Genomic DNA, 57235 nt, shown 5'->3' on the forward strand with positions numbered 1-57235 from the left:
ACATGGAGGGGTTTCAGGTCCTGGAGACCGTGCGCAAGAACAGGCAGTGCCATTTCGTGCTGATCACCGCCCACCCGACTGCCGAAGTCCGTGAGCGGGCCGCCGACCTTGGTGTGAGTCATGTCCTGTTCAAGCCGTTCCCGATGGCGGAACTGGCCCGCGCGATCTTCGACCTGATGGGCATCGAGCGCCGGCGCAGGGCCACTGACGATCCAGCCGAAGGGTTTATCGAACGACGCCAGAACAGGAACGAATCGTTCCCCTTGCAGTTGTACGATGGCAGCTGGGTGTTGGCCGATCGCCGCCGTAGTGGCGGCAAGCCCCCAGGACCTGACGACGACCAACTGCTCACCGGGGAATAGCGGCGCCCGCTACCCTGGCCAAGCCAGCCTGCGACGCGCCCCTGAGCGGAGTCGCAGGCCATGTCAGACGCACTCGATACACTTGCCGGCAAGCACAGCGCCTACCCCCGCGACCTCCTGGCCCAGGCCCGCCTGCAAGCTGGCGACGAACGCCTGCTCAACTGCCTGGAGCGGTTGGCCAACGAAACCCCCGACTGCTTCATCCGCCGCCTGGGCCTTACCCTGCATTACCCGGTACTGCAAACCCAGGCCCTGCTGGCCAGCACCCCACGCTTCGACAAGGTCAGCCTGGCCCAGTGCCTGAAGCGCGAGTTCGTACTGATCGAGCAGGGCGGCGAGCTGATCGGCGTGTTCGCCGACCCCTTCGACCACGCCCGGCTGGCCTGGATCGACGACAACCTGCAGGGCGCGCCGCTGTACCTGGCCCACGCCGCCGACCTGGCCACCTTTCTGGCCCGCCACGAAGAAAGCTTCCACGCTGTCGACGCCCTCGACCATGACGGCGAAGCCAGTGGTGAAAACGACCCGCTGCAACGCTTGTCGCTGACCAGCATCAGTGAAGACCAGAGCAAGGTGGTCAAGCTGGTCAACTCGACCCTGTACGACGCCCTCAAGCAGCATGCCAGCGACATCCACCTGGGCATGACCGGCCAGGGCCTGACCATCAAGTACCGTATCGACGGCGTGCTCAATGGCGCCGGCAAGGCCAGTGGCAGTGCCTTCGCCGACCAGGTGATCTCGCGCATCAAGGTCATGGCCGAACTGGACATCGGCGAAAAACGCGTGCCCCAGGACGGCCGCTTCAAGGTCGCCATCGGCGAGCGGCAGATCGACTTCCGTGTGTCGATCATGCCGAGCATCTTCGGCGAGGACGCGGTGCTGCGGGTGCTCGACAAGCAGGACCTGTCCGACCGCGTCAGCGGTGTGCAACTGCAGGCCCTGGGCTTTGCCGACGAAACCCTGCGCGCCCTGCGCCGGCTGGCCTGCGAGCCCTACGGCATGATCCTGGTCACCGGCCCTACCGGCAGCGGCAAGACCACCACCCTGTACGCCATGATCAGCGAGATCAACCACGGCGTGGACAAGATCATCACCATCGAAGACCCGGTCGAATACCAGCTGCCCGGCGTGCTGCAGATTCCGGTCAACGAGAAGAAGGGCCTGACCTTCGCCCGCGGCCTGCGCTCGATCCTGCGCCACGACCCGGACAAGATCCTGGTCGGTGAGATCCGCGATCCGGACACCGCACAGATCGCCGTGCAGTCGGCGCTCACCGGCCACCTGGTGTTCACCACCATCCACGCCAACAACGTCTTCGATGTGATCGGCCGCTTCAGCCAGATGCAGGTCGACCCCTACAGCTTCGTCTCTGCCCTCAACGCCGTGTTGGCCCAGCGCCTGATCCGCCTGGCCTGCCCGCACTGCTGCACGCCCTGCGAGGCCGATGACGAAATCCTCACCGCTTCGGGCCTGACCCGCGCAGCAGTAACCGGTTGGAAGTTCGTCCGCGCCCAGGGTTGCGGCCAGTGCCGTGGCAGCGGCTACCGCGGCCGCAGCGCGATTGCCGAGCTGCTGCACCTGGATGACGACCTGCGGCAGATGATCGTCGAACGCCGCCCCCTGGCGCAGATCAAGCAGCTGGCCTGCCAGCGCGGCCTGCGCCTGCTGCGTGCCTCGGCCCTGGACCTGGTCCGCGATGGCCGCACCACACTCGAGGAGATCAACCGTGTCACATTCATCTGATCGTGGCGCTTACAAATACAGCGCCGTACTGGGTGCAGAAGGTGTCGGCCTGGGTTGCTGGCACGCCAACCAACATCAGTGGCTGGGCAGCCGCGCGTTTACCTGCGATGCCGCGCAACCGGCCTGGGAAGCCGCCTTGCAAGCCCTGAGTGCGCTGCTGGCCGAGCACGCCGTCAAGGGTGCCCAGCTGCGCGTGCTGCTGTCGGCCCGCTACAGCCGCTTCTGCCTGGTGCCGTGGAGCGATGCCATCGGCCACCCACGCGAGCTGGATGCCTACGCCCGGGCCTGCTTCGAGAACCTCTACGGTCAGTCGCTGGACGACTGGCGCATCGTCCTCTCGCCCGAGCCTGCCGGTGCCGCGCGCATCGCCACCGCGCTGCCCGAGGCACTGCTGCAAGGCCTGCAGGCCTTGGGCCGGGAAAGCCGCCTGAGCCTGCGCTCGGTGCAGCCGTACCTGATGGCCGCCTACAACCGCTGCTCGGCGCAACTGGAGCAGGGTGACTTCCTGTTCGTGCTTGCAGAACCGCGCCGCAGTGTACTGCTGCTGGCTGCCGGTGGTGCCTGGCAACAGGTGCTGGCCCAAGGCTGCGCCGACAGCGACCAGGCCCTGCAGGCGTTGATCGAGCGCACCTGCGAGCTGTACGGCGAGCACCTGCCGCGGGTCTACCTGCATGCCCCGGGGCGGGGCGATGTGCCGCAACTGACGGCGGTGCAGCTGTGCCAACCGGCCGCCGACAGCGACCCGCTGTGCGCCATGTGGCGGGCGGTGGCCTGACATGCGCCGCCTCGACCTGGAATTCCAGCCCCGTCGCAGTGGCCCGTTGGCCTGGTCGCTGCTGGCCCTGAGTGCAGCCACCGTCGCCGTGCTGGTGCTGGTGCAGCAGCAGCTGCAGGTCGAGCAGGTAGACCTGGAGGCCCGCGTGCACAGCCTGGAACTGCAACTGGGCCGCCGCCCGGCCCCGGCCGCCCCACAGAACAGCGCCGCCAGCCGCGAGCAGGCCGAACGCCTGGCGCAGATGCGCAGCGTCTCGCAGCAGCTGCAACGGCCCTGGCAACAGCTGTTCGCCATGCTCGAAGCGCAGCCACAGGAAGACGTCGCACTGCTGACCCTGACCCCGGATGCGCGCAAGGGCCAGGTCCGCATCACCGCCGAGGCCCGCAACCTGGAAGCGATGTTGCAGTACCACCAGCGCCTGGAGCAAAGCGACGAGCTCAGCGATGTCTCGCTGCTCAACCACGAAGTGGTGGCCGGGCAAGCCGAGCACCCGGTGCGCTTCAACCTCACCGCCACCTGGGAGACCGGCCATGCGCGTCCCTGATGCTGTAAACAGCCTTGTCCTTCAGGAGCACCTGCGCCGCATCGGCCCGGTCGGCCTGGGCGCCGCCGCAGTCGCCGTGCTCGCCGTTGGTATCGCGCTGGCTGGCGTAGTCCCGCAGTGGCAGGCGGTGCGCGAATTGCGCGCCAGCGAAGCCGATGCCAGCGTGCAGGTCGAACGGGTCAAGCGCGGCGAGCTGAAGATCGCCGTCAAACCCGAGCAGCAGGCGCTGGACAGCCTGCGCCAGCAACTGCCCGGGCAGCCAGAAGCCAGCGAGCTGATCGAACGCCTGTACCACCTGGCCAGCGCCGAGCACATCAGCCTGGCGCGCGGCGAGTACGCCCTGGGTGTCGATCCCAAGACCCAGCTGTCGCGCTACCAGATCATCCTGCCCGTACGTGGCAGCTACCCGCAGATCCGCGGCTTTCTGCGCGGCCTGATCGGCCAGCTGCCGACCCTGGTACTTGAAGACCTGGAGCTGCAGCGTAAAACCATCGGCGACACCGAACTCAACGGCCGGGTACGCCTGACCCTCTACCTGTCGAGGTCGTGATGAACACACAACGTGCAGTGATGTGGGTCGGCTTTTTGGGGGTATCGGCAGCGTTGGCTTGGGCGCCAGGGCACTGGTTCAGCCAGGAAGACAGCGTCGCACCCTTCGCGGGTAAACCCGCTCCCACAGGTTCCGCAGGCGACGCCGCCCCTGTGGGAGCGGGTTCATCGGGGCGCCGAACCGCCGCGAAGGCGCCGGAACAGGCTTCCAGGGATCTGTTCCCAGCTCAGCAATGGACCAAGCCACAAGCCTTGGCCACCGTCACCGAACAACCCGTAGCCGCCGCGCCCGTGGTAGCTGCGGCCCCCACCGCCCCGGCGCTGCCGTTCCAGTTCGTCGGCCGCATGGGCGACCGCGACGACCTGCAGATCTTCCTGCAGAGCGGAGAAAAGCTGTACGTCGTGCGCAAGGGCGACGTGATCGACAGTACCTACCGCCTCGACAACGTATCGGCCAATGAGCTGGACCTGGTTTATCTGCCTTTGCATCAGTCACAGACCTTGTCTGTAGGGAGCGCACCATGAAGTCGTCGAAGATGTGCAAGCCTGCTCCGTTCATGCTGCTGGCGCTATGCGTGGCCATCGCCGGCTGCGGCTCCAGCGGGGTGCGCAAGGACAGCGCCGAACTGATGAAGGAAGGCCAGTACGAGGCCGGTATCGCCCGCCTGGAAGAAGCCCTGAGCGAAAACCCGCGCGACACCGAGCTGAACATCGCCCTGGCCCACGGTCGCCAGGCCGCGGTGGAAGCGCTGATCAGCCAGGCCGATGCCGACCGCATCCGCCACGACTTCACCAGTGCCCGCATGGGCTACAGCCGGGTGCTGACCATCGAGCCGAACAACCGTCGCGCCCAGGAAGGCATCCGTCACCTGGAGCTCATCCGCACCCTCGACGAGCGCGTGGCGCTGGGCCAGGCCGCATTACGCCAGGGCGACCTGTTCGGCGCCGAGCGCTACATGCGCGAAGTGCTGCGCCTGGACCCACAAAACCAGAAAGGCATCGCGCTGCGCACCGACATCGAGAACGTCCAGGCCCGCACCGCGCAGCCGTTCCCGCAACTGCGCAGCAAGCTGGAGCGCCCGGTGACCCTGGAGTTCCGCGACGCGGGCCTGAAGACCATTTTCGAGGTGCTGTCGCAGGTCGCCGGTATCAACTTCATCTTCGACAAGGACCTGCGCCCAGACATGAAAGCCACCATCTTCGTGCGTGACGTACGCATCGAGGATGCCATCGCCCTGCTGCTGGAGCAGAACCAGCTGCGCCAGAAGATTGTCAACGACAACACCTTGCTGGTCTACCCCGATTCGCCGCAGAAGACCAAGGACTACCAGGAACTGGTCATGCGCACCTTCTATCTGACCAGCATCGACGCCAACACCGCACTGAACATGGTCAAGACCATGCTCAAGACCCGTGACGTGTTCGTCGACGAACGCCTCAACACCTTGACCATGCGCGATACCCCCGATGCCGTGCGCATGGCCGAAAAACTGCTGCAGTCGCAGGACCAGTCCAACCCCGAAGTGGTGCTGGAAGTGGAGGTGATGGAAGTCGCCACCTCGCGCATCCTCGACCTCGGCCTGCAATGGCCGAACACCTTCGGCGTGCTGACCAACGACGGCAACCCGGTCAGCGTGCTTGACCAGCTGCGCGGCATCAACTCCAGCCGCATCAGTATTTCGCCGGCACCGCAGGCCAAGATCAATGCCCAGGACAAGGACATCAACACCCTGGCCAGCCCGGTGATCCGCGTCAGCAACCGTGAGCAGGCGCGCATCCACATCGGCCAGCGGGTGCCGATCATCAGTGCCACCTCGGTGCCGTCCACCCAAGGCCCGGTGATCACCGAAAGCGTCACCTACCTGGACGTCGGTCTCAAACTTGAAGTGCAGCCTACCGTGCACCTGAACAACGAAGTGGCGATCAAGATTGCCCTGGAAGTGAGTAACGCCACACCGCTGGAGGCCACCCGCCAAGGCACCATCCCGGTTCAGGTCGATACCCGCAACGCGCAGACCAGCCTGCGCCTGCACGATGGCGAAACCCAGGTGCTGGCCGGCCTGGTACGCAACGACCACAACGCCAGCGGCAACAAGATCCCCGGCCTTGGCGACATCCCTGGCCTGGGGCGCTTGTTCGGCAGCAACAAGGACGACATGAGCAAGTCCGAGCTGGTGCTGGCGATCACCCCGCGCATCGTTCGCAACCTGCCATACCAGAGCCCCTCGGACATGGAGTTCGGCACCGGCACCGAGTCGAGCATGCAGGTGCGCCAGGCGGCGCCGCTGCCAGTGCGTGATGTGCCAGGCGACATACCGAGCGACAGCCAGGACAGCGCGCCGGTGGGGCAAAGCCAGGTGGCCACTGCCCCCGCCCCGGTTACTGTGAGCCCACGGCCATGAAACGCCGCCAGCAGGGTTTCAGCCTGATCGAAGTGGTGCTGACCCTGGCCCTGCTCGGGATGCTCGCCACCATGGCCGCGCCACTGACCGAAACGGTGGTGCGCCGTGGCAAGGAGCAGCAGCTGCGCGAGGCGCTGTACCAGATCCGCGACGCCATCGACGCCTACAAGCGTGCCTTCGATGCCGGGTTCATCGAAAAGCGCCTGGATGCCAGCGGCTACCCGCCGAACCTGCAGGTGCTGGTCGATGGCGTGCGCGATGTGCGCAGTGCCAAGGGCGCCAAGTTCTACTTCCTGCGGCGCATCCCGCATGACCCGCTGGTGGCGGCCAAGAACGAGGACGAAGGCGGTTGGGGCTTGCGTGCGTACGCCAGCAGCCCGGACAACCCGCGTGAAGGCGAAGACGTCTTCGACGTGTATTCCAAGGCCCGCGGCAAGGGCCTCAACAACATCCCCTACGGGCAATGGTGACGGCCATGAAACGCAGCCGAGGCTTCACCCTGATCGAACTGCTGGTGGTGATGGCGATCATCGCCACGCTGATGACCATCGCCATGCCGCGTTACTTCAACAGCCTGGACAGCTCCCGCGAGGCCACCTTGCGCCAGAGCCTGGCGGTGCTGCGTGAAGCCCTGGACCATTACTACGGCGATACCGGCCACTACCCGGAATCACTGGAGCAACTGGTGGAACAGCGCTACCTGCGCAATACCCCGGTCGACCCGATCACCGAGCGCAGCGATGCCTGGCAGCTGGTGCCACCGCCCGAAGGCGTGGCCGGCGGCGTCGCCGATATCAAGAGCGGTGCCACAGGGAGGGCGCGTGATGGCAGCCTGTTCGCGGAATGGTAAGGCCAGCGCCGGCTTCACCTACCTGGGCGTGCTGCTGCTGATCGCAATCAGCAGCGTGGCCCTGGCAGCGACCGGCACCGTGTGGTCGAGCGTCGCCCAGCGCGAGCATGAGCGTGAGCTGCTGTGGGTCGGTGGCCAGTATGCCCAGGCCCTGCGCAGCTACTATCGCGCCTCGCCAGGCCTGGCCCAGTACCCCAAGGAGCTTGCCGACCTGCTCGAAGACAACCGCTTCCCGCAGGCCAAGCGGCACATCCGCCGCTTGTACCCGGACCCGATCACCAACAGCGACGACTGGGGCCTGCTGCGCGCCATCGATGGCCGTATCACTGGCGTGCACAGCCGCTCCGATGCCACCCCGTTCAAGCGCAGCGGCTTCGAGACGCAGTTCTCCGGTTTCGAAGGCCTGGAGCATTACAGCGACTGGCAGTTCGTCGCCGAGCAGGCCTTCAACGAAAGTGCCGGTGGCGCCCGTACCCATGCCGGCCCCGGAGACACGCCATGAAACGCCTGCACGCCCTGTACCTGTGCCTGCTGCTGGCAGCCGGGTTGCCGGGCGCGGCCATGGCCGACGCCGAGGACGAGATGAAGGGCTTCATCGTCGACAACACCATCTCGCACATCGGCCACGACTTTTACTACTACTTCGCCGACCGCCTGCGCGCCACCAGCCGCCTGGACTTCAACCTGGTGGTGCGCGAACGCCCGGATGCCCGCTGGGGCAGCCTGGTGACCGTGGAGTTCGACCGCGACGTGCTGTACCGCCGCTTTCTGCCCCCGAACGTCACCCAATTAAAAGAAGAGGCGGTGATGGCCGCCGACCTGGTCAAGCAGGAGGTCATTCAGCGCAAGCTGCAACGTCTGCTGCAGGACACCACTGATCTGGAGAGGGATGAGCTATGAACACTTGCATACCCCGTTGCCTGGCAGCTGGCCTGCTGCTCGGTGCCTGCACCGTCCAGGCCACCGAGCTGGTGTACACCCCGGTCAACCCGGCGTTCGGTGGCAACCCGTTGAACGGCACCTGGCTGTTGAACAACGCCCAGGCGCAGAACGACTACGACGACCCGGACCTCAAGAGCCGCACCTCCGCCATTGGCGGGACCTCGGCCCTGGAGCGCTTCAGCAACCAGCTGGAGTCACGGATGTTGTCGCAGCTGATGGACAACATCAGCAACGGCAAGACCGGCAGCATGGCCACCGATGCGTTCCTGATCGATGTCATCGATGACTCCGGTGCCTTGAGCATCAAGGTCACCGATCGCGCTACCGGAGAAACTTCGCTCATTGAGGTCAGTGGCCTGAACCCCTGAGAGGGACTGGTCGTTTAGCTGGGGAGAGAGCACCATGAAACGTCTGCTGAGCACTCTACTGATCGTCGCCACCCTTGCGGGCCTGCAAGGCTGCGGCCTGCGCGAGCCAATGCCGGCCGAACAGGACACGGAAACCCCGACCCTGACGCCACGCGCTTCGACCTACTACGACCTGATCAACATGCCGCGCCCCAAAGGCCGCTTGATGGCCGTGGTGTATGGCTTCCGCGACCAGACCGGGCAGTACAAGCCGACCCCGGCCAGCTCGTTCTCCACCAGTGTCACCCAAGGGGCCGCGAGCATGCTGATGGATGCCCTGAATGCCAGCGGCTGGTTCGTGGTGCTGGAGCGCGAGGGCCTGCAGAACCTGCTGACCGAACGCAAGATCATCCGCGCTTCGCAGAAAAAGCCCGATGTGCCCGAGAACATCATGAGCGAACTGCCACCGCTGCAGGCCGCCAACCTGATGCTTGAGGGCGGCATCATCGCCTACGACACCAACGTGCGCAGCGGCGGCGAGGGGGCCCGTTATCTCGGTGTCGACATTTCCCGCGAGTACCGGGTCGACCAGGTCACGGTCAACCTGCGTGCGGTGGACGTGCGCACCGGGCAGGTGCTGGCCAACGTGATGACCAGCAAGACCATCTACTCGATCGGCCGCAATGCCGGGGTGTTCAAGTTCATCGAGTTCAAGAAGCTGCTTGAAGCGGAAGTGGGCTACACCACCAACGAACCGGCGCAACTGTGCGTGCTGTCGGCGATCGAGGCGGCGGTGGGGCACCTGCTGGCCCAGGGCATCGAACGGCGCCTGTGGCAGGTGGCGGGGGATGCGGGGGAAGGCAAGGCAGAGGTGGACAAGTTCCTTAGCCAGAATCAACAGCAGTGAAGGGCATTGGTAGTTGGCTTGAGGTTTTTGGCGCCTTTGAGATCGAGCGCCGCCCGCGCGGCGCATCGCGGATAAATCCGCTCCTACATTTGTTGCAACGTACCGAACCTGTTGCGCCATGGTTGTCTGCCTTAGTGCATGGCTTGAGCTGTACCAACAAGGCGGACAGCGGTGACCTCACAGGAATGTTTGGCCCGAAACAGATGTAGGAGCGGATTTATCCGCGATGCGCCGCGCGGGCGGCGCTCGATTTCAGCCCCGCCCAAAGCTTGAGCCATACACCCCCAGCCATCCCCGATCCATGAACCAGATGACGCCCAGCCATTTCCCCAGCGTCAGCAGGTGAGGACGTGGCGACCGGCGAGAGAAGTGTTACTGCACATGCCCTTCGCTTGAAACGCTTCCCCGACACCGGTAGTCTTTGCTCGCTGCTGTAAGTCCAGCAGCCGGGTTTGGTCACCCGCAATCATCAAGGCGCACAAGCGCCCGCTCTGCGATACAGTTGGCGCTTTTTTGTGCCAAGTTGTTTCGTTTTATGGCGGCTGTGCGTGGGGCGCCTCCGTGCGCGCCGGTTTCCTTGATTCCCGGTTGACCAACCCGCGCACAGTCGCCACCCATTCGTTTGGTCACGTTGTGTGGCGGCTCCCATGAATCAAGGAGCGACACAATGACAAAAGGCTTACCTGATCCTCCTGTACGCGCCACCACGGCGGCCTCCAGTTTCTCCACCTGTGAATGCAGCCATCCACCGTTGTTTGCCGTGCGCTCGGGGGTGGATTACGAAGATGCATTGGTGCACCTGTCCACGCTGCTGAAAGGGGCGTTTGCGACCAATCTGAAGGCGCTGGAGCTGGCCAAGGGGACTTGTCGTGATTTGTTGTTGAGTAATGACCATGGGCTGGATTCGGCCAAGGCGGTGGTGGAGGCGTTGCTGGATGGGGTGGAACGGCAGCAGCTGGCCGGGCGGGGGAAGGCGCCACAGGCGGGAAGTGTTTGAGGGCTGGCTTGGGCTCTGTTGATATCGAGCGACAGCCGTGATTGACCTTCTGGGCCTCTTGGCGGGATTGCGTGCTTAGAGGCCCATACATCGCCAGCAAACGCAGCGAGCGTTTCGTCGTGGCCTGATTAACTTTTGCGAGCACGATGGGCAGGTAATCAAGGACTTCTGCGTAGGCTTTTAACCGATTGATTGGATGCTTCCAGACCAAAGCTTTCAAACATTTTTTCGAAGTCGATTGTCCTACCGTTTTGAACTCCGCCCGGCACAGGGCTTGCTGGCGGTGTTGATGGGGCAGCTGCGCTACCAAATGAGTGGTTGGAACTTTCACTGCCACTCTCAAAATTTGCATCCAGGCTGCTACTCGAACTCGAACTCGAACTCGAACTCGAACTCGAACTCGAACTCGAACTCGAACTCGAACTCGAACTCGAACTCGAACGGCTTCGGCTTTGCCAGATCTCGCCCGATGCTGAATCAGTATCCTGATTGCTCCTTGAATGCGCTGGAAGGATGGATGACGTATCACCTTCTACTTGTCCCTGTTTAGGCGTTCTATTTTCTAACGAAGCGCTTCGCTGACGTTTACTGAGAAGGGCTGGACTCTCCGAGCGAGGCCTTTTGCGGGTTGCTTGCTACATGCGGGGCGATGATTTTGGCTTAAAGCCGTTATGTTTCATCATATGCCCAGTCGGGTCGGTATAATTCACTGGGTCCCCAGCGCAGTAAACGTAGCTATTCAGTCCCCCTTTGCCAAATGGACTCATGTCGTCAGGGGCGGTGAAGCGCATGATCGTGGGGTTGTATAGTCGATATCCATTTCCCGACCAGTAATGACCAGTGAGAATGTCTGGATGCTCGCCGCAAAATCCAAGGAGAAGTCTTGGCGTATCTGCCAGCAATGAAAAACCATAGGGTGTAAATGCAGGGTTCAAGGTGGCTTGTCGTCGCATTTTCACAGTTCTCGTACCCGGAATTATGCCTGTACAAAAGACTGAGGCCAGTTGCAAAAGCTCGCAACTGGTAAAAGTGCCAGGGCTGTCATGTAGGGTATTTGGCAGGTGACCCGCCGACATTGAACATATGTGCGTTCACCCCGCCTTGCGCAAGGTCAGGTTGATCCGCCGCTCGCCCATTCTCGGATGCACGCCTGGCTTGATGGGCAATACCCCATGAAAGCGCAGCCGATCTTCACCTCCCCACACCAGCACATCACCATGGCTCAACGGAATCCGCTGAGTCCTGTCCGAACGCTGCAACCCGCCAAACAGAAACACCGCCGGCAACCCCAATGAAATCGACACGATCGGCTGGCCGAAGTCCTGCTCGTCGCGGTCCTGGTGCAAGCTCAGGCGGGTGCCGGGCAGGTAATGGTTGACCAGGCAGGCATCTGGCACGAAACCCTCGAAACCGGCAGCCGCCGCTGCGCGGCCCGCCAGCGCGAGCAGCACCTGGGGCAGGGCAGGCCAGGGTTGGCCGCTGACCGGGTCTGTTGGGCTGTAGCGATAACCCTTGGCATCACTGACCCAACCCAGCGAACCGCAGTTGGTCAACGCCACCGCCATGTTAAGGCCACCCGGTGTCTGCATGTGCCTGAATGGCGCAGCGCGCAGCACCGGGCGCAGGGCGTCGAGCAGTGGCCCGATGTCGGCCAGAGCAAAGCCGGGCAGCAGCACGGTGTGGCTGGCCAGGTGTTGCGGCTGGGGGCCGAACAGGTCGAGGTCGGACTGGATCATGGCGCTGCGGCGTGGGTGAGTTCCAGGCATTGTAAGCCCAACGCGGTCCTTGTAGGAGCGGCCTTGTGTCGCGAAGGGGGGCGAAGCGCCCCCAGGATTTCAGCTTCGCCGCAGATATCGCCGGGGCTGCTTTGCAGCCCTTTCGCGACACAAGGCCGCTCCTACAAGGACCGCGTCATCACTCATGTGCAAAGCAGGGAGATAAAAAGGAACCGCGACGCCAGGGAGAGGAGACGCCGCGGTTCAAGGGGGGAGCCGGTCAGCGTTGGGTAGCGGTAGCCGTGTTGCCGTTGCCCATCTGGCTGATGGTGGCGCTTTGGTAGGCACCGCTCTGGTTGACGATGGCGGCGTTGTTGTTGCCGCCCTGGGTCACGTAGGCGACGTTGGCGCTGTCAGCCTGCTTGATCGTGGCGCTGTTGCCACTGCCATACAGCTGGGTGGTGTAGCTCTGGTTGGCGTAGCCGGACTGGTCCAGGTTGATGCTGTTGCCACTGCCGGTGGACGAGCCGTAGGCGTAGTTGTCGGTGCCGCGCTGGTCGGCGATGAGGCTGTTGTCGCTCCCGTTCTGCTCGAAGTACAGCTCGTTGTAGCTGTCGGCCTGTTTGGTCTGCATGGTGTTGCCGGTACCTTTCTGGCTCAGCGTGGCCAGTTGGTACTCGCCGTTCTGGGTCAGGTTGGCACTGTTATTGGTGCCGTTCTGGTTGATGTCGGCGGTCTGGTTCTTGCCGAACTGGCCACCCAGCTTGTCGCCTTTCCAGTTGCTGGCCAGGACCTTGTTGCCAGTGCCCTTGCTGTTGATGGTCAGGCTCTGGTTGTCACCGGTCTGGTAGCTGAAGTTGCTGTTGTTCTTGCCGCTTTGCGAGACGGTGGTGTTCGAGTTGTTGGTTTCGAACTGATCCGACCAGCTGGCGTTGGACTGACCTGTCTGATACAGGTTGGCGACGTTGTCCTTGCCGAAGCTCTGGTCGATGTAGCCTTCGTTGGTCTGGCCGGTCTGGTTGACAGTGGCGCGGGCGCCGGTCTGGGTGTCCTGCCAGACTTCCACCGAGTGGCCGGTGCCGTACTGGTCGATGGTCAGCGTGCCGCCGATGCCGTCGCGCTGGTCACCGTAGGCGAAGTTCTGCTTGCCTTGCTGGTAGATCTGCACGTAGCCGTCGTTTTGCAGTATGTGTTCGGAGGCGGCGTAGTTGTCCTGGCCATCCTGTGTGATGTTGGCGCGGTTGTTACTGCCGCCGAACAGCTGCTCGACGAAGGCTTCGTTGCGCTGGCCGCTCTGGGTGGTGGTGGCCTGGCTGTTGGTCTGGGTGTCCTGCCACACGGTCGAGCGGTTTTCGCTGCCTTGCTGGTTCTGCAGCGACTGGTTGCTCTCGCCCACCGACTGGCTGGCGAAGGCATCGTTATAGGAACCGGATGCCTGCTGGGTAATCTGGCTGCCATTTTCGAACAGCTGCTCGCCGTAGCCTGCGTTGTACGAACCACTGGCGCTCTGGGTGATGGTACTGGTGCTGTTTTCCTGCACCGCCAGGTGGTTGTGGCCCTTGCCGGTCTGGGTCTGGGTGGCCGCAGCGAACGGCGCGACCGTCTGCTGTACCTCGGCGATGTTCTGGTTACCGGTCTGCGACTGGTTCGAGTTGCTGTCGTCAGCCATGACCTGGCCGGCCAAGGCCAGGACGATAGCGGCGCTTAGGGGAGCGAGCTTGAACATGGTGGTGCCTCCAGGTCTATCGGTATTGGGTGATCTGAACACGCTGGCCATTGCCGGCTTGGGTCACTGAGCTGCTCAGGCCTGCGCCTGCCTGCTCGATAGTTGCGCTGTTGTTGTTACCGATCTGCTCGATGCTGGCGCTGTTGCTGGTGCCGCTCTGGCGGATCGCAGCGCTGTTGCCATATCCCTGTTGGCTGATGCTGGCCATCAGGTCACTTCCTTCCTGCAGGATGTACGCCTCCTGCGCGCCCCCGGCCTGGACGATGCGGCCCAGCAGGGCCTGGCCGTTCTGGTCGAGGGCGGCGCGGTTGCCGTTGCCTTGCTGCTCGATCACCGCCGCCTGACCGGCACCGGCCGGCAGCAGGCGGATGATCACCGGTTCACCGAGGTCGCTGCCGGGCGCAAGGTCGGCGTTGTCCATCAGGTCATCGGCCCCGGCCTGGCCCGCCAGGGCCAGGCTCAGCAGCAGTGGATACAGGCGCTTCATGGCGTTCTCCTGGCCTTACTGCACAGTTACGTTGACGGTACGGGTACTGCCTTGGCTGCTGGTCACGGTGGCGGTCGGTGCGGCCGTCGGGATGACCGTGGTGCTGTTGCTCACCGTCAGGCGCCAGCGGCCGGTGACCGGTACCGTGGTGGTGCCGAGGGTCTGCACGCCGGTGGTGGTGGTGACCCGCACGGTGATGGTGTTGCCGGTGGTCACCGACGAGGTGCCGCTGACATCCCAGTTGTAACGGTTGTTCGAGCGGGCCAGGACGGTGGCGGCGGTGACGGCGAAGGTCTCGCCGGCTGCTGGTCGTGGCTGCACGTTGACCGTGACGGTGGCCGGCGCGGATACCGCGCCCAGGGAGTCACGCGCCTGGTAGGTGAAGGTGGTGGTGAAGGCCGTGGTGACGGTGGCCGGTGGGGTGTAGCTGACGGTGGTGCCGTCGCTGGTCACCGTGCCGCGGCCGGCTGCCGGTTGGGTGAGGTTGACCACGGTCAGCGGCACGTTGCCTTCCGGATCGGTGTCGTTGGCCAGCACGTTGATGGTCAGCGGGGCGGCCAGGGTGGTCGCAGTGTCCGCGTTGGCGGTTGGTGCCTGGTTGGGCGCGACGTTGACGGTCACGGTGGCCGGCTGCGATTTCAGCCCCTTGGCGTCCATCGCCCGGTAGGTAAAGGTAGCCACCACGGGTTGCGTGGCGCCGGGCGGTGGGGTGTAGGTCACCGCAGTGCTGCCGTTGAGTACCACACTGCCCTGGCCGGTAGCCGGTTGGGTTAGGTCGGTGATGCTCAGTGGCAGGTTGCCGTCCGGGTCGCTGTCGTTGAGCAGCAGGTTCATCGTCAACGGCACGCCGACGCTGGTGCTGCCGACATCGGCCTGGGCGATTGGCGGCTGGTTGCCAGCCTCGACCGGCGCGGTGCCGACGACTACCACCGGCTCTACATCCACACCGCCATGGCTCGACTTGATGGTGACGGTCGCAGGTGGCTGGCTCACATCATTGATGGTGAGTGTCTGCAGGGTGCCGGACTTGGACAGGCGACCGTAGCCCTGGGCGACCATGTCCGGGATCACCACTTCATCGCTGGAGCGCGCTTCGATGGTCAGCCGCTTGTTGCTCCACTCGTAACGCGCGGTACTGACTTTGACCACGTCGGACAGCTTGCTGGAAATGGCGGTCGGCTGGGTATTGATGTCGCTGCTGCTGGCCGTCACTACCACGACTGGCGGCGGCGCCACCTGGCTCAGTTGCTGGCTGAAGAACAGCCCGCTGTTGTCGGTGAGCATGCTGAACTGGCAAGGCGATGGCGGCGTGCCGACCAGGGCCAGGCCATTGCGCAAGCAGACGCTGGCGCCTGTCGGAGCCTTGGCAAACACCTCCACCCGGGTACCGCTGCCATTGCGCGAGTAAGTCGCCCGCTCAAGCGTCGCCGGCAACTGCGGACGCTGGTCGAGCACCTTGCCGGAAACGGTGAACAGGTTGGTCTCGATGCGCCCGGGTGGGCCGTCGATGCGGATGAAGTTGGTGCCGAACGGGCTGCCCTTGATCGCTTCCGGCCGGTTGGGGTCGCCGATGAAGGTGTCAGTGGTGCCGGTGTCCGGGTTCACGGCGGTATAGGGTGCGCCGAAGCCCTGGATGAACGGGCCGATGGCACCATTGAGCGCCCCGGTGAAGTTGCCTGGCGCGCCGATACCGATGTCACGGGTGATGTTGATCGCCCGGCGCCCCGGTGTGGTGACGTTGACCGTCTCGACACCGTAGGGGTGGGTGATGGTGTAGGTACCAGCACGTGGGACCGAGACGCGGATACGGATGCGGGCAAAGCTCTGCTGGTCACCATCGACCGGGTTCTCAGCGGCGAAGGCCGCCTCTACGCCGGCAACATAGGCATCGAGCTCATAGCCGCTGTTGCCCACGGCCGGAATACTGGTTTCTGCCAGGAACCAGAACATCTCCGGTGGCCAGTTGTCGGGGAACACCAGCGGCAAGGTATCGTCGAAGATGCCCGGCTCCGGTAGCAGCGTGCACATGTAGGCCGGTGCCCCCGGTGCGCCGGCTACCAGGGTACTGACGGCGCGTGAGCGGCACAGTTCCAGTGACAGGCCGTCGCTGTCCTTGTACCACAGCGGGAAACCGCCAGTGGCGAAGGTGTAGGGGCCAGGGTCGACATCGGACAGCGCAGCCCAGGCCGCACTGCTGATAGTGAGGGAGAAACCGGCGGCCAACAGCGCACGGCGTTGCCAAGTGTTCATGCTGCCTCCTTGAAGGCCAAGCCTTTGTCTGTTCATGGCACCAGCACCACGTCTTCGATGTCGCTGCCGCCGTTGGCGCTGGTGACTTGCACCTTGGCCGGCGGAATGGGCGACAAGTTGGCGGTCAGGCTTTTCTGCGCGCCATCGCCAGTGAAGTTGCCGATGAAGGTGCCGTTGCCGGTGCGGGCAGTCATTGCCGGCGGGCTGGTTTCGTCGCTACTGGTGGCGATCAAGGTCAGGGTGGCGTTGGCCAGGCTGTATTCGGCCTTGGTGATGGTGACCAGGTCGGTGAGCGGCAGGTTGGCGGTGGTCACACTGCTGGTGGGGATCGCCACGCTGTTGTCAGCGCTGATCAGCATGCTGGTCGGCAGCGCCGGGTTGAGTGCCGACTGGGCATACCAGGTGCCGGTGCCGTTGGCTTCGGTCAGTGGCAGGTTGGGCGTCTGGCTGGTCAGGGTGGCGCTGCCAGGCGGTGGCGGGGCCAGCACGAACACGTCTTGCTGGGCGCGCAGGTCACCGTTTTCGGTGTGCCGCGAGTAAGTGCTGCGCAGCGGGATCAACGGGGTAGGCCGGACCACCTCGGAGAGCTTGCCGGAAATGGCGAACAGGTCGGTGCGCAGGTCGATGCCCCCAGGGCCTTCGATGCGTACGAAGTTGGTGTTGAACGGGCTGCCGGTGGCACGCTCGTTGAGGTTGGGGTCGCCGATGAATTTCTCGCTGCCTTCAGTGTAGGGGCCGTTGACGCTACGCAGGAACGGCCCGACATCACCCTTCAGCGCGCCAGTAAAGGTGCCGGCAGAGCCGATACCGATGTCGCGGGTCATGTTGATTGCGCGGCGCCCGGCGGCGGGTACATCGAACACTTCGACGCCGTAGGGGTGGGTGACCACGTAGGTGCCGGCCGCGGGAACATCGACCCGGATCCGCACGCGGGCGAAACTGATCTGGTCGTTTTCTGCCGGGTCGCCGCCGCCGAATGCCGCTTCAATTGCGCTGCCGTAGGTCAGGGTGACCCCGCGGGCGGCGTCGGTGATGGCCGCGTCGGCGGTGAACCAGAAGGCTTCATCCGGCCAGTTGGTCGGGAAGACCAACGGCTTGGTGTCGTCGAAGATGCCTGGGGCAGGCAGCAGGGTGCACATGTACGACGGTGCACCGGGGGCGCCGGCAACCCGCGAGCTCACTGCCTTGGACAGGCACAGGTCGAGGGTGCGGCCGTGGGTGTCTTGGTACCAGGCGGCGTAGTGGCCGTTTTCAGGTGTGTAGGGCCCAGTGTCGACGGCATACAGCGCTGCCTGCGCCGGGAGCTGGAACAGGCCGGCGACGATCGCCACTGCCAGCGGGTTGGGTATCGGTCGGAGCATGAGTCAGTTCCTCCTGCTAACGGGCCCATGGACTTGGGGCGTCTGGGAGGACTACGGCAACAGCCATGCCAAGATTTTCACATTGGGCTGCAGGCCTTGTGTGGCTTGGGCTTCAGGTGTGGGGCTGATGGTCTTTGCAGGTTTTCTGGTGGGCGGTGTTCCCCAGCATTGGGGTTAGCGGTGGGGTTGGGAGTACATGCCTTGAGAGAGATGCCGCCTGGGAGATCGAGCGCCGCCCGCGCGGCGCATCGCGGATAAATCCGCTCCTACATTTGTTGCAACGTGCCAAACCTGTTACGCCATGGTTGCCCGCCCTGGCGCATGACTTGAGCCGTGCAAACCGGCTGACAACCATGACCTGTCAGGCATGGCCACGTTGCAACAGATGTAGGAGCGGATTTATCCGCGATGCGCCGCGCGGGCGGCGCTCGATCTCACAGGCCCCCCCTCAAGGCATGCACCTCGACGCCCACAAAAATCTCCCGCACACTGCGAAAAAAAACCAAGCCCGTTGCCCTGACACGGGGGCCACAGCTGGAGCAAACATGGCGCGACAATTTCCCATAACAAACGCCCAAGACCCGCTGCACGAATCCCGCCAGGCCCGCCTGCGCCTGGCCAGCGAAGGTGAGCTGCCGCTGGGCATGCTGCGCGATGAAATCGACGCTTCCTGGCGCCGCAGCCTTGGCCATGGCCTGGATTGCCTGCAAGGCGAACAGGTCGGCCTGGGGCTGCAGCAAGGCCACGACCTGCGCGCGCTGCTGGAACGCAACCGGCTGCTGGTGGACGCCGTCACCCCTGAACTGGACTACCTGGTCTCGCGCCAGGGCAAGGCCGGCATCATCATCCTCGGCGATGCCCAGGCCAACGTGCTGGCCATCGAAGGCCAGACCCACGTGCTGGAACGCGAAGGCCTGCGCGACCTGCACCCTGGCAGCTGCTGGAGCGAATCGCTGCGTGGCACCAATGCCATCGGCACCGCCGTGGTGGAAGGCCGGCCGACGCTGATCAACTGCGGCGAGCATTACCTGGACCGGCTCAGCCCGTTCTCCTGCACCTCGGTCCCGTTGCGCGATCCGCGTGGCGAAGTGATCGGCGTACTCGATATCACCCGCGAAGGGGTCATGGCCCAGCCACAGGACAGCCTGAGCATGCTGATGATGGCGGCTGGCAATATCGAGAGCAGGATGTTCGGCCTGTGCCACCCCCAACAGCTGGTGCTGGCCTTCCACAGCCGCCCGCAATACCTCAACAGCGCCTGGCACGGCTTGCTGGCGCTGAGCCTGGATGGCGAGGTGCTGGCCGCCAACGACAATGCCTGCCAATTGCTGCAGGTGCCGCGCCAGGGTCTGATCGGGCGGCGCAGCAGCGACCTGCTGGGCGAACGTTCGCCGGCCTTCATCGCCCGCCTGTGGCAGGGCGGGGTGAGCAATGTGCAAACGGCCAAGGGCGAATTCTTCTTCCGTGCGCTGCAGCTGCCGCGGCACAGCCCGCTCAACGGCAGCGCGGCGCCTGCCAAACCGGCGCCGGCCAACCAATCGCCTGCGCTGGATGCCCTGGCCGGCGGTGATGCACGGCTGGCGCGTAACCTGCGCATGGCCCGGCAAGGGCTGGGCAACGGCCTGCCAGTGTTGCTGCTGGGCGAGACTGGCACTGGCAAGGAGGTGGTGGCGCGAGCCCTGCACCAGGCCAGCCCGCGAGCGGACAAGCCGTTTGTTGCGGTCAACTGCGCCGCCATACCCGAAGGGCTGATCGAATCCGAACTGTTCGGCTACCGCGAAGGCGCCTTCACCGGCTCACGCCGTGGCGGCATGGTCGGGCGGCTGATGCAGGCCCATGGCGGCACGCTGTTCCTCGACGAAATCGGTGACATGCCGCTGGCCCTGCAGGCGCGGCTGTTGCGCGTGCTGCAGGAGCGCCGGGTCGCGCCGCTGGGCGCGGGCGACGAGCAGGACATCGACGTGGCACTGATCTGCGCGACCCACCGCGACCTCAAGCGCCTGGTGCAGGAACAGCACTTTCGCGAAGATTTGTACTACCGGGTCAATGGCGTATCCCTGCGCCTGCCGGCCTTGCGCGAACGCGATGACCTGGCGGGCATCATCGAGGGCTTGCTGGACAAGGCCGGCGCCAGGGGCGTGACCCTCGACCCGGCCCTGACGGCGTTGCTCGAAGGCTTCGACTGGCCGGGCAATATCCGCCAGCTGGAAATGGTCGTGCGAACCGCCCTGGCCATGCGCGAGGACGGCGAGCAGGTGCTGACCCTCGAGCACCTGACTGACTGCCTGCTGGATGAACTGGCCAGTGGCGCGGCGCCATCCGGTAGCCTGAAGGACAACGAGATGGAGCTGATCCGCACTGCGCTGGCCCGGCATCAGGGCAATGTCTCGGCGGCTGCCGAAGCCCTGGGCATCAGCCGGGCGACGCTGTACCGCAAGCTCAAACAGTTGCGTGGCTGACATGGGTAACCTGTTCGCCAGGCTGGTGGAGTCCAGCAACCCGCTCCTCATGCGCCAGGCCCTGGCGTGGCTATACGGTTTCGTCCGCCCCCATCGACGGGCTATCGGCGTACTGCTCGCCTTGTCCTTCGGTGCATCGCTGCTGGCCCTGGTACAACCCTGGCTGGTCAAGACGCTGATCGACGAAGGCCTGTTGGCCAAGGACTACCAGACCCTCTGGCACATGGCGGCGATCATGATTGGCGCCGGCCTGCTGGGCACCGTGCTGGCGGGCGTCAACCGCTACCTGCACACACGGTTGTCGGGGCGCATTCTGTTCGCCCTGCGCGATGACCTCTATCGCCACTTGCAGCAGTTGTCGCCGACCTTCTACGGGCGCCGGCGTACCGGTGACATTCTCTCGCGGCTCGACGGCGATGTTGCCGAGATCCAGCGTTTTGCCGTGGATTCGCTGTTCTCGGCGGTGTCGGCGGTGATTGGCCTGGTGGGCGCGGTGGCGCTGATGCTGATGCTGTCCTGGCAACTGTCGCTGCTGCTGGCGCTGTTGATCCCGATCGAGGTGCTGTGGCTGCGCTGGATGCGGCGCAAGGTCGAGCGTGAGGTGCGCAACTTGCGCGAGCGCTCGGCGGACGTGTCGTCGTTTCTGGTCGAGACATTGCCGGCGATGAAATTCATCCAGGCTGCCGGCCAGCAAAATCGAGAGGCCGGGCGCCTGGACCAGCTAGGGCAGGGCTACATGCGCCAGCTGCTCAAGGTGCAGGTGACCGAGTTCTTCACCCAGGCGATCCCTGGCACCTTGACCTCCTGGTGCCGTGCCTGCGCGTTCCTGGTTGGCGGCTGGTGGGTGATCCAGGGGACCTGGCAGCTCGGCGCATTGATTGCGTTTTCCACCTACATGGGCATGGCGGTCGGCCCGGTGCAGAGCCTGTTGGGCCTGTACGTGGCGGTGCAGCGCATGGCGGTGAGCCTGGGCCGGGTAATGGAGCTGAAGCAGGAGGCCGTGGCAGTGCGCGAAGCAGAAACACCCAGGCCCATGCCCCAAGGGCCCGGCGAGCTGCGCCTGGAAGGCGTGTGCTTTGCCCATGACGGGCGCCAGGGGGCGGTGCTGGCCCAGGTCGATGCCTGCATCGCCGGTGGCCTGAAGGTCGCCATCAGCGGTGCCTCCGGTGTCGGTAAATCGACCCTGATCGACCTGCTGCAGCGCTTCTACGACCCGGATGCCGGGCGCATCCTGCTCGACGGCGCCGACCTGCGCGAGCTTGACCTGGCCGCTGTGCGCCAGCGTATTGCCGTGGTCAGCCAGGACATCGTGCTGTTCCGCGGCACCCTGGCGCAGAACCTGGCCTACGGTGCCCCGCAGGCCAGCCGTGGGGAGCTGGAACGGGTGGTGCAACTGGCCCACCTCGACAGCCTGGTCGAGAGCCTGCCGCTGGGCCTGGACGGGCTGCTCGGTGAGCGTGGCCAGCAGCTGTCCGGTGGGCAGAAGCAACGTATCGCCATCGCTCGAGCGGTGCTCCAGGCCCCATCGATCCTGGTGCTCGACGAAGCCACCTCGGCGGTGGACGAAGCCACCGAACGCGAAGTGATTGCCGCTATCGACGAACTGTTCGCCGGGCGCACGCGCATCTTGATCAGCCACCGCGCCTCGACGCTGGCCGACGCCGACCTGCATCTGCACCTGCAAGGTGGGCAGCTGCGCGTATTGCCCCAAGAGGCGATCAAGCATGGCCGCTGAGCTCAGGGTCGGCGTGATCGACAGTGGTTGTGCGCCATCGCAGGCATTGGTCATGGCGCGACGCTTCTGGCTGGAAGAGGGCGTGCTGTGCGAGGGCGAGTTGCAAGCTGACCGGCTTGGCCATGGCAGCGCCGTGGTCACCAGGCTGCAAGCTGAGGCCGGCGAGCTGCCGCTGCTGCTGGCCCAGGTGTTTACCGAGCAAGGCAGTACCAGCGCCTTGCAGGTTGCCGCCGGGTTGTTCTGGTTGGCGGAGCAGGGCGTTACGTTGATCAACCTCAGCCTTGGCCTGCAGCAGGATCGGCCGGTGCTGCGCCAGGCGTGCGCCGAGGTGCAGGCAGCCGGGGTGCTGCTGTGTGCGTCCAGCCCGGCGCAGGGTAATGCGGTGTATCCGGCCTGCTACCCGGGCGTCATCCGTATTACCGGTGATGCCCGTTGCACGCCGGGGCAGTGGTCTTGGCTGGGTACTGCCCAGGCCGATTTCGGTGGTTACGTGGGCGAGCGCGGCATGGCCGGGGCAAGCCTGGGTTGTGCCGCTGTCACCGGGCGGATTGCGGCGCTGTTGCAGCGCCAGCCTGGCATGGACCGCCAGCAGGTGCATGCCTGGCTGCAGGCGAATGCTGCGTTCAGCGGCCCAGAGCGCCGAGGTGCAGCAGATGCATGAGCCGCGCATTCTGGTGTTGGGCGCCGGGCCTGCCGGCGCCGCTACCGCGCTGGGCCTGCGCCGTCTGGGTTACCCGGTGACGGTGGTCTCCGACTGGCGGCGTTTTGCCGCCGTGGAAGGGGTTTCACAGCGGGTGCTGGAGGGGCTGCGCCATGCCGGCCTGGGCGGCGCCCTGGCCGAGGCGGCGGTGCCGGCGACACGCCAGGTGCGCTGGAATGGCCAGCACTTGCAACTCAATCAGGAATACCTGCTCGACCGCGAGCGCTTTGATCGTGCGTTGCGTGATGACTTGCTGCGCGCAGGAGTGACAGTGGTACAAGGGCGTGTGCGTGAAGTTGCGCGCGCCGAGGGCTATCAGGTTCGGCTGGATGATGGGCAACTGCTTCAGGGCAGCTTCCTGGTCGAGGCGCGCGGCCGCCAGGCACCGTTGGCGGCGGACCGTTTGCGTGGGCCGGAAACGGTAAGCCTGCTCAACCTCTGGCAATCAGCACCTGGCAAGCCGGCGTCGGCGGTGGAAAGCCTGGACGATGGCTGGGCCTGGATGGCCCGGTTGGCTGACGGGCGTTGCTATTGGCAGGTGACCCTGGACGCCGACGGGCTGCCGGGCAAGGCGGCGCTGCCCGAATTTTGCGCCGCACGCCGTCGAGCCTCGGCACTGGTGGCCGAGCTGTTCGATGGGCATGCGCTGGAGCCTGCACAGGTGCACGCGCGCAGCAGCACGGCCATTCTCGCTGGCGACTGTGTCGGGGACGACTGGTTGCGGGTGGGCGATGCGGCGATGGCGGTTGACCCATTGTCGGGGAACGGGATATTCCAGTCGCTGTCGTCTGCGCTGCAGGCGCCAGTGGTGATCAATACCTTGCTGCGCCGGCCAGAGCGTGCCGCACTGGCGAAGCAGTTTCATCAGCAGCGTATCGAGCAGCTGTTTTTGCGCTTTGCCCGTATCGGGCGGGATTTTTATGGGCAGGAGCTTGAGCGTGCCGGGCAGCCATTCTGGAGGCGCCGTCAGGCCTGGCCGGATGCGCAGCCGTTGCACCTGGCGGCGGACTGGAAGGCTGTCAGGGTGGCGCGGCGACCTGTGTTGCGCGATGGATTCGTGGACGAGGCCGAGGTGGTGGTGACGGCGGATCAGCCATTGGGGGTTTGGCATTTGCAGGGGATCGAGCTGGCGCCGGTGGTGTGCAGTTTGCTTGCAGGTGAATTGCTCGATGAAGTATTGAATGGAAAATCCAGGGAACAACAGATGATGCTGCGGCGGTGGCTCGGCGAGCAGGGTTACATCTGAGATCTTGGGGCCGCTTTGCGGCCCTTTCGCGACGCAAGGCCGCTCCTACAAGAGTGCGCGTACTCTTGTAGGAGCGGCCTTGCGTCGCGAAAGGGCTGCAAAGCAGCCCCATTCTGAATATCAGAGCTTGATCAGCACCGATTTGAGCTCGGTGTAGTGCTCGATGGCTGCGGCGCCCATCTCACGGCCGACACCGGACATCTTGTAGCCACCAAACGGCAGCGCCGGGTCCAGCGCGCTGTGGCAATTGACCCACACCGACCCCGACTTGATCCGCGGAATCATCCGGTGCACTGCCGCCAGGTCGTTGGACCAGATGCTCGCGCCCAGGCCATAGGGGTTGTCGTTGGCCATGCCGATCACTTCGTCGATGTCGTCGAACGGCATCGCCACCAGCACCGGCCCGAAGATCTCCTCCTGCACCAGGCGATGGCGCTGGTCGACGTCGACGATCACCGTCGGTTTGACGAAGTAACCCGGGCCGAACCCTTCACCGCCGCAGGCGATGGTCGCCCCCAGTTCACGGCCGAGCTCGATGTAGCCGGTGACCCGGTCCTGCTGCTTGGCCGAGATCAGCGGCCCCATCTGTACCGCCGGGTCCAGGCCGCTGCCGAGCTTCATGCCGTTGGCAATGCCGGCGATATCGGCCACCACGTTGTCGAAGTGCTTGCGGTGCACATACAGGCGCGAGCCTGCGCAGCACACCTGGCCCTGGTTGAAGAAGATCGCCGTGGCGGCGCCGGCGGCGGCTTCCTGCAGGTTGGCGTCGGGCATGACGATGGTCGGCGACTTGCCGCCGAGCTCCAGGGTGACACGGGTCATGTTGTCCATGGCCGCCTTGCCGATCAGCTTGCCCACTTCGGTGGAGCCGGTGAAGGTCAGCTTGTCCACGCCCGGGTGGCGGCTCAGTGCTGCGCCAGCGTTCAGGCCGGTACCGGTGATCACGTTGAATACCCCGGCCGGGTAGCCTGCCTCGTCTACCAGCTCAGCCAGCTTGAGCGCTGTCAGCGGGGTTTCGTCGGCCGGCTTGAGCACCACGGTGCAGCCGGTGGCCAGGGCCGGGCCGAGCTTCCAGCAGGCCAGCAGCAGCGGGAAGTTCCAGGCGACGATGGCGCCGACCACGCCGACGGCCTCGCGGCGCACGAAGCCATGGAACTGGTCGTTGGGCATCAACGGCATGGACGCTTCGACGGTGCTACCCTCGATCTTGGTGGACCAGCCGGCCATGTAGCGCAGGAAGTCGATGGCCAGTTGCACGTCCATGACCTTGGCCACCGCAGCGCTCTTGCCATTGTTCAAGCATTCCAGCTCGGCCAGTTGCTGCGCGTCGCGCTCCATCAGGTCGGCCAGGCGCCACAGCAGGTTCTGCCGCTCGCGCGGGCGCACGCGGCTCCACGGCGAGTCATCGAAGGCCTGGCGTGCGGCGCGTACGGCGCGGTCGACGTCTTCCTGCTCGGCGGCGGGCACTTCACCGAGGACTTCACCCGTGGCCGGGTTGCGGAACGACAGCGTGCGACCGCTGGCGGCGTCCTGCCAGTCGGCGCCGATGCGCATCTTCAGCTTGCGTTCGAGGAAGGCGCGGGTGGCGGGCAGGATGGGCAGTTCGGAAAGCATGGGGCTGTGCCTCTTGTCATTGGATGTGGCGAGCACTGGCGCAATGCGCGTGCCAAGGTGGTGCGAAGGGCGCAAGGCATTGAACTGGCGGGGTTTTGCCTGGGTGCAAGGTCAGGCTTGCAGGCCTGCGCTGTTGCACATTGAGACGCTGTGAGACGGTGGTGACACAGTGGCTGTGCTGGCTTCTTCGCGGGCAAGCCCGCGGCCACAGGACTTGCGCAGTACATGAGTTGTGCGCTGTACCTGTGGGAGCGGGCTTGCCCGCGAAGGCCTGCAGAGCAGGCCCTGTCTCAGGATGAAACACCTTGTCGCGAAATGGCACGCTCCAAATACCCAGGCAAGCGCTGGGCGCTGCCGGTGAAAGCCGCTAAAAGATTGAAATACAACGCTTTTAGCCCACCTGGCACAGTTTCTGTATCACAACTGTCACATGCACACCTGCTGTACCAAAGCGTGTGAAAAACGATAAGAACAACAACCGTGGAGGTCTGACCTTGAAGACGACTCGACTCCGGCGGCATGCGGGCAAACTGGCGCTGGTCGCCGCCGCACTGCTGGGCACCCAGGCCATGGCGGCCGAGCAGGGCCCGAGCCTGTTGCAGAACAAGTGCATGGGGTGCCATATCCCCGAGGGCAACGATACCTACAGCCGCATCAGCCACCAGCGCAAGACGCCGGAGGGCTGGCTGATGAGCATCGCCCGCATGCAAGTCATGCATGGCCTGCAGATCAGCGACGATGACCGGCGTACCCTGGTCAAGTACTTGGCCGACAAGCAGGGCCTGGCGCCAAGCGAGACCGATGGCGTGCGCTACGCCATGGAGCGCCGGCTCAACACTGTCGAGCACTTCGACACCCAGCTCAGCGAAACCTGTGGCCGTTGCCACTCCGGTGCCCGTGTCGCCCTGCAGCGGCGCCCGGCGCAGGAATGGGAACACCTGATCAACTTCCACCTCGGCCAATGGCCATCCCTCGAATACCAGGCCCAGGCGCGTGATCGCGACTGGCTGGAAATTGCCCTCAAGCAAGTGGTCCCGAACCTGGCCAAGCGCTTCCCGCTGGAAAGCCCGGCCTGGGCCGAGTGGCAGAAGGCCAAGCCGACCGCCGACGCGCTGCCGGGGCAGTGGGCGTTCAGCGGCCACATGCTGGCCAAGGGCGATGTGCGCGGGGTGATGACGGTCAGCGCCGACCAGGGCGATACCTTCAAGGTCGAGGTCAAAGGCAGCTACGCCGACGGTACCCCGTTCAACGGCACTGGCACGGCAATTCTCTACAACGGCTATGAGTGGCGCGGCAACGTACAGGTCGGCGACAGCAACCTGCGCCAAGTGTTCGCTGCGCTGGATGGCGAAATGAAAGGCCGCATGTTCGAAGCCGATCACGACGAGCGTGGCCTGGACTTCACCGCAGCCAAAGAAGGCAAGGCGCGCTTGCTGGCGGTTCAGCCTGAGTTCATCAAGGCCGGGGGCGAGAGCGAGATCACCCTGGTCGGCACTGGCCTGGCCGGCAAGCCTGAACTGGGCGCTGGCGTGGAGGTGACCGAGGTGCTGGAGCAGACCCCGACCCTGGTGCGTGTGAAAGCCCGCGCTGCGGCAGATGCCAAGCCTGGCCAGCGCGAGGTCACGGTCGGTGCGCTCAAGGGCGTCAACCTGGCGGTCTACGACAAGGTCGAGGAAGTGAAGGTGGTGCCGGCGTTCTCCATTGCCCGTATCGGCGAGAACGGCGCTTCGGTGCCCAAGGTCCAGGGCCGTTTCGAAGCCGAGGCCTGGGGCAAGGACGCCAGCGGCCAGCCACTGCGTATCGGCTATCTGCCGGCTACCTGGGCGGTGGAACCCTTCAACGAGCGTGCTGGTGAAGACGAAGACGTCAAGTTCGCCGGGCAGATGCAGGCCGACGGCGTGTTCGTGCCGGGCGGCGCAGGCCCCAACCCGGCGCGCAAGATGGGCACCAACAACGCCGGTAACCTGAAGGTCATCGCCACGCTGGCCGATGGCGGCCAAAAGGGCGAGGGCCACATGATCGTCGCGGTGCAACGCTGGAACAACCCGCCACTGCCGTAACGGCAGGGCGTAACGGTTTTTCCAACGGATCGATTATCGGGAGGTCGCCATGGGCGTACTACTGAACCTTGTCGAGCGCAACCTGCACGAAGTGCAGGTCGATGCCGACCGCATGCTGTTCCATATTCCCAGCAGTTCGCTGTTTGCCACCGATGCGGTGACCGGCAGCATCATCGATGCTTTGCGCCAGCAAGGCTGCTCGGCCGAAGAGCTGATGCAGCGCCTGGGCCAGCAGTTTGCCGGCGATGATATCCAGGACACCCTGCGCGAGCTGATCGCGCTGGAACTGGTCAGCGACGGCTCGCCGCTGACCCCGGAAATCGCCCTCAAGCAGGTCGAGCGCACTGCGCTGAACACCGTGGTGCTCAACGTCAACACCGGTTGCAACCTCAGCTGCACCTACTGCTACAAGGAAGACCTGGACAAACCGTCCGCCGGCAAGAAGATGAGCACCGCCACCGCCGAAGCCTCGGTGGAGATGCTGCTCAAGGAGTCGCCCAACGAGGAGCGCTACAGCGTGGTGTTCTTCGGTGGCGAGCCGCTGTCCAACCGGCCGCTGATCGAGCACATGGTCGCGTACTGCGAGCGGCGCTTCGCCGAAGCTGGCAAGCAGGTGGAGTTCATCATGACCACCAACGCGACCCTGCTCACCGAAGAGATCATCGACTGGCTCAACGCCCACCGCTTCGGCTTGTCGATCAGCATCGACGGCCCGAAGACCGTGCACGACCGCAACCGCATCACCGTGGGCGGGCAGGGCACCTATGACGTGGTGCGGCGCAAGGCCGACCTGCTGCTGTCGCGCTACACCAGCCGCCCGGTGGGTGCACGGGTCACGCTGACCCGTGGCATTACCGACGTCGAAACCATCTGGAACCACCTGTTCAACGAAATGGGCTTCGCCGAAGTCGGCTTTGCCCCGGTCACCTCCGGCGACATGGCCGACTTCAACCTTACCGGCGAAGAGCTGGTGCAGGTGTTCGCCAACATGAAGGCGCTTGGCCGCAAGTACCTGGAGGCAGCGCTGGAGCACCGCAACATCGGCTTTTCCAACCTGCACCAGCTGATCACCGACATCCACGAAGGCCACAAGAAAGCCCTGCCGTGCGGTGCCGGGCTGAAGATGCTGGCCGTGGACCACGAGGGCGAGCTGAACCTGTGCCACCGCTTCACCGGCTCCAGCCTGCCGACCTTCGGCAACGTTCACCAGGGGGTGAAGCAGGCTCAGCTAAACGACTTCCTGTCCCAGCGCCTGGACCGCAGCAACACCGGCTGCGAAAGCTGCCGCATTCGCAACCTGTGCTCCGGCGGCTGCTACCACGAGAGCTACGCCCGCTACGGCGACCCGCAGCACCCGACCTACCACTACTGCGAGCTGATGCGCGACTGGGTCGATTTCGGCATCGAAGTCTACAGCCGCATCATGGCCGCCAACCCGGCCTTCATCGACCGCTACATCACCCCGCGGAAGGCGCACTGACATGAAGCACTTGAAGCCCCTGAACAACAAGGCGCGCATCCTCGAGCAGGCCGCCGCCGAAGACCGCGTCGAAGAAGTCATGGCCATGAGCGCGGTGGCTGGTTGCACCGCCACCACCGACCCGGGTTGGGAAGTGGACGCCTTTGGTGGCGTCAGCTCGCTGTGCCAGCCGATGGAAGCCGACCTTTATGGTTGTTCCGACCCTTGCTGGTGGCCGGCCCAGGTGCCGGACATGATGAGCACCTACCAGGACTGGAACGCCCAGGCGAACAACTCCCAGGAAGACTGGCGCAACCTCGGCACCGTGTTCCCGAAAGACAAGTGACCGGCCCAACAAGAATGACAAGGGGAAACCGCATGAAAGCTGGACGCTGCGCGCAACTCGCGCTGACCATCGCCGCCACGGCCTGCGCCTGGGCGGTACAGGCCGATGATGCCGGGCCGGCCCTCAAGGCTGGCCAGGAATACCTGATCACCACCAATTACCCGAACAACCTGCACGTCATCGACGTGGCCAGCGACACGCTGTACAAAAGCTGCCAGATGCCCGACAAGTTCGGCCCCGGCACGGCGATGATGGCGCCGGACAACCGCACCGCCTACGTGCTCAACAACCACTATGCCGACATCTACGGCATCGACCTGGACACCTGCAAGACCACCTTCCACGCCAACCTGTCCAGCGTGCCGGGCGAAGTCGGCAAGTCGATGTACTCGTTCGCCCTGAGCCCGGATGGCAAAGAGGTGTACGCCACGGTCAACCCGACCCAGCACCTGAACGACCACTACGTGGTCAAACCACCGCGCCTGGAGGTGTACAGCACCGCCGACGGCCTGGAGGCCAAGCCGGTGCGCACCTTCCCGATGCCGCGCCAGGTCTACCTGATGCGCGCCGCCGACGATGGCAGCCTGTTCGTTGCCGGGCCGGACATCTACAAGATGGACGTCAAGACCGGCAAGTACACGGTGGCCTTGCCGCTGCGCAACTGGAACCGCAAAGGCTACAGCGCCCCGGATGTGCTGTACTTCTGGCCGCACCAGAGCCCGCGCCACGAGTTCTCGATGCTCTACACCATCGCCAGGTTCAAGGACGCCAAGCAGGACCCGAACGAGGCCGAGCTGCTGTATGGCTACCTGAGTGTCGACCTCAAGACCGGCAAAACCCACACCCAGGAGTTCGCCGACCTGACCGAGCTGTACTTCACCGGCCTGCGTTCGCCGAAAGACCCGAACCAGATCTACGGCGTGCTCAACCGCCTGGCCAAGTACGACATCAAGCAGCGCAAGCTGATCAAGGCGGCTAATCTGGAGCACACCTATTACTGCGTGACCTTCGACAAGAAGGGCGACAAGTTGTACCTGGGCGGTACCTTCAACGACCTGGCGGTGTTCGACCCCGAGACGCTGGAGAAGGTGAAGAACATCAAGTTGCCCGGGGGTGACATGTCCACCACCACGCCGCAGGTGTTCATCCGCTGAACCGGTGTTGGCTTCATCGCGGATAAATCCGCTCCTACAGGCCAGCGGTGCCCTTGTAGGAGCGGATTCATCCGCGATGAGGCCAGGCCAGACAACACAAGAACAACAAGAGAATGCCCATGCCCCAGCCAAGCTACTCCCAGGGCAACCAGACCAAGGCCCTGCTCAGCCAATGCATCGGCGATGCCTTCGACACCACCGTCGCCCGTTTCCCCGAGCGCGATGCGCTGCTGGTCCGCCACCAGGCCCTGCGCTACACCTGGCAGCAGCTGGCCGACGCCGTCGACCAGCACGCCCGCGCACTCATGGCCCTGGGCGTACAACCCGGCGACCGCTTGGGCATCTGGGCGCCCAACTGTGCCGAGTGGTGCATCACCCAGTTTGCCAGCGCCAAGGTCGGCGCGATCCTGGTCAACATCAACCCGGCCTACCGTTCCAGTGAGCTGGACTATGCGCTCGGCCAGTCCGGCTGCCGCTGGGTGATCTGCGCCGACGCCTTCAAGACTTCCGATTACCACGCCATGCTGCTGGGCCTGGTCCCGGGCCTGGCTAACGGTCAGCCCGGCGCCTTGAGCTGCGAGCGCTTCCCCGAGCTGCGCGGCGTGGTCAGCCTGGCGGTTTCACCACCGCCCGGCTTCCTCGCCTGGCATGACTTGCAATCCCGCGCCGAGTCCGTCAGCCCTGCAGCCCTGGCCGAGCGCCAGGCACAATTGCGCTGCGACGACCCGATCAACATCCAGTACACCTCCGGTACCACTGGCTTCCCCAAGGGCGCCACGCTCAGCCACAGCAACATCCTCAATAACGGTTACATGGTCGGCGAAAGCCTGGGCCTGACCGAGCATGACCGCCTGGTGGTACCGGTGCCGCTGTACCACTGCTTCGGCATGGTCATGGCCAACCTCGGTTGCATGACCCACGGCAGCACGCTGATCTACCCGAATGACGCCTTCGACCCGCTGGCGACCCTGCGCGCCGTGGCCGAGGAAAAGGCCACCGCCCTGTATGGCGTGCCGACCATGTTCATCGCCGAACTGGACCACCCGCAGCGCGGCGACTTCGACCTTTCGAGCCTGCGCACCGGGATCATGGCCGGCGCCACTTGCCCCATCGAAGTGATGCGCCGGGTAATCGGCGAAATGCACATGGCCGAGGTGCAGATTGCCTACGGCATGACCGAAACCAGCCCGGTGTCGCTGCAGACCGGCCCCGACGACGACCTGGAGCGCCGCGTGACCAGTGTCGGGCGCACACAGCCTCGGCTGGAAAACAAGGTGATCGATGCCGACGGCAATACGGTGCCGCGTGGCGAGATCGGCGAGCTGTGCACCCGCGGCTACAGCGTGATGCTCGGCTACTGGAACAACCCCAAGGCGACCGCCGAGAGCATCGACAGTGACGGCTGGATGCACACCGGCGATCTGGCGGTGATGGACGAGCAGGGCTATGTGCGCATCGTTGGGCGCAGCAAGGACATGATCATTCGTGGCGGCGAGAACATTTATCCACGGGAGCTGGAGGAGTTCTTCTTCACTCACCCGGCGGTGGCCGATGTGCAGGTGATCGGCGTGCCGTGCAGCAAATATGGCGAGGAGATCGTCGCCTGGGTGCGCCTGCACCCGGGGCATACCGCGAGCGCGGACGAACTGCGCGAGTGGGCGAAGGCGCGGATCGCGCACTTCAAGGTGCCCAGGTATTTCCGCTTTGTCGACGAGTTCCCGATGACGGTGACCGGCAAGGTGCAGAAGTTCAGGATGCGCGAGATCAGTATCGAGGAACTGACCAATGGCTAACTGCATTGCGCCGCTGCGCGATCTTTTAACTGCATGGTGCCGCTGCGCGATCTTTGTAGGAGCGGCCTTGTGTCGCGAAAGGGGCCGCAGAGCGGCCCCAGCAGTTAATGCATTACTGCTGAAATCCTGGGGCTGCTTTGCAGCCCTTTCCGACCGGTCCGGCGCCCCGGCAAGGCCGCTCCTACATCGACCGCGTCACGTATTTAGTCGAGCAGCAACTCCGGGCTATTGAAATTGCTCAACCTGCGATCATCCCCGGCACACTCAAACCCCTGCACAGCCTCCCGCAGCAAGGCCTTCTGCAAACTCCGCTCACCCGCCGCCCAGGCCTGCTCCAGCACCGGCAGCACCTGGCGTGGCAGTACGCTGAACATCGGCTGCCAATACCCACCCTGACGCACCATCGCGGCACTGTTCCCGTCGATAGCCAGTTGCCTGAGTACATCGATCAGTCCTTGATCAACCAATGGCGCATCGCACGCCAGCAGCACCACCCATTCATGCCTGGCCACTTGCAGCCCGGCAATCACACCGGCCAGTGGCCCTGGATAGTCCGCTTCGGCATCCCCTACCAGTTGGTCGGCATAGGCGGCATACGCCTGCTGGTTGCGGTTACAGGAAATCACCAGGTCATCGCTGAGCGGCCGCACGGTACGGTGGATATGCGCAACCAAGGGCTCGCCGCGCCATTCCATCAGGCCTTTGTCACGCCCGCCCATGCGCTGGCCGCGGCCACCGGCGAGGATCAGAACGGAGCAGGGGGGCAGTGTTTCTGGCATGAAAAAGGGTTCCGGGCAGTCAATGCCCGGAACCCTCTCATTCAACGCTCGGCTTGTCCAGTCAGGCTTCGCCGGCCTGCGTCTGTTCGGCCTTGGTACGGCCGCGCCCGGCCAGGCGCATCACCACCACGAAGAATACCGGCACGAACACCACCGCCAGCGTGGCACTGAGCATGCCGCCGATCACCCCGGTACCGATCGCCTGCTGGCTCGCGGAGCTGGCACCGGTGGCGATGGCCAGTGGCACCACGCCGAGGATGAAAGCCAGCGAGGTCATGACGATCGGCCGCAGACGCAGGCGTGCGGCCTGCAGTGCTGCGTCAGCGGCGTCCACGCCTTGGTCGACCAGGTGTTTGGCGAACTCGATGATCAGGATGGCGTTCTTCGCCGACAGGCCGATCAGGGTAATCAGGCCGACCTTGAAGAACACATCGTTGGGCATGCCGCGCAGGGTCACGGCCAGCACCGCACCGAGCACGCCGAGCGGCACCACCAGCAGCACCGCGGTAGGGATCGACCAGCTTTCGTACAGCGCCGCCAGGCACAGGAACACCACCAGCAACGACAGCGCCATCAGCAGCGGCGCCTGGCTGCCGGACAGGCGTTCCTGCAGCGACAGGCCGGTCCATTCCAGGCCAGCACCGGCCGGCAGTTGCGCGACCAGGCGCTCGATCTCGGCCATGGCCTCGCCCGAGCTGTGGCCGGCTGCCGGCTCGCCGGAAATCGACACCGCCGGGTAGCCGTTGTAGCGGGTCAGCTGCACCGGGCCGCTGACCCACTTGGCCTGGACGAACGCACCCAGTGGCACCATCTTGCCGCTGTTGTTGCGCACGTGGATTTTCAGCAGGTCCTCGACCTGGCTGCGCTGGTCGCCTTCGGCCTGCACCACCACCCGCTGCATGCGGCCCTGGTTGGGGAAGTCGTTGACGTAGCTGGAGCCCACGGCTACATCCAGCACCGAGCCGATGTCGGCGAACGACACGCCCAGGGCGTTGGCCTGGCGGCGGTCGATTTCCAGTTGCACCTGCGGGCTCTCCGCCAGCGAAGACTCACGCACGTTGGCCAGCACCTTGCTCTTCTGCGCGCCGGCCAGCAGCTCGTCGCGGGCGGCCATCAGCGCTTCATGGCCCATGCCGCCGCGGTCCTGCAGGCGCAACTCGAAGCCGGTCGATTCACCCAGGCCGTCGATTGGTGGTGGCAACACCGAATAGGCCACGGCGTCCTTGAGCTGGGTGAAGGCCATGGTGGCCCGGTCGGCGATCGATTGCGCGCTGTCATCGGCGCCGCGCTCGGACCAGTCCTTGAGCGTGGTGAAAGCCAGCGCGGCGTTCTGGCCGCTGCCCGAGAAGCTGAAACCCAGGATCAGCGTGGTGTTGCCCACGCCCGGCTCCTCGGCGTTGTGCGCCTCGATCTGCGCCGCCACCTGCTCGGTGCGCATGCGGCTGGCGCCCGGCGGCAGCTGGATATCGGTGATGGTGTAGCCCTGGTCTTCGGTGGGCAGGAACGCCGTGGGCAGCTGGCTGAAGCCATACCCCAGCACTGCCAGCAGCACGCCATACACCAGCAAGTAGCGGCCGCTGCGCTTGAGCGCCTGCAGCACCCAGCGCTGGTAGCCGTTGCTCATGCTTTCGAAGCGGCGGTTGAACCAGCCGAAGAAGCCCTTGCGCTCATGGTGCTCACCCTTGGCCAATGGCTTGAGCAAGGTGGCGCACAGCGCCGGGGTCAGGCTCAGGGCGAGGAAGGCCGAGAACAGGATCGACACCGCCATCGACAGCGAGAACTGCTGGTAGATCACCCCCACCGAGCCTTTCATGAAGGCCATGGGCAGGAACACGGCCACCAGCACCAGGGTAATGCCGACGATGGCGCCGCTGATCTGGCCCATGGCCTTGCGCGTGGCCTCCTTGGGCGGCAGGCCTTCCTCGGCCATGATCCGCTCGACGTTCTCCACCACCACGATGGCGTCGTCGACCAGGATGCCGATGGCCAGGACCATGCCGAACAGAGTCAGTACGTTGACCGAGAAGCCCATGGCCAGCATCACCGCGAAGGTGCCCATCAGCGCCACCGGCACCACCAGGGTCGGGATCAGCGTGTAGCGCAGGTTCTGCAGGAACAGGAACATCACCGCAAACACCAGCAACATGGCCTCGAACAGGGTGTTGATGACTTGCTGGATCGACACCTTGACGAATGGCGAGGTGTCGTAGGGGATGTCGTACTTGACGCCTTCTGGGAAGTAGCGCGACAGCTCCTGCATCTTCGCCCGCACCAGGGTGGCGGTTTCCATGGCGTTGGCCCCTGGCGCCAGCTGCACGCTGAAGGCGGTGGCCGGCTTGCCGTTCAGCCGCGTGCCGTACTGGTACTCCTGGGCGCCGACCTCGACCCGGGCGACATCGCCGACGGTGACGCTGGAGCCGTCCGGGTTGGCGCGCAGGACGATGGCGGCGAATTCTTCGGGCGTGCTCAGCTGGCCCTTCACCACCACGTTGGCGGTGATTTCCTGGGTGTTGCGGGCGGGCAGGTCGCCGATGCTGCCGGGGGCCACCTGGGCGTTCTGTGCGGCGATGGCCTCGGCCACGTCGTTGGGCGTGAGGTTGAAACCGATCAGCTTGCTCGGGTCGATCCAGATGCGCATGGCGCGTTCGGAACCATACAGCTGCGCCTTGCCGACACCCTTGAGGCGGCGGATTTCGTTCATCACATTGCGCGCGAGGATGTCGGATAGCGCGGTTTCATCGAGGCTGCCGTCCTCGGAGGTGAGGGTGCCGAGCAGCAGGAACCCGGTGGACACCTTCTCTACCTGCAGGCCTTGCTGGGTCACCTGGCGCGGCAGGCGCGACTCGACCACCTTGAGGCGGTTCTGCACGTCGACCTGGGCCAGGTCCGGGTGGGTGCCAGGCTCGAAGGTGGCGGTGATGGTGGCGCTACCCAGGCTGCTTTGCGACGAGAAGTACAGCAGGTTGTCGGCGCCATTGAGCTCCTGCTCGATCAGGCTGACCACGCTTTCGTCCAGGGTCGCTGCCGAGGCGCCCGGGTATACGGCATAGATCTCCACCTGCGGCGGCGCCACGTTGGGGTACTGCGCCACCGGCAACTGGGGGATGGCCAGGGCGCCGGCGAGCAGGATGAACAGGGCGACGACCCAGGCGAAGATCGGGCGGTCGATGAAGAACTGCGGCATGGATCAGGCCCTCACTGGCCGGTGTGCTGGACGATGGGCTGGGCGGCAGGGTCGACCTGTACCTGGTCGCCCGCCTTGACGTGCTGCAGGCCTTCGACCACCACCCGTTCGCCGGGCGCCAGCCCCTCGCTGACCAGCCAGCGGTCACCCTGCACGCTGCCCAGTACCACCTGGCGTTCGCTGACGCGCTCCTGAGTGTCGACCACCAGCACTTTTGGCACCCCGGCGCTGTCACGCAGGATGGCCCGCTGCGGCACGCTCAAGCCTTTGGGTTGCACGGCCTGCTCCAGGCGCACGCGCACGTAGCTGCCCGGCAGCAGGTCGAGGTCCGGGTTGGGGAACTCGCTGCGCAAGGTGATCTGGTTGGTGCTCGGGTCGACGCTGATGTCGGAGAACAGCAGCTTGCCCGGCAGCGGGTAGGCGCTGCCATCGTCCTGAATCAGGGTGGCGCGGGCCTGGCCGTCGGCGGCCTGCTGCAGTTCACCGGCGCGCAGCGCTCGGCGCAGGGCGTTGAGCTCGCGGGTCGACTGGGTCACGTCGGCGTGAATCGGGTCGAGCTGCTGGATGGTCGCCAGCGGCGTGGTTTCGTTTTGCCCGACCAGTGCGCCTTCGGTGACCAGGGCGCGGCCGATGCGCCCGGATATCGGCGCGGTGACGGTGGCGTAACCGAGGTTCAGGCGGGCGCGCTCCAGCGCGGCCTTGGCTTCGGCAACGGCCGCGTCGGCCTGCAGGAAGGCGGCACGAGCGTTGTCGTATTCCTGGCGGCTGACGGCCTTGTCGTCCACCAGCTGGCGGTAGCGTTGCTCTTGCAGGCGCGCCTGGTACAGCGTGGCCTCGGCCTTGGCCAAGGTCGCGCGGGCACTGTCGTGGTCGGCCTTGAACGGCGCCGGGTCGATGAGGAACAGCACATCGCCCTGTTTGACGTCGCTGCCTTCGCGGTACACCCGTTTGAGCACCACGCCAGCGACGCGTGCGCGCACTTCTGCCGTGCGCGGCGCGAGGATGCGCCCGCTCAGCTCGGTACTGATGGCCAGGGGCTGCAGTTGCAGCGTCTCGACCCGTACCTGGGGAACGGGCTGTTTTTCTTCCTGCTCGGCCGCATCGTCGCAACCGGCCAGGGGCAGAGCAAGCAGCGCCACGAGCGCCAGGGGGCGCAGGCGCGGGGGGAGGGTAATAGGCATACGGATCTTCCGATGATGACCTGCGTATCCTAAGGCAACCGTTCCTCGGGTGGCTGTTAACACCTGTAGGACCTGTGTGAAAAAGTGTTAAGAACAGTCCTACCGGTTTGTAGGTTTCTATATTCTGCAGGTATCTGTGCCGGCCTCTTCGCGGGCTTGCCCGCGAAGAGGCCGGTGAAGCTTCCCTCAATTTTCCTAGCAAACCCCTATGCCCAACATTCTCCTGGTCGAAGACGACAGCGCGCTGTCCGAGCTGATCGCCAGTTACCTGCAACGCAACGATTTCCATGTCCGGGTGATTGCCCGGGGCGACCACGTGCTGGATGCCTTTCGCCAAGACAACCCCGACCTGGTGATTCTCGACCTGATGCTCCCCGGCATCGATGGTTTGCAACTGTGCCGCCTGCTGCGCCAGGAGTCGCAGAGCTTGCCGATCCTGATGCTGACTGCCCGCGACGACAGCCACGACCAGGTACTGGGCCTTGAGATGGGCGCCGACGACTACGTGACCAAACCTTGCGAACCACGGGTACTGCTGGCCCGCGTGCGCACCTTGCTACGCCGCAGCAGCGTGAACGAGCCGCGCCTGGACAACCACCAGATCCTTATCGGCGGCTTGCGCATCGACCTCGCCGAGCGCCTGGTCAGCTGGCGCGGCGATGAAGTGGAGCTGTCCAGCGGCGAATACAACTTGCTGGTGGTGCTGGCGCGCAATGCCGGTGTGGTGCTCAGTCGCGACCGCATCCTGCAGCAACTGCGCGGTATCGAGTTCAACGGCACCGACCGCTCGGTGGACGTGGCCATTTCCAAGCTGCGCCGCAAGTTCGATGACAGTGCCGGCGAGGCGCGCAAGATCAAGACCGTGTGGGGCAAGGGTTACCTGTTCAGCCGCGTCGAGTGGGAGTGCTGACCGAGCATGCTGAAAATCCTGGTGCGCCTGTATCTGGTGATCATCGTGGCCTACGCCGGCGCGCTGCTGTTGATCCCGGACACCATCGTCGGCCTGTTCCACGAGCGGTTCATGGCCTACAACCTGGATCAGGCCAAGGGCGTGCAGTCGCTGATCGTCCGCCAGTTCCGCCAGGCGCCGCGCGAACAGTGGCCGGCGGTGGAGCAGGACCTGGCCAAGCTGTTCGCGCCGTTGCAGGTCAACCTGCTGCGTAACGACCAGGCCGGCCTGAGCCCGTCGGAGCAGGCGCGCCTGGAGCATGGCCAGTACGCTGTACGCATCGGCGACTGGGGCTATTACGAAACGGTGCTGGCGCCTCTGGACAAGGACTGGCTGGTGAGCCTGCATTCACCGCCGGACCCGCTGGATATCAACGTGCTGTCCTGGGGCGTGACGGTGCTGATCGGTGCGGCCATGCTCGGCTGCCTGTTGCTGTGGGTATGGCCGCACTGGCGCGACCTGGAGCGCCTGAAGGAAACCGCCCGGCGCCTGGGCCAGGGGCAGATGGCCGAGCGCACGCACATCTCGGCGCACTCGAACATCGGTGAGCTGGCAGGTGTGTTCGACACCATGGCCAGCGACCTCGAACGCCACGTCAATCAGCAGCGCGAGCTGCTCAACGCGGTATCCCACGAGCTGCGCACGCCGCTGACCCGGCTGGATTTCGGCCTGGTGCTGCTGTTTGACGAGGTGCCAGCGGCCAGCCGCAAGCGCCTGCTGGAGCTGGTCGGGCATGTGCGCGAGCTGGACGAGCTGGTGCTTGAGTTACTGTCGTACAGCCGCTTGTACAACGCAGACCAGGCCCGTGAACGGGTCGAGGTGTCGTTGCTGGAGCTGGTCGACAGTGTGCTCGGTGGGTTTGCTGAAGAACTGGATACACGAGGTATCCAGTGGGAGGTGCAGGCCGAGGGCAACCTGCCTCGCTTCGTGCTGGACCCACGCCTGACCGCCCGGGCAGTGCAGAACCTGGTGCGCAATGCCATGCGTTATTGCGATGAAAGCCTGTTGCTCAGGTTGCGCCTGGAGGCAGACGGCGCCTGCCTGTTGACCGTGGAGGACGACGGCATCGGCATTCCGGTGGAGGAGCGCGAGCGGATCTTCCAGCCGTTCTACCGGCTGGACCGCAGCCGTGACCGCAACACGGGTGGGTTTGGCCTGGGGCTGGCGATCAGCCGCCGGGCGATCGAAGGGCAGGGTGGGACGCTGACGGTGGCGCAATCCGCCTTGGGCGGGGCTCAGTTCAGGATTCATCTGCCAGCTGGCTAGTCCACAGCACGAAGCGGTCCTTGCCACGGTGCTTGGCCGCATACAGTGCCTGGTCGGCCTTGACCAGCGCCATGGTCAGGGTGTCTGCAGCGTCCACCTGGGCCAGGCCGATGCTGATAGTCACCGGGTGCGCACCCTGGTCTTCCCGTACACGCTTGCACAAGCTGCCGACTTGCCGCTCGGCCGCTTGCTGGTCCAGGCCCTGGAAGAAGATCGCAAATTCCTCGCCGCCGAGCCTGGCGAACTCATGCTCTCCCATCGATGCCTTGATGTGCAGCGCCACACGCTTGAGCACTTCATCGCCAATGTCATGGCCGAAGCGGTCGTTGACCTTCTTGAAGTTGTCGATGTCGATCATCGCCAGGTATTGCCCAACTGGCGCCTGTTGCAACTGGCGTTCGGCCTTGGTCATGAACGAGCGGCGATTGGGGATTTCGGTCAGCACGTCGACATAGGCCTGTTCGAGCAGCAGCTTGGACATGTAGAAGTTGTGCAGCTTGGCCTGGCGCATCTGCAGGTAGCTGTAGGTCACCAGGCCGCTGAGGAACACGGCATAGCTCAACAGCATCGCGGCTTCGAGGTCGTCCAGGTCGATATTGGTGCGGTAGAACGGGTTGAGCATGGCCCAGGTGATGGCCATGGCGCAGAAGAACGACCAGCGTCGTACCGGCAACACCGAGACGCTGTACAGCACGGTGGAGGTACCCAGCACTAGCCAGACTGGGCGCAGGGCGATCGGGATGCCTTCGATGAGCAGGCGCATGCCCAGGGTGATGATGGCAATGAACAGCAGGTTGAGCACGTCGAAGTGGTGGGCCTTGCGGGTGAAACCCAGTACCACCGTGAGGCTGCACAGCAGCCCAAGGAACAGGCCGGACAACCACGTGAAGCCCTGGTTGCCCAGGTAGCTGACGATGAGGTCGAAGATCAGCCAGACCGTGATGCTGAGGCAGAAGATGAGCTGGCAGAAGCGTCGGGACTGGTCGAATTCATGCTGGCGGAACTCGGCGCGCAGGGCAGCGGGGGCGACTTGCTTGCGTACGTGATCTTCGATGGTTTTGAACATCCTGGCTCCTGTTATTCCTGCTTACCCAGGCCCGGCCTCTTCGCGGGCAAGCCCGCTCCCACAGGACTGAGAAGACCCTGTGGGAGCGGGCTTGCCCGCGAAGAGGCCAGTACAGGCTGACTCAATTCTGTGGCAGAACACCCCGGGCCCAGGGGCGGTAACGCAAGGCAAACACCGCCTCGGCATGGCATCCGCCATTGAGCTTCGGCTCGGCAGGCTCAGCCCTGAACGCCTGGCCTGCGCTGCTCACCTGGCGAAACGCCTCACGCACCACACCCACCCGGCATGGCAGCGCCTGCTCGTAGTTCTGACGCACCAGCGGCGGCAACCGCCCGGTGCCGGCACCGTCCTGCCACCACACCGTCAAGCCCAGCCCGGCCAGTTGATCCAGCCAGGCGCCGTTGACCCGCGGTGCCAGCTTGCCAGCACTGAACGCGCTGATGTGCAGCGGTTTGTCCAGCCGCCGGTTGAAGGCCTGCAACTGGCTGTACAGCGCCTCGCGGCGCCCGGCATCGCGAAAGTGCAGGTCGTCCAGTTCCATTGGCAGGTACCAGCCGCTGACGGGCAACTCCCAGTGCTGGCGAAGTTGTTGGTACTGGCTAAGCGAGCGGCCCAACTGCGACTTCCAGTAGTTGCCCAGGCCATCACCGTCGAGTTCCTCGATGCGCTGGTAGTAGGCCGGGTCCAGGTACAGCCCGAGCACCAGCTCCAGGCCTTGGGCGTGGGCCTCGCGCAGGCTGTTGGCCAGCCAGCCCTGCGCACCGCCGAAATCACTGTCGCCGTAGGCACTCCATTGCACGATCAGGGTCTTGCCCCCCTGTGCCTTGGTGGCGCGCCATAACTGCTGCCACTGCGCCGGGGTCACCGCAGCATCGCGGTTGAGCGGCTGGTAGAACAGGCGCTGGTCGGCCATGGCCGGCAGGCACAGGGCGAGCATGCAGATTGCCAGGAGCGTACGCATCAGAAGGTCATCTCCGCGCCAACCAGCACGCCATTGGCACTTTTGTAGAGGTTGCCACCCAGCGACTGCTGGTACTCGGCGCGTACCTTCAGCGAGCCGCGGTAGGCGTTGTAGCGGTCGTCGTCGAACCACCACTGCCAGCGCACGCCGACCCCGGCACGGGCGTCCTGGCGCCAGTCGTTGCTTGGGTCCTGGCTGGAGAACTCGAAGAAGCCGTAGGGCATGAGCGTCTGTGGCGAATTGCCGGGCAGCTTCCAGGCATGGCCCTGCTGGTAGCGCGACAGCCAGGCGTGGTCACCGGCGCGGGTCCACCAGGCGGCGTCGAGGTAGAGGAAGCGTTCGTTCCAGTCGTCCTCGTCGACCCGCCAGTCGTTGCGCCAGTCGCCTTGGTCGAGGAACGAGGCAGTGGCGCGCAGCAGCAGGTCGTTGCTCGATTCTGCATGGTGGCGCAGGTCACCCCAGTTGCCGCCGACCTTGGCCGGGCTCAGCAGCTCGCCAAGGCTCAAGCCGCTGTAGTGGTCGTCGTCGATCTGCCGTTGGTGATACAGCTCGGCATACAGGTTGAGGTTGGCCTGGCCCAGCGGTTTGTAGCGCAGGCCGACGCCGGTGCCCATGCTTTGCGCATAGTCGGTGCGGCTCTGGCCGCCGAACAGCACCCGGCCGTAGACCGACAAGGTGCTGCCGTTGCGGCTGGGCTCCTCGCCCAGGGCGTGGTCCCACATGGCCAGCTGCACGTTCTGCGATTGCGCGCGCCGTGAAGTGCCGCTGCGCTGGCCATTGTCGAGGAACTTGTCGTTGGTCGAGGTGCCGGCGGGTGACCAGGTGCTGGCCAAGGTGATGGTGTCGCGCCGTGACAGGCTTTCGTGGGCGCGGCGCTGGCGGTACTTGCGGGCTTCGAGGCTGCCGTATTCGTCGTCGGCATCGACCAGATTTTCTTCCACGTCGATTACCCTGCGCAGCTCGCGCCGTGCGGCGGCGCTGTTCTCGGCTTCGTCGTAGCGCAGGGCGAGGGTTTCGCCCAGGCGATAGTCTTCGGGGAAGTCACGGGTAGCGCGTTCCAGATAGGGGATCGACTGGCGGCGCTGGGCCAGGTCCTGCGAGCCTGCCAGGCGCATGCCGTAGTCGGCACGATAGCGTGGCTGATCGGGCGCCAGGCGCACGGCCTCGGCCAGCCAGGCGGTGCTCTGCGCGCTGTCGCCGGCTGACTGGGCGGTGCTGGCGGCCGCGTAGTAGTGGTCGGCACGCGGGTTGTGCGCCAAGGCCTGGCGCTGGAAGCCCAGGGCTGCTTGCAGGTCGCCCTGACGTTGCGCAATGGCGGCGCCCAGTGCCCAGTCATCGGCACTGTGGTGCGCGGAGGCGTCCCAGTAGCGGCGGGCGGCGTTGGCGTCGCCGGCGTTCAGTGCGCCACGTGCGGCCGTCAGGCGGGCGTTGTCGTTCCAGGCACTGGCCGGCAGGCTGCGCCAGATCGGCAGGGCCGCTTCGGAATCGCCAACGGCTTCCAGGGCATAGGCCAGGGGCAGGCGGTTGCCGCCGTCGCCCAGGCGCTCGGCAGCCTGGTAGTAGACCACCGCCTCGCCGGGTTGGTTGGGCATGGCGCAGCGGCCCAGGGCGCGGTACTGGCCAGCTTCGCTCGGGGTTGCCGGTATCGCCTGGCGCACGGCATCGCACTGGCCGTTCTCAGCCAAACGGCCGAGCAGCTGGGCGCGGGCATTGGCGTCGACCCTGGGGATCAGCTCGAGCATGCGCCGGCTGTTCAGCGGGCCATCATTGCGCGCGTAGAGGTTGGCCAGGCGTTGCAGCAGCGAAGGGGTCAGGCGCCCTTGGCGGCGGTCATAGGCCTGTTCCAGCAATGTGCGGGCATGTTCATTCTGGCCTTGTTGCAGCAAGAGGAATGTCGCTTGCTCCAGCGCCGCCAGGTCACCGCTCTGGCGGTAGCGTTTTTCCCATTCGGTGGCCGTGCGCGGTTGTGGCGGCTGCACCGGGTCGCCATACAGGCGTTGCTTGAGCACCGCATAAGCACGCGGATCGGCGTTGGCGGGGCAACCCTTGAACTGCTCACGGGCGACCTCCGGGTCGTGGCGCGACAGCCAGTCGACCGTCTCCAGGCAGGGGCGCTGCAGTTCGTTACTCAGCTGGCGCACCAGCTGTGCATCGTCCCCCTCACGGGCCAGCTCCCACAGTTGCTGGCGTTGCTCGGGTTGCTGCAGTTGTTCGGTCGGCAGTTGCTGCAGCCAGCGCTGCGCCAGCTGGTTGTGGCCGACGGCGATGGCACGGTTGGCCATGGCCAGGCGAGTCTGGTTGGCGGCTTCGGTTGAAGGTGCGCTTTGCAGCAACTTTGTCAGGCCCTTTTCGTCCACCTGCTGGACATAGGCATTGGCCAGCCGCTGCCAGTCTTCAGGCGGCAATTGGCCCTTGTCGGCCAGTGGCTGGAGTTGCTCGATGGTTTCCTTCCAGTTGCGCAATTGCTCGGCAAAGTTGGCGCGGGCCAGGCGCAGCACCTGGCCATCGTCGCGTGGTGGCAGCTGGTTGAGCCAGTCCAGGGCTTTGCCGGCACCGCCGAACTTGGCCAGGCTCAGGCTGTAGGCTTGCCACAGGCGTACGCGCTGAGTGCCGTCGGCGCTGGCCAGCCAATTTTCCACCTGGCTGGCCGCTGGCGGGTCCTGCTCGATCCAGGTCAGGCGCAGCTCCAGCAGGGCGTTGGCGTATTCAGGGCCGTCGCCGAGCTGTTCGGCCATGGCTTCGGCTTCCTTGTAGCGGCGCTGGTGGGCCAGGGCCTCGACCAGCAACGCACGGGCTTCATCGTTGTTCGGCACGCGCTTGAGGACATGGCGGGTCAGGCGTTCGACTTCGGCCCAGTTATCTTTCTTCGCTTCGCGGTAGCTGCGCTCCATGAACGGGTAGCTGGTAAAACGCTGGAACTCGGTCATCGGCGCTGCCTGGGTGGCCAGCGCTGTGGAGCACAGCAACAGGCCGGAAAGGGTCAGGGACAGACGCGGCTTCATGCCACCTCCCGGGTCAGGTCAAAGGCTGCCTGCTGTTCGCTGGCCTGTTCGGCGAGGGCCTGTTGCAGCACCTCTTCGGTAATGATGCCGCGGGCAATCAGGTGTTCGCCGAGGCTCTGCTGCTCGGGGTCGAAATCGATCAGCGCCTGGTTGAACAGGGTGACCGGGACCATGCCGCGCACCTGCAGCAGCGCGCCGAGCATGACCTGGTGCTGGCTGACCCGTTCGAGCAGGTCGGCATCGTCCTGGTGCCGCTCCAGCACGGTCAGCATGTGGTGGGTTTCGGGCTTCTGCCAGGGGCTCGGGTAGTGATAACGCAAGCCCAGCGTGACCCGGCCCTGGGGCGCCAGGCGGCAGCTGACCGGGCGTTTCAGCTGGCGGCTGATCACCCCCAGCGATACCTGGCTGACCGGGCTTTCGCTGGCCAGCACCAGGGTATTGCCGTCTTCGGCGACCGGCAGCACGCCATAGTGCGTGGCCAGCCGGCGAGGCAGCTGGGCGATCAGCTGTGGGTCAAGCTTGAACGGGTTGAGCGGTGCCCAGGGCAGGTCGAGCTGTTCGGCCAGCGTTTCTACCAGCTGCTCGCTGTTCAGCCAGCCCCGCAGCAGCAGTTCACGCCCCAGGCGCCGGCGCACCGGGCTGGTGATCGCCTGCTCCAGCTGTTGTTCGGTGATGTAGCCCTTTTCCACCAGGCGATGGCCCAGTGGCGTCCGCGCTGGCGAGGCGAGGGCAGGGAATTCGTGGGTGGTCTTGTCCCACGCCACCCGCCGCGAGTCGCCCATTTCCATGACCTGGCGAAGGGCGCGCAGGTTGGCAAAGAAGTTGACGAAGTTGCTCCACATCATCCGTGGCGCCGACAGCAGGCCCTCGAAGATGCCGTAATAACGGGTGACGAACCAGCCGCGCTGGAACAGGCGGTTGACCAGCATCAGGCCATTGAGCCAGAGCAGGGTGGTGAGCAGTTGGCTGTCGCTGAGGATCGACATGAAACGCCAGGAATTCGGGGCGATCACGGTCACCAGCCACATGGCCAGCAACACCAGTAGCAACAGGTTGACCAGGAAGCTCAGCAGGTAGGCGAACAGCCCCCGGCGGTCGCGCCAGAGGAAGTAGTTGAGCGCGCCGGTGCGGCTCCAGCCAAGGTTGCTGGTGCCCTGGAAAACGATGCCGACGATCCACCGCGATTTCTGCCGGATGGCGTGCTGCCAGTCGCGCGGGAAGTGCTCGCGCACGCAGATCACCTGGGCGAACTCGCGGCTCATGCCCGGGCGCCACTCATGCTTGAGGGCCAGCGCCGGATCGCTGATGGAGTAGCGGGCAAAGATGCACTTCATGCCCTTCTGCTTCAGGCGAAAGCCGATGTCGTAGTCTTCGGTCAGGCTCTGCACGTCGAAGGCAATGCCATCGCCGTCCTCCAGCAGGGCGCTGATGGCGCGCCGGCTGAAGCAGGTGCCGACACCGGCACTGGGCACCTGGCCGGTCAGGGCCTCGCGCACGATCACGTCCTTGCCGTGATTCTCGGCGAACTCGTCGACGTAGTGCCCGGCGGTAAAGCCTTTCCATTCCGGCGCGTAGGGGTACACCGGGATCTGGATCATGTCCTTGCTCGGCAGCAAGTAGTTGAACAGGCGCAGTTCCATGGGCGAGATCACGTCTTCGGCGTCATGCAGGATGAAACCGGCGAACTGGATACGGGCATCGTCCTGGAAGCGCAGGATGGCGTCGATGATGTTGTTCAGGCAGTCGGCCTTGCTGGTGGGGCCGGGGCGCGCGCAGACCACTTTGTGCACATTGGGGTAGTGCAGGCACACGGCGTCGACGTCGGCCTGGGTCTGCGGGTCGTTGGGGTAGGTGCCGACAAAGATCTGGTAGTTTTCGTAATCGATGGTCGAGGCCGCCAGGCGCGCCATTTCGCCGACTACGCCTACCTCGTTCCAGGCCGGGACCATGATTGCCAAGGGTTTTTCCGGTACTTCGAACAGGCGTTTCTCGTCGGCCTTTTCGTGTTTGTCGTAGATGCGAAAACGGCGGATCAGCTTGCGGCCCCAGTAGCACAGGTCGATGAACAGATCGTCAAGGCCGAGCAGGAACATCAGCGAGGCGAGGATGATCGCGAGGATCTTCAGGCCGAACAGCACATAGGTGAGGAAGTCGATAAACGCCAGGCTCATGCGTCGCCTCGCTCGGCGGCGGTTTCCTCGAGCCATCGGCTCAGGCGTGTGGCGATGATTTCGCTGGCATGCCCGTCACCGAAGGGGGTGAAGACCCTTGCCATGCGCTGATACGCCTCGGGGTCGTCAAGCAGCTGGCTGGTTTCCTTGACGATACGTTCGGTGAGCGTGCCAACCAGTTTCACCGTGCCGCCCTCCAGCACCGAAGGGCGTTCGGTGACTTTGCGCAGCACCAGCACCGGTTTGCCCAGCGCCGGGGCTTCTTCCTGGACGCCGCCAGAGTCGGTGAGGATGATGTGGGCGCGGTTCATCAGCCAGACGAAATGCTGGTAGTCCTGGGGCGCCACCAGGTGAATGTTGTCGTGCCCGGACAGCAGGCCGTATACCGCTTTCTGCACCTGCGGGTTGAGGTGCACCGGGTAGACAAATTGCACGTCGGGGTAACGCAGGGCCAGCTCGGCCAGGGCCAGGCAGATACGCTCGAAGCCTGCGCCGAAGTTCTCCCGACGATGGCCGGTGATCAGCACCATGCGCTGGTCGGCATGCAGCTTGTGCAGTGGTGAATCGGCGGCGGGCTGCCATGCGCTCTGCGTGAGGTACTCGCGCATCCATAGCAGCGCATCGATGACAGTGTTGCCGGTGACCTCGATCTGCTCCACGGGCACGCCTTCGCGCAGCAGGTTGTCGCGGGCCTTGGTGGTGGGTGCAAAATGCAGGTCGGCAATCACCCCGGTCAGGCGCCGGTTGGCTTCCTCCGGCCAGGGTTGCTGCAGGTTGCCGGTACGCAGCCCGGCCTCGACATGGGCGATGGGGATATGCCGGTGAAATGCGGCAAGGCCAGCAATGAAACTGGTGGTGGTGTCGCCGTGGACCAGCACGATATCGGGCTTGACCTGTTCGTAGGCCTGGTCGAGCTTGCCCAGCAGGTCGCGGGCCAGGCCGTTGAGGGTCTGGTTCTGGGTCATGACCTTGAGGTCCTGGTCGACGCTCAGGCCAAAATCGGTGAGTACCTGTTCGAGCATTTCGCGGTGCTGCCCGGTGGAGCAGATGTGCAGATCGACCTCGGGCCATTCGCGCAGGACGCGGGCCAGCGGGGCCATCTTGATCGCTTCGGGGCGGGTACCGAAAACCATCATGACGGAGTTCGCCATAGTCTTGTTCCTCGTTCGATTCCCTGGACGAAGTGGGTCGACATGTCGCCGCTTGCAAGTGATTAGATACAAGCAGCCGGATGCGGGGTTGTCCAATGCGCAACGGGGGAGTGCGGTCGGAGGGGGGGGCCAGGGGATGGGTGTTGCGGAAACGTTTATCCTAATGTTTCTTGATTGAACGGTCAGTCAAATATGTATTTCAGACTTTTTCCTGTAGGCTGCGTCCTGTAATTTTGAAGGTCGTTTTCCCAGGGAGCTCAACATGCAAGGCAAGGCACGCAAGATCGTCCAGGCCATTCTCTACGAAGCCATCGCCGTGGCCTGCGTGGCGCCGGCGCTGGAACTGGCGTTTGGCGCCGGCATGGCGCAGTCGACCGTGCTGTCGATCCTGATGTCGGGCATCGCCATGAGCTGGAACATGGCCTACAACTGGGCCTTCGAACGTTGGGAAGCACGCCAGCAGCAACGCGAACGCACCTTCCTGCGGCGCCTGCTGCATGCCTTGGGCTTCGAGGGCGGGCTGGTGCTTATCCTGTTGCCGCTGGTGGCGTACTGGCTGGATGTCGGCCTGTGGGCGGCGTTGCTCACCAACCTGGCGCTGTTCGTGTTCTTCTTCGTCTATGCCTTTGTGTTCCAGTGGGGCTTCGACAAGGTCTTCGACGTGCCGCTGTCGGCGCAGCAAGCCAAGTGTTGACTTGGCTAAGCCAGGCGGGATAACTTCCCTACCCATGAAAACCTTCCAGCACGTCAACGCCATTATTATTACCGCCATTATCAGTTTGGCGGGCTAGCGCGTACGTGCACCGAACCCGCCCTGGAGGCGGGTTTTTTCTCTCTGACTCCTGGGCAACGTGAACAAAGCCAAGGAGTTGCAATCGATGACCAGCCTCAACGTCAGCCCTCGTACCCCGTCCACCCCGCAGCAGCTGCTGTCGGAACAGGTGCGCCGCATCCTGTCCGCGCCGGTGTACGACCTGGCCATCGAGACGCCCCTGCAAGCTGCCCCCGCATTGTCTGCCAGCCTCGGCAACCAGGTGCTGCTCAAGCGTGAAGACCTGCAACCGACCTTCTCGTTCAAGATCCGCGGCGCCTATACCCGGCTGTCGCGCCTGAGCCGCGCCCAGCGCGAACGCGGCGTGATCACCGCCTCTGCCGGCAACCATGCCCAGGGCGTGGCCATGGCGGCTGCGCACCTGGGCATGAAGGCGACCATCGTCATGCCCACCACCACGCCGTCGCTCAAGGTCGAAGGGGTGCGCTCGCGGGGTGGCCATGTGGTGCTGCACGGCGAGAGCTTTCCACATGCCCTGGCCCACGCATTGAAGTTGGCCGACAGCGAAGGGGCGACCTTCGTGCCGCCGTTCGACGACCCGGACGTGATTGCCGGCCAGGGTACCGTGGGCATGGAGATCCTGCGCCAGCAGCCGGGTGCGCTGCACGCCATCTTCGTGCCGGTCGGCGGCGGTGGGCTGGTCGCGGGCATTGCCGCCTACGTGAAATACCTGCGCCCCGAGGTCAAAGTGATCGGTGTCGAACCGGAGGACTCCAACTGCCTGCAGGCTGCCATGGCGGCGGGCGAGCGGGTGATCCTGCCACAGGTCGGCACCTTCGCCGATGGTGTGGCGGTGGCGCAGATCGGTGCCCATTGCTTCGAGCTGTGCCGGCATTTTGTCGATGAAGTGGTGACTGTCAGCAGCGATGAACTGTGCGCGGCAATCAAGGACATCTATGACGACACCCGCTCGATCACCGAACCCTCAGGTGCCCTGGCCGTGGCCGGGATCAAGAAGTACGTGGCCCGCGAGGGCGTGCAGGGGCAGACCCTGGTGGCCATCGATTCCGGCGCCAACGTCAACTTCGACCGCCTGCGCCACGTGGCCGAGCGGGCCGAGCTGGGCGAGCAGCGCGAAGCGATCATCGCCGTGACCATCCCCGAACAGCCCGGCAGCTTTCGGGCCTTCTGCCAGGCGCTGGGCAAGCGGCAGATCACCGAGTTCAACTACCGCTATTACCCGGGCAAAGAGGCGCGCCTGTTCGTTGGCGTGCAGACCCACCCACTGCACGACCCACGCGAGCAACTGCTGGCCAGCCTGCGCGGGCAGGGCTACAGCGTGCTCGACCTGACCGACAACGAACTGGCCAAGCTGCATGTGCGCCATACCGTGGGTGGGCATGCAGCGCCGGGCGCCGATGAGCGGGTGCTGCGCTTCGAATTCCCCGAGCGGCCAGGGGCGCTGCTGGGGTTCCTTGAGCGGCTGGGCAAGCGCTGGAACATCAGCCTGTTCCATTACCGCAACCATGGCGCGGCGGAGGCGCGGGTGTTGGCGGCGCTGGAAGTGCCGGCCGACGAGCAGGCCAGCCTGCCCCAGGCGCTGGACGAAATGGGCTACCGCTACTGGGACGAAACCGCTAATCCGGCTTACCAGCTGTTCCTTGGCTAACGTTGCCCTGGATCAACATCGCGTTCATTGAACGGGCGGATGCTCATGGGCAGACAGACCTGCCAGGAGGATCCGGTCATGAGCAGCACCTTCTTCATTCCGCCCGTCAACATCATGGGCATCGATTGCCTTGACGAGGCCATGGCCGCGATTGCCGGCTATGGCTTGCGCAAGGCGCTGATCGTTACTGACCAGGGCCTGGCCAAGGCCGGTGTCGCCGCCCGTATCGGGCGCATGCTGGCCTTGCAGGATATCGACTCGGTGGTATTCGACGGCGCCAAACCCAACCCCAGCATCGCCAACGTCGAGGCGGGCCTTGCCCTGTTGCAGCGCGAGCGCTGCGACTGCGTGGTATCGCTGGGCGGTGGCTCGCCCCATGACTGCGCCAAGGGCATTGCCCTGTGTGCCACCAATGGCGGGCATATCAGCGACTACGAGGGTGTCGACCGCTCGCGCAAACCGCAGCTGCCGCTGATCGCCATCAACACCACGGCGGGCACGGCCAGTGAAATGACCCGCTTCTGCATCATCACCGACGAAAGCCGCCATGTGAAAATGGCCATCGTCGACCGCAACGTCACGCCGATTCTCTCGGTCAACGACCCGGCACTCATGGTCGCCATGCCCAAGGGGCTGACGGCGGCCACCGGCATGGACGCATTGACCCACGCCATCGAGGCCTATGTGTCGACGGAGGCCACGCCGATCACCGATGCCTGCGCACTCAAGGCCATCAGCCTGATCAGCGAGAACCTGCGCCAGGCCGTGAACGATGGCAACGACCTGCAGGCGCGGGAGAACATGGCCTACGCGCAGTTCCTGGCCGGTATGGCGTTCAATAATGCCTCGTTGGGCTACGTGCATGCCATGGCCCACCAGTTGGGTGGTTACTACGACTTGCCCCATGGTGTGTGCAATGCCGTGCTGTTGCCCCATGTGCAGCGTTTCAATGCCAAAGTCAGTGCCGCGCGCCTGCGCGATGTGGCCAAGGCCATGGGCATCAAGGTCTGCGGGCTGGATGCGGAGCAGGGCGCGGGGGCGGCGATATCGGCCATCGAGCACCTGGCGGCAGCGGTTGGCATTCCTGCAGGGTTGGCGGAGCTGGGGGCCAAGCTCGAGGATGTCGGCATCCTGGCGGAGAACGCCTTGAAAGATGCCTGTGGGCTGACCAACCCGCGGCCGGCCAGCCAGGATGAGATCGAGGGGATCTTCCGGGCTGCGTTCTGAAGGAGCTATCACTGGCTGAGGCGGTCGTTGTGGGAGCGGCCTTGTGTCGCGAAAGGGCCGCACTGCGGCCCCAGGATCTTGGCTCCGATCACAGATTGCCGGGGCTGCTGCGCAGCCCATTCGCGACACAAGGCCGCTCCCACAGGAAACGCTCAATGTTCAGCAAAGATGTTCAGCGCTCGCGCATGAAGAACCCGGCCACATACTTGCGGAAGGTTTCCAGGCTCTTGAAGTCGGCATAGCGCTTGAAGTTCTCGGCATCGGGCTCCGGCCCGATCGGTTTCTCCAGCAACGACACCGACAGCACCCGGTCCTGATCCGAGGTCAGTACCAGCTCATCCATCACCTGGCCACCGATTACCGGTCGGCGCATCTGCACTTTCACACCTTTGCTGGCCATCCAGTCGATCAGTGACACCAGCGCCTTGAGTGGCTCACGCTCCTCGTCGCGGTACACCGGAAACAGGTGCGCGCGCGACAGCACCGGCACGCTGGCCACGTGGATCACTTCATAGAAGTGGCTGCCCGCCGTGGTGGGCGAGTACAGGGCCAGCGCCAACAGGGGGCCCGACGCCCGGCTGCCGCCCCAATACAGATGGTGCCCCTGGAAATCGAAGCCGTCCTCACTGCGGTTGTTGAACAGCTTGCGCCCCTTGATCTGGTCGACACAGTCCAGCAGCAGACCATGGCGGCGGTGGTTGCCGAACACCGTGGCTTCGCGCAGGCGGGACTTGAGCATCATCATGTGCTTCATGTCCAGTCGGGTTTCCAGGTAGTTGCCGGCCGGCACCCGTTCTAGCAGCGGGTAACGGCTAGCGACACTGCGCAGCTCGGCGAACTGGCCCGTGAGGTCTTTCTTCAGGTGCGTGGCGTAGAGATTCAGGCCGCTGATCTCGACCCAGGTCAGCAGCAGCGACAACAGGCGCTGCTGTTCGCGCCGGTCGTTGCCGTCCGCCACGCCTGTGCTGGCGTCGCTGGCAGGGCGGAAATCACCGATCAGGCGCAGTGGGGTGTCAGGTGCAAGCCAGGCGGCTGGTGTGACGGGTTCATCCTCGCGCTCGCTGGCTTCTCGTTCGTCCTTGGTGAACGGGCATCCGGGTGCATGCTCGGCAGTGCCCGGGTTGTTCTTCAAAAACAGCGTGCCGGTGCTGCCATTAAGGGTGACATTGAGCACCGGCAAGGCATCCTTGCGGCAATCGCAGGCCAGCCACTGGTTGGCGCTGCGCACCTTCATCAGCAGCTGGTTGGCCTGCAGCAGGCGTGGCCCGGCGAGGCTGCCGGTGGCGAAACCGACCAGCAGTTCCTCTTCGGCCGGGGTCAGGCTGCGCACCTGCGCGGCGGTTTTGTCGATGATTCGCATGAAGCAGCTCCAAGCTACGAGCCTCAAGCTTCAAGCAAACGCGCCGCGCTTTCAACTCGTCGCTCAGTTGCCGGCGAACATCTTGGCGGCGCGGGCGCGAATTTCGTCGGGGGTCAGGTCTTCCTTGTGGGTGGACACGAACCAGATATTGCCGAACGGGTCTTTCAGGGTGCCGCTGCGGTCGCCGTAGAACTGGTCCGTCACCGGGTGCAGCTGGGTGGCGCCGGCGGCCAGGGCCTGGGCGTAGACCTTGTCGCAGTCCTCGACATACAGATGCAGGCCTACGCCAGCACCGGCGAGTTTCTGGCTGGCGGTCAGGCCGCCCTCGCGGTCGCAGGGGTCACCGAGCATGAGCGACGAGTCGCCGATGCGCAGCTCGGCGTGGCCAACGGTGCCGTCCGGGCCTTCAAGGCGGAACATCTCCGAGGCGCCAAAGGCTTGCTTGTAGAATTCGATGGCCTTGGCGGCGTTATTGATGGCCAGGTACGGGGTGATGCTGTGCTGGCCATCGGGGATGGGTTTGGCAGCCATGTTCGACTCTCCTTTGCAATGGGCGCCGATGGGCGCCCTGATGCTTAGAGTCGCCTGCGCAGATGGAAAATCGACAATGGCTCTAGATCGATTCTCTATAAGCGCGCGGTCAGAAGATGTAGTCGGTGGTCAGGAAGCTCGATTGGCGGTTACGGATGATTTCGCTGATCAGTTCCTTGTTGGCTTCCTGGAAGCGAGTCGCGACCAGGGTCCGGATGGAGAACACGCGCAAGGCATCGTGCACCGACAGTGTCCCTTCGGCGCTGTTCTTGCGGCCGTTGAACGGGTAAGTGTCGGGGCCGCGCTGGCACTGTGCGTTGAGGTTGATGCGGCCGACCTGGTTGGCAAAGATATCGACCAGGCTGCCGATGGTTGCCGGGTCGTTGCCGAACAGGCTCAGCTGCTGGCCGTAGTCGGAGTCGAGCACGTAGTCGATCACGGTCTGCAGGTCGCGGTAAGGCACCACCGGCACCACCGGGCCGAACTGCTCCTCGTGATACACGCGCATGTCGCGATTCACCGGGTAGAGCAGGGCGGGGTAGAAGAACGAACCGCGGCTCTGCCCGCCACCTTCGTTGAGTACCCGTGCGCCCTTGGCCGTGGCATCGGCCACCAGTTGGTCGAGGTAATCGACCTTGCCTTGCTCCGGCAGCGGCGTCAGTGCAACGCCTGGTTCCCAAGGCATGCCCGGCTTGAGCGCGGCGAGCTTGCGCTGGAACTTGTCGAGGAAGGCTTCGACCACATCCTCGTGGACGAACAGGATCTTCAGCGCCGTGCAGCGTTGGCCATTGAACGACAGCGCGCCGGTAACGGCCTCTTCCACGGCATTGTCCAGGTCCACCTGGGGCAGGACGATGCCGGGATTCTTCGCGTCCAGGCCCAGGGCCGCACGCAGCCGGTGCGGGCGTGGGTGCAGTTTCTTCAGGTCGCTGGCCGCCTTGTGGGTACCGATGAAAGCGAACACATCGACCTTGCCGCTGGCCATCAGCGCACTGACCGTTTCCCGGCCACGGCCGTAGATGACGTTGATTACCCCCGGCGGGAAGCTGTCACGGAACGCTTCTAGCAGTGGGCGGATCAGCAGCACGCCGAACTTGGCCGGCTTGAACACCACGGTGTTGCCCATGATCAGCGCCGGGATCAGCGTGGTGAAGGTTTCGTTGAGCGGGTAATTGTATGGGCCCATGCACAGCGCCACGCCTAGCGGCGCACGGCGGATCTGGCCGAGGGTGCCTTGTTCGAGCTCGAAGCGGCTGGAGCGGCGGTCGAGGTCCTTGAGGGCGTTTATGGTGTCGACGATGTAGTCGCAGGTGCGGTCGAATTCCTTTTCCGAATCCTTGAGGTTCTTGCCGATCTCCCACATCAGCAGCTTGACCACGGCGGTGCGCTGCTCACGCATGCGCGCGAGGAAGGTTTCCACATGCTGGATGCGTTCAGCCACGCGCATGTTCGGCCAGGCGCCGCGGCCCTTGTCGTAGGCGTTTACCGCCGCGTCCAGGGCGGTAAGGGCGGTGTCGGCGTCGAGCAGTGGCGCGCTGCCGAGCACGACCTGGCGCTCGCCGTCCGCTTCCTTCAGCCAGACCGGGCTGCGCACCGTGGCCAGGGGCCCCTCCCAGCGCCTGAGTTCACCGTTCACCAGGTAGTCGCGTTGTTCCAGCGGTGCATCAAGGCGCCAGTTTTCGGGAATGTTGCCGGCGGCAGGAAACAGCGAATCAAGCAGATGGTCCATGGGTACTGCACCTCACGTGTCTGGGCGGGTGAAACGCTTCAGCTTCGAGCATGCACCCTGAGCAAGAAAAACACCAGTCTGGCTCAATATTGCGTGGGCCGCGCCGATACAGGGGCAATCGCCCACACCTGCAGGCTTATGACCCCGTCCAATTCCCCGATGACCCACGAACAGAAACCGACTGCCGGCACGCTGCGTCGCGCCTTTTGCCGCTTGTTGCCGGTCGGCGTTTCCCTGGCCGGCATCGGCGTGTCCATGGTACTTGGCCACGTGGACATCCAGCGCCAGCAAAGCCAGCAGGACGCCAGCCTGTTCCACTCGCCGCTATTCTGGTTCGCCCTCACCTGCAGCGGCCTGCTCAGCCTGTTCATTGCGCAGATCAACCGCAAGCAGCGTCAGTTGCACCAACGTAATCGTGAATTGCAGCGCTCGCAGGCCCAGCTGGAGCGCCTGGCTCACTACGACACCATCACCGGGTTGCCCAATCGGGTGCTGTTCCAGCAGCAATTGGCCGAGGCCACTGCCCAGGGCCATGGCCTGGCCGTATTGCTGCTGGACATCGACGGTTTCAAGCAGGTCAACGATAGCCTTGGCCACGCCATGGGCGATCTGCTGCTGCAACAGGCGACAGCGCGCTTCCTGCAGGAGCTCGACAGCAGCGACCGGGTGTGCCGGCTTGGCGGCGATGAGTTCGTGTTCATGCTCCAGGGCACGCAGGGCCAGGTCAGCCACCAGCTTCGGCAACTGCTGCGCTGCCTGCAGCGGCCGTTCGACCTCAACGGCAACACCGCGCTGGTGACCGGCAGCATAGGCCTGGCCTGGTGCCCGCAGCATGGCGAAGACGTGGGTAGCCTGTTGCGCCATGCCGACACCGCCATGTATGCGGCCAAGGAAGGCGGCCGCAACGCCTGGCGTCCCTATCACCCCGACATGACTGCACGGCTGCACCAGCGTCTGGAGCTGGAGCGCAACTTGCGCCGGGCGTTGCAGGATAACGAGTTCGAATTGTGGTACCAGCCCAAGGTCGACCTGTTCAGCGGTCAGCTGGAAGGGGTCGAGGCGCTGCTGCGCTGGCGCGACCCGGAACATGGGCTGATACCGCCTGGCGATTTCATCCCGCTTGCCGAGCGCAGTGGCCTGATCATTCCCTTGGGGGAGCGGGTGCTCGACCTGGCCTGTGCGCAATTGGCCGCCTGGCGCGTCGCCGACTGCCTGCCGGGGCCCCTGGCGGTCAACGTGGCGGCGCTGCAGATCGAGCGCAGCGACTACGTCTCGAGCCTCGCTATGGCGCTGGAGCGGCATGGCCTGGCACCCAACATGCTGGAGGTGGAAATCACTGAAAGCCTGTTGATGGAAAGCCAGCAACAGGCGTGCGCGGCCCTGGCCCAGCTTCAAGCCATGGGCGTGGCCACGGCGGTGGACGACTTTGGCACCGGCTACTCGTCGTTGGCTTACCTGCGTGCCTTGCCCATCGACCACCTGAAGATCGACCGGGCGTTCATCAAGGATTTGCCGGATGACGATGATGCGGTGGCCATTGCCCGGGCGATCATCGACCTGGGGCATGCGCTGGGCTACCGCATCACTGCCGAAGGGATCGAGACCCAGCAGCAGTATGACTTCCTGCGCAATGCCGGGTGTGACCAGGGCCAAGGCTACCTGCTGGGGCGGCCGATGCCGGCCGCCGAGTTGCAGAAGTGGGTGGTGGGCAACC

The 57235-nt window shown here is 64.7% G+C and carries 47 protein-coding genes and 1 pseudogene (2 of these 48 running past the window's edge); 30 read left to right on the plus strand and 18 right to left on the minus strand.

Going from position 1 to position 57235, the window contains the following annotated elements; genetic code table 11:
* The 15 genes from BUQ73_RS10930 to BUQ73_RS28385 all read left to right on the plus strand — a co-directional run.
* A protein-coding gene (locus tag BUQ73_RS10930; protein ID WP_192858695.1) for a response regulator crosses the window boundary here: on the plus strand, positions 1-362 show its 3' portion. The gene continues 172 nt to the left of window position 1, outside the view; the window shows 362 of its 534 coding nt (coding positions 173-534); its start codon lies beyond the left edge, outside the window; the stop codon is at positions 360-362.
* Positions 363-422: 60 nt separating this feature from the next.
* Positions 423-2105: a GspE/PulE family protein gene (locus BUQ73_RS10935; RefSeq protein WP_079227942.1), complete on the plus strand. Its 1683-nt coding sequence runs from the start codon at positions 423-425 to the stop codon at positions 2103-2105.
* Positions 2089-2880, plus strand: a complete 792-nt coding sequence (locus BUQ73_RS10940; protein ID WP_079227943.1) for a hypothetical protein — start codon at positions 2089-2091, stop codon at positions 2878-2880. The genes BUQ73_RS10935 and BUQ73_RS10940 overlap by 17 nt, the downstream gene beginning before the upstream one ends.
* Before the next feature lies 1 nt (position 2881).
* Positions 2882-3424 carry a PilN domain-containing protein gene (locus tag BUQ73_RS10945; protein ID WP_079227944.1) on the plus strand — a complete coding sequence of 181 codons (543 nt, stop codon included), beginning with the start codon at positions 2882-2884 and terminating at the stop codon, positions 3422-3424.
* The gene (gene pilO, locus BUQ73_RS10950; protein ID WP_079227945.1) at positions 3411-3974 is read left to right on the plus strand and encodes a type 4a pilus biogenesis protein PilO; all 564 of its coding nucleotides are present in this window, start codon (positions 3411-3413) and stop codon (positions 3972-3974) included. The genes BUQ73_RS10945 and pilO overlap by 14 nt, the downstream gene beginning before the upstream one ends.
* Complete coding sequence (locus tag BUQ73_RS10955) at positions 3974-4498, plus strand: hypothetical protein (RefSeq protein WP_079227946.1); 525 nt, start codon at positions 3974-3976, stop codon at positions 4496-4498. Before pilO ends, BUQ73_RS10955 begins: the two co-directional genes overlap by 1 nt.
* Entirely contained in the window at positions 4495-6375 is a 1881-nt protein-coding gene (locus BUQ73_RS10960) for a secretin N-terminal domain-containing protein (RefSeq protein WP_079227947.1), read from the plus strand. Before BUQ73_RS10955 ends, BUQ73_RS10960 begins: the two co-directional genes overlap by 4 nt.
* Positions 6372-6845, plus strand: a complete 474-nt coding sequence (locus BUQ73_RS10965; RefSeq protein WP_079227948.1) for a type II secretion system protein — start codon at positions 6372-6374, stop codon at positions 6843-6845. Before BUQ73_RS10960 ends, BUQ73_RS10965 begins: the two co-directional genes overlap by 4 nt.
* A 5-nt stretch (positions 6846-6850) precedes the next feature.
* Positions 6851-7225, plus strand: coding sequence for a type II secretion system protein (locus tag BUQ73_RS10970; protein ID WP_079227949.1), 375 nt, complete (start codon positions 6851-6853; stop codon positions 7223-7225).
* On the plus strand, positions 7200-7727 hold the full coding sequence (locus tag BUQ73_RS10975) for a type II secretion system protein (protein WP_079227950.1): 528 nt from the start codon (positions 7200-7202) through the stop codon (positions 7725-7727). The genes BUQ73_RS10970 and BUQ73_RS10975 overlap by 26 nt, the downstream gene beginning before the upstream one ends.
* A complete protein-coding gene (csgE, locus tag BUQ73_RS10980; protein WP_027916702.1) occupies positions 7724-8125 on the plus strand; it encodes a curli production assembly/transport protein CsgE in 402 nt (133 codons plus the stop codon). Before BUQ73_RS10975 ends, csgE begins: the two co-directional genes overlap by 4 nt.
* Positions 8122-8535 carry a curli assembly protein CsgF gene (locus BUQ73_RS10985; protein ID WP_079227951.1) on the plus strand — a complete coding sequence of 138 codons (414 nt, stop codon included), beginning with the start codon at positions 8122-8124 and terminating at the stop codon, positions 8533-8535. Before csgE ends, BUQ73_RS10985 begins: the two co-directional genes overlap by 4 nt.
* Positions 8536-8569: 34 nt before the next feature.
* Entirely contained in the window at positions 8570-9421 is an 852-nt protein-coding gene (locus BUQ73_RS10990) for a CsgG/HfaB family protein (RefSeq protein WP_079227952.1), read from the plus strand.
* 751 nt (positions 9422-10172) lie between these two features.
* Entirely contained in the window at positions 10173-10418 is a 246-nt protein-coding gene (locus BUQ73_RS10995; protein ID WP_079230532.1) for a hypothetical protein, read from the plus strand.
* A gap of 318 nt (positions 10419-10736) precedes the next feature.
* On the plus strand, positions 10737-10907 hold the full coding sequence (locus BUQ73_RS28385; RefSeq protein WP_161492842.1) for a hypothetical protein: 171 nt from the start codon (positions 10737-10739) through the stop codon (positions 10905-10907).
* Between the two features lie 194 nt (positions 10908-11101).
* Here BUQ73_RS28385 and BUQ73_RS28605 read toward each other — a convergent pair.
* The 6 genes and pseudogenes from BUQ73_RS28605 to BUQ73_RS11030 all read right to left on the minus strand — a co-directional run.
* Positions 11102-11344: pseudogene (locus BUQ73_RS28605) on the minus strand (RHS repeat-associated core domain-containing protein); the annotation flags it as partial.
* A 165-nt stretch (positions 11345-11509) separates the two neighbouring features.
* A complete protein-coding gene (alkB, locus tag BUQ73_RS11010) occupies positions 11510-12154 on the minus strand; it encodes a DNA oxidative demethylase AlkB (protein WP_079227955.1) in 645 nt (214 codons plus the stop codon).
* Positions 12155-12413: 259 nt separating this feature from the next.
* Positions 12414-13859, minus strand: coding sequence for a curlin (locus BUQ73_RS11015; protein WP_079227956.1), 1446 nt, complete (start codon positions 13857-13859; stop codon positions 12414-12416).
* 16 nt (positions 13860-13875) lie between these two features.
* Positions 13876-14346 carry a curlin gene (locus tag BUQ73_RS11020; protein ID WP_027916697.1) on the minus strand — a complete coding sequence of 157 codons (471 nt, stop codon included), beginning with the start codon at positions 14344-14346 and terminating at the stop codon, positions 13876-13878.
* A 15-nt stretch (positions 14347-14361) separates the two neighbouring features.
* Positions 14362-16596, minus strand: coding sequence for an Ig-like domain-containing protein (locus BUQ73_RS11025; RefSeq protein ID WP_079227957.1), 2235 nt, complete (start codon positions 16594-16596; stop codon positions 14362-14364).
* A 32-nt stretch (positions 16597-16628) separates the two neighbouring features.
* Positions 16629-17957: a hypothetical protein gene (locus BUQ73_RS11030; protein ID WP_079227958.1), complete on the minus strand. Its 1329-nt coding sequence runs from the start codon at positions 17955-17957 to the stop codon at positions 16629-16631.
* Positions 17958-18502: 545 nt separating this feature from the next.
* Between BUQ73_RS11030 and BUQ73_RS11035 the strand changes: the two genes are divergently transcribed.
* The 4 genes from BUQ73_RS11035 to BUQ73_RS11050 are packed head-to-tail and all read left to right on the plus strand — an operon-like array spanning position 18503 to position 24097.
* Positions 18503-20416 (plus strand): sigma-54-dependent Fis family transcriptional regulator, encoded by a 1914-nt coding sequence (locus BUQ73_RS11035; protein WP_079227959.1) that lies wholly within the window; start codon positions 18503-18505, stop codon positions 20414-20416.
* Position 20417: 1 nt separating this feature from the next.
* Positions 20418-22151, plus strand: a complete 1734-nt coding sequence (locus tag BUQ73_RS11040; RefSeq protein WP_079227960.1) for an ABC transporter ATP-binding protein — start codon at positions 20418-20420, stop codon at positions 22149-22151.
* Positions 22141-22812, plus strand: a complete 672-nt coding sequence (locus BUQ73_RS11045; protein WP_079227961.1) for a S8 family serine peptidase — start codon at positions 22141-22143, stop codon at positions 22810-22812. Before BUQ73_RS11040 ends, BUQ73_RS11045 begins: the two co-directional genes overlap by 11 nt.
* Entirely contained in the window at positions 22805-24097 is a 1293-nt protein-coding gene (locus tag BUQ73_RS11050; protein ID WP_079230533.1) for an NAD(P)/FAD-dependent oxidoreductase, read from the plus strand. The genes BUQ73_RS11045 and BUQ73_RS11050 overlap by 8 nt, the downstream gene beginning before the upstream one ends.
* 120 nt (positions 24098-24217) lie before the next feature.
* On the opposite strand, the gene BUQ73_RS11055 is transcribed toward BUQ73_RS11050, so the two are convergent.
* Positions 24218-25711, minus strand: coding sequence for an aldehyde dehydrogenase family protein (locus BUQ73_RS11055; RefSeq protein ID WP_079227962.1), 1494 nt, complete (start codon positions 25709-25711; stop codon positions 24218-24220).
* A 494-nt stretch (positions 25712-26205) separates the two neighbouring features.
* Here BUQ73_RS11055 and peaA point away from each other — a divergent pair, with 494 nt between their 5' ends.
* The 5 genes from peaA (at position 26206) to BUQ73_RS11080 (ending at position 32523) form a co-directional block, all read left to right on the plus strand.
* Positions 26206-27771: a quinohemoprotein amine dehydrogenase subunit alpha gene (peaA, locus tag BUQ73_RS11060; protein ID WP_079227963.1), complete on the plus strand. Its 1566-nt coding sequence runs from the start codon at positions 26206-26208 to the stop codon at positions 27769-27771.
* A 49-nt stretch (positions 27772-27820) separates the two neighbouring features.
* Complete coding sequence (peaB, locus tag BUQ73_RS11065; RefSeq protein WP_079227964.1) at positions 27821-29251, plus strand: quinohemoprotein amine dehydrogenase maturation protein; 1431 nt, start codon at positions 27821-27823, stop codon at positions 29249-29251.
* A gap of 1 nt (position 29252) precedes the next feature.
* Positions 29253-29576, plus strand: a complete 324-nt coding sequence (gene qhpC / locus BUQ73_RS11070) for a quinohemoprotein amine dehydrogenase subunit gamma (protein ID WP_027916687.1) — start codon at positions 29253-29255, stop codon at positions 29574-29576.
* A 32-nt stretch (positions 29577-29608) separates the two neighbouring features.
* Positions 29609-30730 (plus strand): quinohemoprotein amine dehydrogenase subunit beta, encoded by a 1122-nt coding sequence (gene peaD / locus BUQ73_RS11075; protein ID WP_079227965.1) that lies wholly within the window; start codon positions 29609-29611, stop codon positions 30728-30730.
* A gap of 119 nt (positions 30731-30849) precedes the next feature.
* Positions 30850-32523 carry a fatty acid CoA ligase family protein gene (locus tag BUQ73_RS11080; protein WP_079227966.1) on the plus strand — a complete coding sequence of 558 codons (1674 nt, stop codon included), beginning with the start codon at positions 30850-30852 and terminating at the stop codon, positions 32521-32523.
* Between the two features lie 203 nt (positions 32524-32726).
* Here the strand turns inward: BUQ73_RS11080 and mobA are convergent, their stop codons facing one another.
* The 3 genes from mobA to BUQ73_RS11095 all read right to left on the minus strand — a co-directional run bounded on the left by mobA (position 32727) and on the right by BUQ73_RS11095 (position 37667).
* Positions 32727-33302 (minus strand): molybdenum cofactor guanylyltransferase MobA, encoded by a 576-nt coding sequence (mobA, locus tag BUQ73_RS11085; protein ID WP_079227967.1) that lies wholly within the window; start codon positions 33300-33302, stop codon positions 32727-32729.
* Between the two features lie 61 nt (positions 33303-33363).
* On the minus strand, positions 33364-36486 hold the full coding sequence (locus BUQ73_RS11090; RefSeq protein WP_079227968.1) for an efflux RND transporter permease subunit: 3123 nt from the start codon (positions 36484-36486) through the stop codon (positions 33364-33366).
* Between the two features lie 11 nt (positions 36487-36497).
* Complete coding sequence (locus BUQ73_RS11095; RefSeq protein WP_079227969.1) at positions 36498-37667, minus strand: efflux RND transporter periplasmic adaptor subunit; 1170 nt, start codon at positions 37665-37667, stop codon at positions 36498-36500.
* A gap of 208 nt (positions 37668-37875) precedes the next feature.
* Between BUQ73_RS11095 and BUQ73_RS11100 the strand changes: the two genes are divergently transcribed.
* Positions 37876-38577: a response regulator transcription factor gene (locus tag BUQ73_RS11100; protein WP_027916681.1), complete on the plus strand. Its 702-nt coding sequence runs from the start codon at positions 37876-37878 to the stop codon at positions 38575-38577.
* Between the two features lie 6 nt (positions 38578-38583).
* On the plus strand, positions 38584-39882 hold the full coding sequence (locus BUQ73_RS11105) for an ATP-binding protein (RefSeq protein ID WP_079227970.1): 1299 nt from the start codon (positions 38584-38586) through the stop codon (positions 39880-39882).
* Here BUQ73_RS11105 and BUQ73_RS11110 read toward each other — a convergent pair.
* The 5 genes from BUQ73_RS11110 to wecB all read right to left on the minus strand — a co-directional run bounded on the left by BUQ73_RS11110 (position 39857) and on the right by wecB (position 48233).
* The gene (locus tag BUQ73_RS11110) at positions 39857-40948 is read right to left on the minus strand and encodes a GGDEF domain-containing protein (protein ID WP_079227971.1); all 1092 of its coding nucleotides are present in this window, start codon (positions 40946-40948) and stop codon (positions 39857-39859) included. The two genes, BUQ73_RS11105 and BUQ73_RS11110, sit on opposite strands and share 26 nt — an antisense overlap.
* 121 nt (positions 40949-41069) lie before the next feature.
* On the minus strand, positions 41070-41909 hold the full coding sequence (locus BUQ73_RS11115; RefSeq protein WP_079227972.1) for a DUF4434 family protein: 840 nt from the start codon (positions 41907-41909) through the stop codon (positions 41070-41072).
* Positions 41909-44911 (minus strand): phage receptor, encoded by a 3003-nt coding sequence (locus tag BUQ73_RS11120; protein WP_079227973.1) that lies wholly within the window; start codon positions 44909-44911, stop codon positions 41909-41911. Before BUQ73_RS11120 ends, BUQ73_RS11115 begins: the two co-directional genes overlap by 1 nt.
* On the minus strand, positions 44908-47082 hold the full coding sequence (nrfB, locus tag BUQ73_RS11125) for a cyclic di-3',5'-guanylate-activated glycosyltransferase NrfB (RefSeq protein ID WP_079227974.1): 2175 nt from the start codon (positions 47080-47082) through the stop codon (positions 44908-44910). The genes BUQ73_RS11120 and nrfB overlap by 4 nt, the downstream gene beginning before the upstream one ends.
* The gene (wecB, locus tag BUQ73_RS11130; protein WP_079227975.1) at positions 47079-48233 is read right to left on the minus strand and encodes a non-hydrolyzing UDP-N-acetylglucosamine 2-epimerase; all 1155 of its coding nucleotides are present in this window, start codon (positions 48231-48233) and stop codon (positions 47079-47081) included. The genes nrfB and wecB overlap by 4 nt, the downstream gene beginning before the upstream one ends.
* Before the next feature lie 262 nt (positions 48234-48495).
* On the opposite strand from wecB, the gene BUQ73_RS11135 reads away from it, so the two are divergent.
* From BUQ73_RS11135 to yiaY, 3 genes are all read left to right on the plus strand, one after another.
* Positions 48496-48927: a PACE efflux transporter gene (locus tag BUQ73_RS11135; protein WP_079227976.1), complete on the plus strand. Its 432-nt coding sequence runs from the start codon at positions 48496-48498 to the stop codon at positions 48925-48927.
* A 184-nt stretch (positions 48928-49111) separates the two neighbouring features.
* Positions 49112-50674, plus strand: coding sequence for a threonine ammonia-lyase, biosynthetic (ilvA, locus tag BUQ73_RS11140; RefSeq protein ID WP_079227977.1), 1563 nt, complete (start codon positions 49112-49114; stop codon positions 50672-50674).
* A gap of 78 nt (positions 50675-50752) precedes the next feature.
* A complete protein-coding gene (gene yiaY / locus BUQ73_RS11145) occupies positions 50753-51901 on the plus strand; it encodes an L-threonine dehydrogenase (protein ID WP_079227978.1) in 1149 nt (382 codons plus the stop codon).
* A 172-nt stretch (positions 51902-52073) separates the two neighbouring features.
* On the opposite strand, the gene BUQ73_RS11150 is transcribed toward yiaY, so the two are convergent.
* The 3 genes from BUQ73_RS11150 to BUQ73_RS11160 form a co-directional block, all read right to left on the minus strand.
* A complete protein-coding gene (locus BUQ73_RS11150; RefSeq protein WP_079227979.1) occupies positions 52074-53261 on the minus strand; it encodes a hypothetical protein in 1188 nt (395 codons plus the stop codon).
* 63 nt (positions 53262-53324) lie between these two features.
* The gene (locus BUQ73_RS11155) at positions 53325-53792 is read right to left on the minus strand and encodes a VOC family protein (protein ID WP_079227980.1); all 468 of its coding nucleotides are present in this window, start codon (positions 53790-53792) and stop codon (positions 53325-53327) included.
* A gap of 109 nt (positions 53793-53901) precedes the next feature.
* A complete protein-coding gene (locus BUQ73_RS11160) occupies positions 53902-55521 on the minus strand; it encodes an NADP-dependent glyceraldehyde-3-phosphate dehydrogenase (RefSeq protein ID WP_079227981.1) in 1620 nt (539 codons plus the stop codon).
* 138 nt (positions 55522-55659) lie between these two features.
* Here BUQ73_RS11160 and BUQ73_RS11165 point away from each other — a divergent pair, with 138 nt between their 5' ends.
* Positions 55660-57235: the 5' portion of a putative bifunctional diguanylate cyclase/phosphodiesterase gene (locus tag BUQ73_RS11165; RefSeq protein ID WP_079227982.1), read on the plus strand. 26 nt of this gene lie beyond the right edge of the window; the window shows 1576 of its 1602 coding nt (coding positions 1-1576); its start codon is at positions 55660-55662; its stop codon lies off the right edge, out of view.

Origin of the sequence: Pseudomonas putida, assembly GCF_002025705.1 — a bacterium.
Taxonomy (GTDB): domain Bacteria; phylum Pseudomonadota; class Gammaproteobacteria; order Pseudomonadales; family Pseudomonadaceae; genus Aquipseudomonas; species Aquipseudomonas putida_J.

Bases quoted from the DNA above. Each gene is read 5' to 3' on its own strand.
- BUQ73_RS10935 (WP_079227942.1), top strand. From the start codon at position 423: ATGTCAGACGCACTCGATACACTTGCCGGCAAGCACAGCGCCTACCCC.
- BUQ73_RS10945 (WP_079227944.1), top strand. From the start codon at position 2,882: ATGCGCCGCCTCGACCTGGAATTCCAGCCCCGTCGCAGTGGCCCGTTG.
- pilO (WP_079227945.1), top strand. From the start codon at position 3,411: ATGCGCGTCCCTGATGCTGTAAACAGCCTTGTCCTTCAGGAGCACCTG.
- BUQ73_RS10955 (WP_079227946.1), top strand. From the start codon at position 3,974: ATGAACACACAACGTGCAGTGATGTGGGTCGGCTTTTTGGGGGTATCG.
- BUQ73_RS10960 (WP_079227947.1), top strand. From the start codon at position 4,495: ATGAAGTCGTCGAAGATGTGCAAGCCTGCTCCGTTCATGCTGCTGGCG.
- BUQ73_RS10965 (WP_079227948.1), top strand. From the start codon at position 6,372: ATGAAACGCCGCCAGCAGGGTTTCAGCCTGATCGAAGTGGTGCTGACC.
- BUQ73_RS10970 (WP_079227949.1), top strand. From the start codon at position 6,851: ATGAAACGCAGCCGAGGCTTCACCCTGATCGAACTGCTGGTGGTGATG.
- BUQ73_RS10975 (WP_079227950.1), top strand. From the start codon at position 7,200: ATGGCAGCCTGTTCGCGGAATGGTAAGGCCAGCGCCGGCTTCACCTAC.
- csgE (WP_027916702.1), top strand. From the start codon at position 7,724: ATGAAACGCCTGCACGCCCTGTACCTGTGCCTGCTGCTGGCAGCCGGG.
- BUQ73_RS10985 (WP_079227951.1), top strand. From the start codon at position 8,122: ATGAACACTTGCATACCCCGTTGCCTGGCAGCTGGCCTGCTGCTCGGT.
- BUQ73_RS10990 (WP_079227952.1), top strand. From the start codon at position 8,570: ATGAAACGTCTGCTGAGCACTCTACTGATCGTCGCCACCCTTGCGGGC.
- alkB (WP_079227955.1), bottom strand. From the start codon at position 12,154: ATGATCCAGTCCGACCTCGACCTGTTCGGCCCCCAGCCGCAACACCTG.
- BUQ73_RS11015 (WP_079227956.1), bottom strand. From the start codon at position 13,859: ATGTTCAAGCTCGCTCCCCTAAGCGCCGCTATCGTCCTGGCCTTGGCC.
- BUQ73_RS11020 (WP_027916697.1), bottom strand. From the start codon at position 14,346: ATGAAGCGCCTGTATCCACTGCTGCTGAGCCTGGCCCTGGCGGGCCAG.
- BUQ73_RS11025 (WP_079227957.1), bottom strand. From the start codon at position 16,596: ATGAACACTTGGCAACGCCGTGCGCTGTTGGCCGCCGGTTTCTCCCTC.
- BUQ73_RS11030 (WP_079227958.1), bottom strand. From the start codon at position 17,957: ATGCTCCGACCGATACCCAACCCGCTGGCAGTGGCGATCGTCGCCGGC.
- BUQ73_RS11035 (WP_079227959.1), top strand. From the start codon at position 18,503: ATGGCGCGACAATTTCCCATAACAAACGCCCAAGACCCGCTGCACGAA.
- BUQ73_RS11040 (WP_079227960.1), top strand. From the start codon at position 20,418: ATGGGTAACCTGTTCGCCAGGCTGGTGGAGTCCAGCAACCCGCTCCTC.
- BUQ73_RS11045 (WP_079227961.1), top strand. From the start codon at position 22,141: ATGGCCGCTGAGCTCAGGGTCGGCGTGATCGACAGTGGTTGTGCGCCA.
- BUQ73_RS11050 (WP_079230533.1), top strand. From the start codon at position 22,805: ATGCATGAGCCGCGCATTCTGGTGTTGGGCGCCGGGCCTGCCGGCGCC.
- BUQ73_RS11055 (WP_079227962.1), bottom strand. From the start codon at position 25,711: ATGCTTTCCGAACTGCCCATCCTGCCCGCCACCCGCGCCTTCCTCGAA.
- peaB (WP_079227964.1), top strand. From the start codon at position 27,821: ATGGGCGTACTACTGAACCTTGTCGAGCGCAACCTGCACGAAGTGCAG.
- qhpC (WP_027916687.1), top strand. From the start codon at position 29,253: ATGAAGCACTTGAAGCCCCTGAACAACAAGGCGCGCATCCTCGAGCAG.
- peaD (WP_079227965.1), top strand. From the start codon at position 29,609: ATGAAAGCTGGACGCTGCGCGCAACTCGCGCTGACCATCGCCGCCACG.
- BUQ73_RS11080 (WP_079227966.1), top strand. From the start codon at position 30,850: ATGCCCCAGCCAAGCTACTCCCAGGGCAACCAGACCAAGGCCCTGCTC.
- mobA (WP_079227967.1), bottom strand. From the start codon at position 33,302: ATGCCAGAAACACTGCCCCCCTGCTCCGTTCTGATCCTCGCCGGTGGC.
- BUQ73_RS11090 (WP_079227968.1), bottom strand. From the start codon at position 36,486: ATGCCGCAGTTCTTCATCGACCGCCCGATCTTCGCCTGGGTCGTCGCC.
- BUQ73_RS11095 (WP_079227969.1), bottom strand. From the start codon at position 37,667: ATGCCTATTACCCTCCCCCCGCGCCTGCGCCCCCTGGCGCTCGTGGCG.
- BUQ73_RS11100 (WP_027916681.1), top strand. From the start codon at position 37,876: ATGCCCAACATTCTCCTGGTCGAAGACGACAGCGCGCTGTCCGAGCTG.
- BUQ73_RS11105 (WP_079227970.1), top strand. From the start codon at position 38,584: ATGCTGAAAATCCTGGTGCGCCTGTATCTGGTGATCATCGTGGCCTAC.
- BUQ73_RS11110 (WP_079227971.1), bottom strand. From the start codon at position 40,948: ATGTTCAAAACCATCGAAGATCACGTACGCAAGCAAGTCGCCCCCGCT.
- BUQ73_RS11115 (WP_079227972.1), bottom strand. From the start codon at position 41,909: ATGCGTACGCTCCTGGCAATCTGCATGCTCGCCCTGTGCCTGCCGGCC.
- BUQ73_RS11120 (WP_079227973.1), bottom strand. From the start codon at position 44,911: ATGAAGCCGCGTCTGTCCCTGACCCTTTCCGGCCTGTTGCTGTGCTCC.
- nrfB (WP_079227974.1), bottom strand. From the start codon at position 47,082: ATGAGCCTGGCGTTTATCGACTTCCTCACCTATGTGCTGTTCGGCCTG.
- wecB (WP_079227975.1), bottom strand. From the start codon at position 48,233: ATGGCGAACTCCGTCATGATGGTTTTCGGTACCCGCCCCGAAGCGATC.
- BUQ73_RS11135 (WP_079227976.1), top strand. From the start codon at position 48,496: ATGCAAGGCAAGGCACGCAAGATCGTCCAGGCCATTCTCTACGAAGCC.
- ilvA (WP_079227977.1), top strand. From the start codon at position 49,112: ATGACCAGCCTCAACGTCAGCCCTCGTACCCCGTCCACCCCGCAGCAG.
- yiaY (WP_079227978.1), top strand. From the start codon at position 50,753: ATGAGCAGCACCTTCTTCATTCCGCCCGTCAACATCATGGGCATCGAT.
- BUQ73_RS11150 (WP_079227979.1), bottom strand. From the start codon at position 53,261: ATGCGAATCATCGACAAAACCGCCGCGCAGGTGCGCAGCCTGACCCCG.
- BUQ73_RS11155 (WP_079227980.1), bottom strand. From the start codon at position 53,792: ATGGCTGCCAAACCCATCCCCGATGGCCAGCACAGCATCACCCCGTAC.
- BUQ73_RS11160 (WP_079227981.1), bottom strand. From the start codon at position 55,521: ATGGACCATCTGCTTGATTCGCTGTTTCCTGCCGCCGGCAACATTCCC.